Raw genomic sequence first — 50259 nt, forward strand, 5'->3', positions numbered from 1 at the left:
GCTTCGCCAACGTAATCGCGGCGGTCCGGCGCTCCGGTGAACCCGCTCCCACAGGTCTAGCCAAAAGAGTGAGCTTTACAGGTACCGACCATGCGCGTGCTGATTATCGAAGACGAAGAAAAAACCGCCGACTACCTGCACCGCGGCCTGACCGAGCAGGGCTTCACCGTGGACCTGGCGCGGGACGGCATCGAGGGCCTGCACCTGGCCCTGGAAGGCGATTACTCGGTGATCGTCCTCGACGTCATGCTCCCGGGCCTGGACGGCTACGGCGTACTCCGCGCCCTGCGCGCGCGCAAGCAGACGCCGGTAATCATGCTCACCGCCCGCGAGCGGGTCGAGGACCGCATCCACGGCCTGCGCGAAGGCGCCGACGATTACCTGGGCAAGCCGTTTTCCTTCCTTGAACTGGTCGCCCGCCTGCAAGCCCTGACCCGCCGCAGCGGCGGCCACGAGCCGGTGCAGATCCAGGTCGCCGACCTGTGGGTCGACCTGATCAGCCGCAAGGCCAGCCGCGCCGGCCAGCGCCTGGACCTGACCGCCAAGGAGTTCTCCCTGCTCAGCGTTCTTGCCCGGCGCCAGGGCGAGATCCTGTCGAAGACGGCGATTGCCGAGCTGGTCTGGGATATCAATTTCGACAGCGACGCGAATGTCGTCGAAGTGGCGATCAAGCGCCTGCGCGCCAAGCTCGACGGGCCGTTCGAAAGCAAGCTGCTGCACACCATCCGGGGGATGGGCTATGTCCTGGAAAACCGTGCGCAGTAACTCCCTGGCCCTGCGCCTGAGCGCGCTGTTCACCGGCGTCGCCCTGCTGGTGTTCCTGTTGATCGGCTGGGCGCTGTACAAGCAGGTCGACCGCAGCCTCGACCTGTTGCCCTCGGCCGAACTGGAGGCGCGCTACAGCGTGTTGGAGTCGAGCCTGATGCGCTTCGGCAACGAAGAACACTGGGGCAAGATGATCCGCAAGCTCGACCAGCTCAGCGAGGAAGACCGGCGCATCCGCTTCTGGGCAGTGAGCAGCGACAGCCGCTACGAATACGGCCACCCCGATGCGGTGATCCGCCGCCTCGCCGAAGGCAAGCCGGGCATGCGCGACGTGCGCCTGGCCGACAGTCCCTACCCGTTCAAGATCATGCTCAGCGAACTGCCGGCGGTGGAACAGCGTCCACCGCTGCGCTTCCTGATCGGCATCGATACCGACACCTTCTGGAACACCCAGCGCACCTTGCTGATCGCTCTGGTCAGCCTGGCGGTGGTCGGCGTGCTGCTGGCCTCGGCGCTGGGCTACTGGGTGGCGCGCATCGGTCTGCGTCCGCTGCGCCAGCTCTCCGATGAGGCCCAGCAACTGGCGCCGCCACGGCTCAGCGGGCGCCTGCGGGTATCGGCGTTGCCGCCGGAGCTGGAGCAGTTCGCCCAGGCCTTCAATGCCACGCTGGAGCGGGTCGACCAGGCCTATTCGCGGCTGGAGGCTTTCAATGCCGACGTCGCCCACGAGCTACGCTCGCCGCTGACCAACCTGATCGGCCAGACCCAGGTCGCCCTGACCCGCGGGCGCAGCGCCGAGCATTACTTCGAAGTGCTGCAATCCAACCTTGAGGAACTGGAACGGCTGCGCAGCATCATCAACGACATGCTGTTCCTCGCCAGCGCCGACCAGGGCAGCAAGGCCACGCGCCTGACTACGGCGTCGCTGGCCGAGGAAGTGGCGACCACCCTCGACTACCTCGACTACATCCTCGAAGACGCCCAGGTACGGGTCGAGGTCAGTGGCGATGCCCAGGCACGGATCGAGAAGGCCCACCTGCGCCGGGCGCTGATCAACCTGCTGAACAACGCGGTGCAGCACACCGGGCCGGGCCAGGTGATCAGGGTGGCGATCCACAGCGACAACGGCCAGGTCGGCATCGACGTCAGCAACCCCGGCCCGGCCATCGCCGACGAGCACCTGGCGCGGCTGTTCGAGCGCTTCTACCGGGTCGATGCCGCGCGCAGCAACGTCGGCGGCGGCAACCATGGCCTGGGGCTGGCGATCGTCAAGGCCATCGCGGTGATGCATGGCGGCAGCGTGTTCGTGCGTAGCCAGGGTGGGGCCAATACCTTCGGCATCCTGCTACCCGCCTGAACACTGCAACCCCCTGTGGGAGCTGGCTTGCCAGCGATTGCGGTATCGAATTCACCGACGCAATCGCTGGCAAGCCAGCTCCCACAGGTACAGCGTCCGCTCTAGCCAGCGGCCTCCCCGAACTATTACCTTTTCTGCAACAGTCAATCTCGAAAACCCGGCTTTTTCGTTCGTTTGCTAACGATTAATTTGGACACACCAAACAGATACTTGCTCTGCAAGAAGGTTATTCCAAATGTCCAACAGCATGGGTATTGCCAGCGTTTTCGTCCTGTCCTCCGTCCTGCTTTCGCCCCTGGCGATGGCTGAAGAATCCCAGGCCTTCATGGCCCAGACCGCCCGCCATCAGGCTGCCATGGAGCAGTCCCGCGAGGCCTTCGCCAAGCAACAGCAGGACGCCGCCAAAGGCTCTGAACAGACAGCATCGAAGGCTGGCATCAGTGACAGCAAAGACAGCTGATACACAGCACCCCGCTCCCGTTTTTCCCTCGACTTTCGTTCTGGTGACTTTTTCATCGGTGCGACTGTCTTTGAAAGCCGCTGCCTGTCAGCGGCTTTTTTTCGCCTGGTGAAAAGTACCGGAACACGGCTGATTTCCTACAACAACAACGCGTCGCACAGAGAATAAAAACTGCCGTCAACAGCACCTCAAGGAGTTCACAAGGTGAGTAAAACCCCACGTTTCACCCCGCTATTCATTGCACTGGCTGCAACGATGCCCTTCCATGCCCAGGCCGACGACGAGCAGGCCGAAGGTTTTGTCGAAGGCTCCAGCCTCAATGTCCTGGCCCGCAACTACTACTTCAACCGCAACCAGCTGCTGCCCGGCGTGCGTGACATGCGCGAATGGGGCCAGGGTTTCGTCGGCAAGTTCGAGTCGGGCTTCACCCAGGGCACGGTCGGCTTCGGCCTGGATGCCTACGCCATGCTCGGCCTCAAACTGGATGGCGGTGGCGGCACCGCCGGTACCTCGATCCTGCCGATCAACAGCCCGAGCAAGGACGGCTACGACTACGGCAAGGCGCCGGACAGCTTCTCCAGCGCCGGTGCTTCGGTGAAGGTCCGCGCCTTCGACACCGTGCTGCGCGCCGGTGACCTGTTCCTGACCAACCCGGTGATCGCCGGCGGCGAAACCCGCATGCTGCCGCAGACCTTCCGCGGCGTCAGCCTGACCAACAACAGCATCGACAACCTGATGCTCGAAGGCGGCCAGGCCAGCTTCACCAAGCCGTACAACCAGAGCGGCCACCGCCGCATCGACACCTTCTACGGCACCCTGCCGGACGGTCGCGACAGCCGCCACCTGAACTGGGCCGGCGCCGTGTGGACCCCGGTCGAAGGCCTGAGCACCAGCCTGTATGGCGCGGAACTCAAGGACATCTGGAACCAGTACTACTTCAACCTCGACTACACCTGGCAGCTCAACGACCTGGTCAGCCTCAACCCGGGCCTGAACTACTACCACACCCAGGACACCGGCGACGCGCTGCTCGGCAACATCGACAACAACACCTACAGCCTGCACTTCGCGGTAAACGTCGGTTACCACGCGATCACCGCGGTGTACCAGCGGGTCAACGGCAACACGCCGTTCGACTACATCAACCAGGGCGACAGCGTGTACCTGGACAACTCGCAGATCTACTCGGACTTCAACGGCCCCAACGAACGCTCGTGGAAGCTCAAGTACGCCTACGACTTCGCCGGCCTCGGCGTGCCCGGGCTGACCACCAGCGTACAGTACTCCAAGGGCGAGCTCGACCTGACCAAGGCCGATGCCGACAGTCCCGGCTACGGCAGCTGGTACAGCGCCGAGGGCAAGAACGCCCAGCACTGGGAACGTGACGTGGATGTCGCCTACGTGTTCCAGGAAGGCCAGTTCAAGGACCTCAGCCTGCGCCTGCGCTGGGCCGCGCACCGTGGCAGCCAGGGGTATTCGGCGGTGGATAACGACATCGACGAGTACCGGGTGATCGTCGACTATCCGGTAAACATCTTCTGATCCTGCACTGCTGCTGATGGCCCCATCGCCGGCAAGCCGGCTCCCACAAGTGCCACGGTGCACACGATCCCTGTGGGAGCTGGCTTGCCAGCGATGAGGCCCTCGTCTCACTGCATGACCAGCAGCCATACATCAGCCGCCCCCACTAACTTCTTGTCCTACAATCCCCCTCGCCCCTAGAATACGGGCCGCCGCACGGGCCCTTCGCGCGTGGCGAGCTATGGAATTCCTTTACCAGAACCGTCCCCGGAACAGCTCCCAGCTGTCTCCGGCGCACGGTTTTATTCGTTTTCCGGCCCAACCGACGCCCAGGCAACCTCGCCACCATGAACGCGCACACCCCGCCACCGCGCCCCGGCCTTTACCGCCGGCATCCGGAGCTGATCCTCAATCTGGGCAGTTGCCTGGCCGTGGGCGCGATCATTGCCATCGTCACCTTCCTGCTGATGCGCGAGCGGATGAACGTGGAACAGACGGCGGTGCGTTCGGCGGGCAACATCGTCAAGCTGATCGAGACCGACATCATTCGTAATGTCGAGCTCTACGATCTGTCCCTGCAAAGCCTGATCTGGGCGGTGCAGCATCCGGAATTGCTGGGCATCCCGGCGCACATGCGCCAGCAGGTGCTGTTCAACCAGGCCTTCAGCAGCCCGGTGCGCGGCGACATCCTCTGGCTCGACCGCAATGGCAACGTGGTCGCCGACTCCGCCAGCACCACCCCGCGCACGGCCAACTTCGCCGATACCGCGATCTTCCAGGAACATCGACGCAATCCCGACCTGGGCCTGGTCATCAGCCCGCCCTTCAAGGCGCGCCTGGGCGACCTGGACTGGTGCATCAGTTTCAGCCGACGCATCGACGACGCCGATGGCAGCTTTGCCGGGGTGGCCGGCGGCGCCCTGCGCCTGTCGCACTTCAGCGACATGTTCAAGCGCCTCGACGTCGGCCACGACAGCAGCATCAACCTGATGAACACCGACGGCCAGTTGCTGGCCCGGCATGCCACCGGCGCCAGCGGGGAGCGCCACGAGCAGATCGGTGCCAGCTTCGCTTCCCGGCCGAACTTCCAGCGCCTGCTGGCCGAGGGCAAGGGCAGCTTTACCAGCCAGTCCGGGGATGACAACGAGCTGCGCCTGTACACCTTCGCCCGGGTGGAAAACCTGCCGCTGGTGCTGGTGGTGACCCAGTCGGTGGACGAGGTCTACCGCGCCTGGAAGCGCACGGCGATGCTGGTCAGCGCCGCGACCGCCGTGCTGTGCATCGGCATTCTCTGGTTGAGCCTGATGCTCGGCCGCGAGCTCAAGCGTCGCCATAGCGCCGAGCGCAGCCTGGCCGAGCTGGCCGCCACCGACAGCCTCACAGGCCTGGCCAACCGTCGCCAGCTCGACCAGGTGCTGCGCCGCGAATGGGCACGGTCGCAACGTACCCAGCGACCGATCACGGTACTGATGATCGATGTCGATCACTTCCGCAATTTCAACGAACGCCATGGCCATCATGGCGGCGACGAAGCGCTGCGCCAGGTCGCCGGGGCCATCGAGCAGAGTCTGTTGCGCCCGACCGACCTGGCGGCGCGTTATGGTGGTGAGGAATTTGTCGCGGTGCTGCCGGACACCGACCTGGCGGGCGCCCTGATTCTCGCCGAGCGCATCCGCCACGGTGTGCAGGCCCTGCCGCCGTATGGCGAGGACACGCAAGCGGTGAGCGTCAGTATCGGCGTCGGGGTATACGAGCCGGGTAGCTCGATGGGGCTTGGCGAGTTGATGGCCAAGGCTGATGAGGCGCTGTATCGGGCCAAGGCGAATGGCCGTAATCGGGTAGAGGCGTGATGGTCTGACCCGGCCTCATCGCTGGCAACGCCAGCTCCCACAGGTATTGCGTACACCGCTGAACTTGTGGGAGCTGGCGTTGCCAGCGATGAGGCCAGCCGATTCAGGACTGGGCGCGAGCGCTGTTGCGCAGCACTTTCACCTGGTCATGGTTGCGCTGCACACCGTGGTACTGGCGCTCGACCAAGGTGTAGGACTGCGAGGCCGGAGCGACCTTGGCCAGTTTCTCCAGGGCTTCCTTGTAGGCTTTCAGCGCATGGTCTTCACCACGCTCGGCTTCATTGAGCACCGCCTCGTCATCCTTGCCGGTGACCATCGCCTTCAGATTGACCCAGCCGCGATGCATGTCGCCGGCAATGCTGGTGGAAGTTTCCGGATCGCCACCCAGGCTGCGCACATGCTGCTGCAGTTCTGCCGCCGCGCTGGCGCAGTCGCCGGAGCGTTGCAGGAAGTAGCTTTTCAGATCGGCACGCTTGACGTCGTCGGCACAGGTCTTGAAGCCCTTCTCGCCATCCTTGCTGAATTCGATCAGGTCGTTGAGGACGGAAATCACTTCTTTGTTGGTGTCGGTCATGGCACAGCTCCTTTTGCATGATTGAAGATGCAAGGGATATCGCAGGCTTCGTGCCAGCTCGGCCATTCACTAAAAACTGATATTTATCAACAAGTTATAAAAAATCGATCAATCTGTATGCTCGCTTTCTGCATGAACTGTCCTTTGGCCTTCATGCAGATTGCCTGTATCGTCCTGCCACTCGTCAGCCTTTTTCCTGCAAGCCCATCCGATGAAACCCGAAGCCCTCGAACTGCTGGTCACCCATGAAATGCCCTACGGCAAATACAAGGGTCGACTGATCGCCGACCTGCCCGGCCCCTACCTCAACTGGTTCGCCCGCCAGGGCTTTCCCAAAGGTGAACTGGGCGGCCTGCTGGCGCTGATGCACGAGGTCGACCACAACGGTCTGTCGGACCTGCTCGAACCGCTGCGCAAAAAACATCCCCGCCCCCGTCCCTGAACAAGCGAGCATGCCCATGACCCAGTTGCCTTCATCCGAGTCCTCCCTTCTGGCCCGCGATGAGGGCTACTGGCAGCGCATCGCCGCCAGGTACGACGTGGAGCCCGGGCCGATCAATCTCGAGTACGGCTACTTCGGGCGCATGACCCGCAGCGTCAGCCAGGCCTATCAAGGCCACATCGAGGCGATCAACCGCTGCAACTCGCTGCCGGTGCGCCAGCACTTCGAACAGATCGGCAGTGTGCAGATCCGCGATGCCGTGGCCGGACTGCTGCGGGTGCCGCCGCGCAGCGTGGCCATCACCCAGAGCGCCTCCGCCTCGTTGCAGGCGATCATCCGCAACTACAACCGCCTGCAACCCGGCGACGAATTGCTGATCAGCGACCTGGAATACGACAGCGTGCAGAACGCCATGGGCTGGCTGGCCCGCCAGCGCGGCCTGGAACTGATCAAGCTGGCGCTGCCGCACCCGGCCAGCTTCGACAACATCGTCGAAAGCTATCGCCAGGCCTTCGTGCGCAATCCACGCATTCGCCTGATGGCCCTGACCTATGTGAATCACCGCACGGGCCTGGTACTGCCGGTCGAGGCCATCGCCCGGGTGGCCCGCGAGCATGGCGTGGAAGTGATCCTCGACGGCGCCCACGCCCTCGGCCAGATCGACTTCGACCTGGAACAACTGGGCATCGAACTGGCCGGCTTCAACCTGCAGAAATGGATCGGCGCACCGCTGAGCCTCGGCGTGCTCTACATCGCCCCAGGCAAGATCGACGCGGTGGACGCGGACATGGGCGAGTTGCGTTATCCACAGGACGACATCCGCTCCCGCGCCCCTTACGGCACGCCGAACGTGCCGGCGTGGCTGACCCTGCCGACGGTGATCGACGAGCACCAGGCCATGGGCGGATCGGCGGTGAAGGGCGCGCGGTTGAACTACCTGCGTGATCTGTGGGCGAGGCCGGCGCGGGAGATCGACGGGATCGAGGTGCTGACCCCGGATGACCCACGGCTGTATTGCGGGATCACCTCGTTCCGCTTTACCCGGCATGCCGACCAGGTGGCGATGGCGCGGCGTCTGCTGGAGGAGTTCAACCTGTTCACCGTGGCCCGGGATGGCTCGGCGTGCGGGCCGTGCATCCGGGTGACGCCGGGGTTCGTGACTACGCCAGAAGAGGTCGGGTTGTTAGTCAAGGCTTTGGAGCAACTCGCCTGATTGTTTTGCCCTTCAGGGCCTCATCGCTGGCAAGCCAGCTCCCACAGTGATCGCGTGCGCCGCTAAACCTGTGGGAGCTGGCTTGCCAGCGATGAGGTCCTCAAATACAGCACAGCCCTCACCCCTTGACCGGCTGCACCGCCAACTCCACCACCTCGCTCTTCTTGATAAACGCATACACCACCCCGGTCAGCAGGCTGCCCGCGACGATCGCCAGCAGATACAGCAAGGCGTGGTTGATGGCATTGGGAATCAGCATGACGAACAGCCCGCCATGGGGCGCCATCAGCTTGCAGCCGAAGTACATCGACAGCGCCCCGGTCAGCGCGCCGCCGGCGATGCTGGCCGGGATCACCCGCAGCGGGTCCTTGGCGGCGAAGGGAATCGCGCCTTCGGAAATGAAGCACAAGCCCAGCACCAGTGCGGCCTTGCCCGCCTCGCGCTCGCTCTGGGCGAACTTGCGTCGGGCAAGGAAGCTGGCGATGCCCAAGCCGATCGGCGGCACCATACCGGCGGCCATGGTCGCCGCCATCGGCGCGTAGCTCTGCGACGCCAGCAAACCCACGGAAAACGCATAGGCCGCCTTGTTCACCGGCCCGCCGAGGTCGACGCACATCATCGTGCCGAGGACGATGCCGAGCAGGACAGCGTTGGTGGTACCCATGCTGTCGAGGAACTGGGTCAGCCCGGCGAGCAACCCGGCCACCGGCGTGCCCACCACGTAGATCATCACCAGGCCGGTGAACAGGCTGGCGAACAGCGGAATCAGCAGGATCGGCTTCAGCGCTTCCAGGCTGCTCGGCAGTTTCAGCCAGCGACTGATGGCCCGGGCACTGTAGCCGGCGAGAAAGCCGGCGATGATGCCGCCGATGAAACCGGCATTGAGGGAGCTGGCCAGCAGCCCGCCGATCATCCCCGGCGCCAGCCCCGGCCGGTCGGCGATGGACCAGGCGATGTAGCCCGCAAGCAGCGGCACCATCAGCTTGAAGGCCGCCTCGCCGCCGATCTGCATCAGCGCGGCGGGCAAGGTGCCCGGCTCCTTGAACGCCTCGATGCCGAAGACGAAGGACAAGGCGATCAGCAGACCACCCGCCACCACCATCGGCAGCATGAACGAGACACCGGTCAGCAGATGCTTGTAGACCCCGGTCTTCTCGCTGCGCGCCTCGCTCGGCTGGCTCGCCGCCGCGCTTTCCTCCCGTGCTTCGGCCAGTGCCTTGGTCAGGGTGGCCTTGGCCTGCTTAAGTGCCACACCGGTACCGCAGCGGTAGATGCGCTTGCCGGCGAAACGCTCGGTGGGCACCTCGATATCCGCAGCCAGCAGCACCACGTCGGCCTCGGCGATGGCCGCTGCGCTCAACGGATTGCGCGCGCCCACCGAACCCTGGGTTTCCACACTGAGTTGCAGGCCCATCTGCTGCGCCGCCTGTTGCAGCGCCTCGGCGGCCATGAAGGTGTGGGCAACGCCGGTCGGGCAGGCGGTGACGGCCACGATCCGGCTGCCCGACGCCGCGGCGACGGACGCAGCGGGGCGATGCTCGCTCGCCTGCTCCCGGGCCTGGCGCAGAAAGTTATCCACATCCCCCAGTGCCTCGGCGGGCGTGGCCTGGAACAGCTGCTTGCCGGCGAAACGCTGCAAGTCCAGCGCGGTACTGCTGACCACCAGCACCCAGTCGGCATCGGCGATGGCCGCAGGTGACAGTTGGCGCTCGGGGCGCGCCGGGTCGTGGATCTCCACGCAGGTGCTCCAGCCCAGGCGCTGCGCGGCGGCATCCAGCAGCCGCGCGCTGACCACGCTGGACACCTGGCCGTTGGGGCAGGCGGTGATGATCGCGAGTTTCATTGCTCACCCTCTTGTTCTGTGGCGGGGTTGCGGATGCGGACTTGTGTTTCGAAGCGCGCCAGTTGCGCGCGGTCGTTGATACCGAAGCCGATCTGGCTGACCGCCTGGGCGGCAATGGCGGTGGCACGGCGCAGGGTCTGCTCGGCAGCTTCATTGACCAGCAGGCCGTGGAGCATGCCGGCCAGCAGCGAATCGCCGGCACCGACGGTACTGGCCACCGTCACCTGGGGCGGCACGCCTTGCAGCACGCCGTCGGCACTGAACCAGTTGACGCCCTGCTCGCCCTGGGACACCACCACATGGGTGATGCCCTGGTCGAGCAGGCGTTGCGCGGCCTGGCGTTGCTGGGCGAAATCCGCCAGCGGCTGGCCGACGGCCTCGCCCAGTTCCTCGGTGTTCGGCTTGATCAGCCAGGGCGTGGCCCGCAAGCCGGCATCCAGGGCCGCACCGCTGCTGTCAAAGGCGACCTTCAGGCCCATGGCCTTGAGCCGCTCCAGCAACGCCTGCAACCACTCGGGGCTGACCCCGCGCGGCAGGCTGCCGGCCACCACCACCGCGTCATGCCCCGGTGCCAGTTGATCGAGGCGGCGCAGCAGCGCGTCGCGCGCGGCTTCGTCGACCTGCGGCCCCGGGCCGTTGATATCGGTGACCTGGCCACCGGCTTCGACCAGCTTGATATTGCTGCGGGTCTCGCCGGGCACGCGGATAAAGCCATCGACAAAACCGCGCTGCTGGATCAATGCCTCGAACGGGCCCAGGTTATCCATACCGAGGAAGCCGCTGACGCTCAGTTGATGCCCGAGGTCGGCGAGGACCTGGGCCACGTTCAGGCCCTTGCCGGCCGCGTGGCTGTGCTGCGCCGAAGCGCGGTTGACCGCGCCGGTGCGCAGGGCATCGAGGCTGACGGTGACGTCCAGCGCCGGGTTGAGGGTCAGGGTCAGAATCTTGGCCATCGTTACATCTCCACCAGTGCCCGCACCTCGGCGGCACTGCCCAGGGCCAGCGCCTGTCGCGCCAGGCCACGGGCCTGTTCAATACTCAGCGCGCGCACCTGTGCCTTGACTTCGGCAATGCTGCGCGCGGCCACGCTCAATTCATCCACTTCCAGCCCGAGCAGCACGGGCACCGCCTGGGGATCGGCGGCCAGTTCGCCGCACACGCCGACCCACTTGCCATGGGCATGGGCCGCGCGCACGGTCATGTCGATCAGGTTCAGCACCGCCGGGTGCAGGCCGTCGGCCTGGGCCGAGAGGCTCGGGTGGCCGCGGTCGATGGCCAGGGTGTACTGGGTCAGGTCGTTGGTGCCGACGCTGAAGAAGTCCACTTCCGCCGCCAAAACCGGGGCCAGCAGGGCCGCCGACGGCACCTCGATCATGATGCCGACCTGCAGGTCGCTGACCGGGATCTCCAGCAGCAGCCGGGCGACCATACGCCGCGCTTCGCGCCACTCCTCGACCTGGCCGACCATGGGGAACATGATCCGCAGCGGGCGATCGTCGGCAGCGCGCAGCAGGGCACGCAACTGGCTTTCCATGACCTGCGGGCGTTGCAGGGTCAGGCGGATGCCGCGCACGCCGAGGAAGGGGTTTTCTTCCTTGGCGATGGGCCAATAGGGCAGCGGCTTGTCGCCTCCGACGTCGAGGGTACGCACTACCAGCGGACGCCCGTCCAGGCCGTCGAGTACGCGGCGGTATTCGGCTTCCTGGGTGGCCTCGTCCGGCAATTGCGAGTGGGCCATGAAGATCAGTTCGGTGCGCAGCAGGCCAACACCTTCGGCCCCTTGCTCGACCACCGCAGCGATACCGCTGCTTTCACCGATATTGGCGCACACCTCGATGGCGTGGCCGTCATGGGTGACGGCAGGTTCGAGGCGGCGGGCCTGGGCGGCACGCAGGCGCTGTTCGCGCTGCTCGCGCTCGGCGAGGGCTTTTTCCAGTTGGTCGCTGGCCGGGGCAACCGTGACCCGACCACGTTGGCCATTCACCAGCAACGGCGTGCCGGGCTCGATCAGCAGCACCGAGTCACCAGCCCCGACCACCGCCGGAATGCCCAGCGCCCGGGCGACGATGGCGCTGTGCGCGGTGGCGCCACCACGGGCGGTGAGAATGCCGGCGACCCGTGCCGGATCGAGACGGGCGACATCGGATGGGCCGACTTCAGCCATCACCAGCACATAGGGTTGCTGCGGTTCAGGGGTTTCGGCGATGCCGCAGAGTTGCATCAGCACGCGGCGGCCAACGTCGCGCAGGTCCGCGGCGCGCTCGGCCAGCAGCGCGTCCTGCAAGGATTCCTGCTGCCGTGCTGCCAGGTCGATCACTGCCAGCCAGGCGGCCGGGGCGCTTTCGCCCTGGCGCAGGCGCAGTTCGACTTCCTCGGCCAGGCCAGGGTCGGCGAGCATTTCCTGATGGGTGACGAAGATCTCGCGGATGCTGCTGGCGTGGCTGCGCTGGATCAGTTCGTCGATATCGCTGCGCACTTGGGCCAGCGCATTATCCAGGCGCTGGCGTTCGTGGGCAGGAGACTCGCCGCGCAAGGGATAGTCGAACTCCTGCAAGCGCTGCACATGGGCCGGGCCGGCGGCGATACCGGGCGCGGCGGCCACGCCCTGGAGGGTCGATCCGGGCTGCGGAGCGACCTGGGCAACGGCGGTTTCAAGCGATTCCGCTGGCATAGGTGCCAAAGGGGTCAGCGGCTCGACCTCTTCGCCCAACCCGCCTTCGACTGCCGCCAACAGGGTCGGCAACGCATCGGCGATAGCCGGTTCGACACTGAACTCCAGCACCTGGCCGCGCCGGGCACCGAGGCCGAGCAGCTTGCTCAGGCTTTTCACCGATACCGGCGAGCCGACGCCGTCGACCAGGCGTACGCGGATTTCACCGGCATATTCCTTGGCCAGTTGCGCCAGCACCTTCGCCGGGCGGGCATGCAGACCGTGGGGGTTGGCCAGGGTAATGCGCGCGCTGGGCCAATCGCCCGGGACTTCTCCACCAAGCAACGCCAGCACCGCGCGCACATCGCTGGCGCGCAGCAAGTCCTGGGCGCGACCTTCGATCAGCAGGTTGCACAGGCGGTCGAGCAGCGGCGCCTGAGCCTCGCCCTGGGCCGCCAGGCAGAACACCCCGTTCAATGCCTGACCGAGATGGCGCAACGGCTGCTGCGGCGTGATGAAGGCCAGGCCCGGCTGGCGCACCGCCTGGTCGCTGGACACCAGCCACAGGCCCTCGCCCAGCGGCAACGGCTCGGCCTCATGCAGGTGACGGGCAAAGGCACGCTCCACGCACTCGGCGCGGCGCAGCAGACGCGCGCCCTGACAGAGCAGGTCGTCGTAATCGTCGGCGCTGACGCCAAGGGCAACGCTGCGTTCATCCAGCAGCAGTTCACGGGGGGCGCCCTGCAGCAGTTGCAACACCGCCTCGGCGCTGTCGGCACGGGCCAAGGCTTGGGACAGGTCGCCCTCGCCGAGGGCCCGGGTCAGTTGCTGGAGCAGGCGCAGGTGTTCGTCGGAACGAGCGGCGATGGCGATGGCCAGGTGGACGATCTGCCCGTCGCCCCAATCGACCCCGGCGGGAAACTGCATCAGGCGCACACCGGTGGCGAACACCTGGTCGCGGGTCTGCGGAGTGCCGTGGGGGATGGCGATGCCCTGGCCGAGGAAGGTCGAACCTTGCTGTTCACGGGCCTGCAAGCCGGCCAGATACCCCTCGGCCACCAGGCCGTCCTCGACCAGCCGGGCCGCCAGCAAGGTCAGGGCGGCAGACTTGTCCACAGCCTCTTGACCCATGGCAATCTGCGCCGTGGTGAATTCCAGCATTGTCCTCTCCTTTTGCAACGCCAGGGCGGCGCCGAGGTATTGTTGTGGTCACACAATCATAGGGCCAGTACTGGTCAGACCCATCGGCAAGCGTCCGGTGCGGCAGAAAAAACGCCTGCTGAAACGATTAACCTTAAAATGACGAGCACGTTACTCGATAACCTGCGAACAAAGAAGCCCCTTCCTGTCGGACAATTGCGACAATGGTCGCCTGCGCCGGCAGCACAGGATCGGCGACAATGACCGGTCGGGCCTCGCCGCCCGCCCCGGCATATAACAAGGAAAATCTGGTGAAACTCAGCGATATAGCCCGTCTGGCCGGCGTCTCCGTGACCACCGCCAGCTACGTCATCAACGGCAAGGCCGAGCAGCAACGCATCAGCAATGCGACTGTCGAGCGTGTCCGCGCTGTGGTCGAAGCCCATGGCTTCACCCCCAACCCGCAGGCTGCCGGCCTGCGCAGCCGACACACGAAGACCCTCGGCTTCATCCTTCCCGACCTGGAAAACCCCAGCTACGCGCGCATCGCCAAGCAGCTCGAACAGGGTGCGCGGGCGCGTGGCTACCAGCTGCTGATTGCCAGCAGCGACGACCAGCCGGACAGCGAGCGCCAGTTGCAGCAGCTGTTCCGCGCCCGGCGCTGCGATGCGCTGTTCGTCGCCAGTTGCCTGCCGCCCAGCGATGACAGCTACCGCGAACTGCAAGCCAAGGGCCTGCCGATCATCGCCCTCGACCGCAGCATGGATCCCAAGGTGTTCTGCTCGGTGATCAGCGACGACCAGCCGGCCAGCCTGGAACTGACCCGCAGCCTGCTGGACCTCAAGCCGGCCAATATCGCCCTGATCGGCGCCCGCTCCGAGCTCAGCGTCAGCCAGGCCCGTGCCAGCGGTTTCGACCAGGCCCTGCATGCCTTCGACGGCAAGGTCAGCCAGTACCAGGGCGACGCCTTCAGCCGTGAATGCGGGCGCGAGCTGATGAGCCAGTTGCTGGCCGACCAGGGCCGCCTGCCGGATGCCCTGGTGACCACCTCCTACGTGCTGCTGCAAGGGGTGTTCGACGTGCTCTCGACCCGTCCGGCGGACTCCCGTGCCCTGCACCTGGGCACCTTCGGCGATACCCAGTTGCTCGACTTCCTGCCGCTGCCGGTCAATGCCATGGCCCAGCAGCACGGCCTGATCGCCGAAACCGCGCTGCAACTGGCCCTCGCCGCCGTGGAGCAGAAGCAGTACCAGCCGGGCATCCACGCTGTGGCGCGGACCTTCAAGCAGCGGATCTTCAAGGGCTGACATGCGCCTGATCGACACCCACACCCACCTCGACTTCCCCGACTTTGACGCCGACCGCCGCGAACTCCTCGCCGCGGCCCGCGCCGGCGGGGTGGAGAAGATGGTGGTGCTGGGGGTGTACGAGGCCAACTGGCAGCGGGTGTGGGACCTGGTCAAGAGCGATCCCTCGCTGTACGCCGCGTTCGGCTTGCACCCGGTCTATCTTGACGATCATCGTCCCGAGCATCTGGCCGACCTGGGCGACTGGCTGAGCCGCTTGCACGGTGATCCGCAGTTGTGTGCAGTCGGCGAGTTCGGGCTGGACTACTACCTCGAAGCACTCGACCGCGAACGGCAGCAGGCGCTGTTCGAGGCGCAGTTGCGGTTGGCGGCAGATTTCGAGCTGCCGGCGCTGCTGCATGTGCGGCGCAGTCATGCGGCGGTGATCGCCACCCTCAAGCGTTTCAAGCTCAAGCGCGGCGGGATCATCCATGCCTTTGCCGGGAGCTACGAGGAAGCGCGGGAATACATCAGGCTGGGCTTTCACCTGGGCCTGGGCGGTGCCGCCACCTGGCCACAGGCGCTGCGGCTGCACAAGGTACTGCCGCGCCTGCCGCTGGAGTCAGTGGTACTGGAGACCGATGCGCCGGACATGGCGCCGGCGATGTTCCCGGGGGTGAGGAACAGCCCGGTGCATCTGCCGGAGATTGCCGGGGCGCTGGCGGCGGTCATGGGGATCGAGGTCGAGGTGCTGGCCGAGGCCACTACCCGGAATGCCTGCAGGTTATTTGGCTGGCAGTAAGGGCCTCATCGCTGGCAAGCCAGCTCCCACAGGGATAGCAAGGCTGGCTTGCCATCGATGAGGCACCCACAGGACTCAGACCCTGAACGCCCCGATCAACTGCTTCAACTCCATCACCTGGGCATTCAACTGCCGGCTGGCGTCCTCGGTCTGGTGCGCGCCCTGGGTGGTGTGCTCCGCCGCGCGGTTGATCTGCACGATGTTCTGGTCGATGTCATGGGCCACCGCCGTCTGCTGCTCCACCGCCGCGGCGATCTGCTGGTTCTGGTCGACGATCATGCCGATCGCGCCAAGGATGTTTTCCAGCGCCATTTGCACCTGCTGCGACTGATTCACCGTGCCCGCCGCCATCTGGTGACTGCTGTCCATCGCCCGCACCGCTGCCCCGACACCGTTCTGCAGGCGCGAAATCATTTCGTCGATCTCGCCGGTGGACTGCTGGGTGCGCTTGGCCAGGGTGCGCACTTCATCCGCCACCACCGCGAAGCCGCGCCCCTGCTCACCGGCGCGCGCCGCTTCGATGGCGGCGTTGAGGGCCAGCAGGTTGGTCTGCTCGGCAATGCTCTTGATCACTTCCAGCACCCGGCTGATGGCCTGGCTGTCGCTGACCAACTGGTTGATCACCGCCACCGACTGGTCGATCTCCTTGGCCAGCCCGGCGATGCTGCCCTGCTGCGACTCCACCAGGCCGCGGCCGGTCACGGTCTCCTGATTGACGCTGTGGGCGCTGCTCACCGCCGCCGCTGCGCTGCGCGCCACTTCCTGGGCGGTGGCCGACATCTGGTTCATCGCCGTGGCGACCTGCTCGATCTGCCCGCGCTGGCCGCTGACCGCCTGGTTGCTGCGCGATGACACCTGGTGCACCTGCTCGGCCTGGCGTTCTACCTCGGCGACGGTCTGCCCGACCTTTTCGATCAGGTCATGGATGCGCTTCACCGTGCCATTGAACATCTGCCCCAGCTCGCCCAGTTCGTCGCGGCTCTGCACCTCGTAGCTGACCGTCATATCGCCGCCCGCCACCTTGTCCATCACCACGCCGAGGCTGTTGAGGGTGTTGCGGGTCGAGGCATAGAAACCGCTATAGAGATAGACCACCAGCAGGAACACCGTGGCCAGGGCCACTACCAGCAGGATCATGTGACTGCGGTATTCGCCGAGGCGGTCTTGCAGTTGCTGGTCGAGGAAGGCCGTGGTGGCGTCGTTCAGTTCGTAGGTGCGGGCCATCAGGTCGCTGGTGCGCTGGTAGAACTGCGCCCAGGGGGCATCGAGGGTTTCCGCCACCACCACCTGGCTTTCGAACAGCTCCGAGGCCTGTTTCAGCGAGGCCTGGCTGGCGGCGGCCTGGGTGCCCAGACGGGCTTCGGCCTGGCGGTCGGCGGACAGCGCCTCCTGGAGCTTCATGCCGTAGTCGGCCGAGAGCTTTTCCAGCTGCAACAGCAGGTCTTCGAAACGGGTGCTGGCGGTGGAGTTGATAAAGCCCTGGGCCAGGGAATAGGAGCCCATGCTGCGACCTTCGCCAAGCGCCTGGGTGACCTGGGGGGTGACCGTGGTGAGCAGTTCGGTGAGCTGGCGCATGGCGCCGTCGACGTCCTGGCTCAGGCCGGACTGGCTGGCGACCAGGCGCGGCAGGTTCTGCGCCGGGGTTTGCAGCTTGTCGAACAGCGCCACCTGGGCCGGCAACGAGGATTCGTTCAGGGCGTTGCGCAGGGCGTCGAGCAGTTCGTCGCGCTTCTCGGCGAAGGCCTTGGCCAGGACTTCGTCGCCGGACGTCACCTGCAAGGCGGCGAGTTTTTCCTGTATCTGCTGGCCGAGGCTGGCCACCCGCGCCTCGATATCCTCGGCCTTGCCCGACTGGCCGACCACGGCATTGATCTGCACCAGGTTGCCGAGGGTTTCCAGGTCGTTGCGCGTACTCAAGGTGCCGCGCAACAGATCGAGGCTCTGCAGCTCGATGCGGGTGGCGTTGAATTTGGCGTAGGAATCACGGACCAGATAGAAGTTGGTCACCAGCATGGGCAGGAAGAACAGGACGCTGATCAGGCTGAACTTCATACCGAAGCTCAGGCGGTTCATCAGGGCGATAGCCGGACGCAACAGGCTCTTCACTGGTCGTCTCCTTCGAATTTCTTATTGTTGTCTGGCGCAATGGCAGTTAGCCATTGGCGACGCTCCTGCACCTGTATAGCGCATATCGAAGGAGGGCTTTGTAACTTAAGGTAAATGACTAGACAGTCATCTCCTGGCTCGCGGGCCTCATCGCTGGCAAGCCAGCTCCCACAGGGTTCTGGGTGTTCACAAAACCTGTGGGAGCTGGCTTGCCAGCGATGAGGCCCGCAAGGCCACTACAGAATTTCAGCCAAGCACGGTCCAAAGGGCAAAGAACGCATACCAGAGCACCGCCGAGCGCAGCAGCAACTCCCAGATCTTGTCCAGCCCGGCCAGCCCCTCCTCGCCCGCAGGCGCGGTGGCCGGCAATTCGGCGGCAGCATGCCCGGCAATGGTGATCAGGCGCGGCGCAGCGATATGCCAGTTGAGCAGTTCATGCAACATCACCCGGCTCACCGCGACGAAGTTGCCGACCAAGGCAAAACTCGCCGCCAGCACCCGCACCGGCGCCCAATCGAAGGCATGCCGCAGTTGCCGGGCCCGCTCCTGCACCGCAGGATTGCTCGCGTTATCAGCCGCCAGCGCCAGCAGCCGATAGGCCAGGGCCGCCGCCGGGCCCAACAGCACGTACCAGAAGATCACCGCGAAAAAGCTCTGGCAGGCATCCCACAGCAGATGCCCCTGGACCTTGTGCAACAGGCTTTGCTCGTCGTCGGCGATCACCTTCAGGTCGCGCTCGGCCACATGCACCGCCGCCTGCTCGTCACCGCGCCGCCAGGCATCGCGAAACGGTCCGAGCGCGGCCTTCACGTCGCCGCGCCCGAGGCTGTAGATCAACACCAGCACATGCACCGGCAAGGCCAGCAAACCATAGGCCACCGGGTCCAGCACATGCAGGAGCAAGGCCACCAGGGCCACCGGGCATAGCACCACGATCGCCAGCACCCACCAGGGCTGGACCTTGCCGTTGCGCTCCAGGCGCGCCAGTTCGGCAAGGAAGAAACCGTCACGTTGCAGGCGACTGCGCAGGGCCGAGAACTTCTCGATCCAGAGCACCAGCAACAACACCAGGAAAGTCATCGATCAGTTCTCCTGTTCCTGAACAAGGGTCGAGCGGTAGCGCGCCCAGTCGAACGCCGGGCCGGGATCGGTCTTGCGCCCGGGGGCGATATCGCTGTGGCCACAGATCCGCTCGCCGTCGAGGGCCGGCCAGGCCGCGCGCAATTGCCGGGTCAGGCACTCCAGCGCCTGGTATTGGGCATCGCTGTAGGGCAGCTCGTCGGTGCCTTCCAGTTCGATGCCGATGGAAAAGTCGTTGCAGCCCTCACGCTCGCCAAAGCGCGAGATCCCGGCATGCCAGGCGCGATCGAGGCAAGAGACGAACTGGGTGACCTGGCCGTCGCGCTCGATCAAAAAGTGCGCCGAGACCCGCAGGTCCTTGATGGTTTCGAAGAAGGGGTGCTCGGCAGGATCGAGGCGGTTCTGGAAGAACGCCTGGACCTTGCCGGTGGCGAATTGCGCGGGCGGCAGGCTGATATTGTGGATCACCAGCAGGGCGATGGCCTCGCCATCGGGGCGCGCGTTGAAATTGGGGGAAGGGCAATGGGTGACGCCAGCGAACCAGCCTGTAGTGCGATCCAGCTGCATAGAAAGTCCGTAAAAACGAGGGCACCGCAGCAGTATGCCCCGAGCCACCCCGCTCTGTATCGTTAAAAAGTGTGCAGGATCAGTGGCTATCACAACGCAGTTGGCTGACCACCGAGTCCAGGGCGCGATCGAACAGCAGGCTGTCGTCGAGCAGACTTACATCGCCCCGTTGCAGCGCTGCGGCCAGGCCCATCTCGGTCCATTCGCGGACCTTCATGCCGCTGCGGTTGACGAACACATAGCGGTCGCTGTCGTCGAACAGGGCGATCAGCTTGCAGCGCAGGGTTTCGTCGTCCTCGTGCAGCTCGATCCAGGCACCGGGTTGCAGGCGGCGCACGCTGAGCAGCTCGGGGTCGTCCTCGGCCAAGTGCTGGCCACCGTCGTACAGCGGCCAGTCTTCGGGGCCCTGAAGGATGATTTCATCGCGTACCAGCACCCGCTCGGTACCGGGCTGCGCGTCACCCTGCCCGCGCGACGGGTCGAAGGCGCCGAGGTGCAGCAGCTCCAGCGAGGCAAAGAATTCACTGGTGGCGAACGGATCGAACACCGCACCGCCCAGGCCCTCACGCAAGGCCTTGAGCAGCCCGGGCACCCGCGCCAGCAGCAGTTGCCGGTCTTCCGGCTGCTCCAGCGGCCCGACGCTCCACAGCAGTTCGTCCATGGTCAGCAGCGCATCGCGCCACGGCGCCGAGTCCTCGCCATGCTTGAGCCAGGCCAGCAGCAGGACCTGGCTCCAGGCATCTTCCAGCACGCGCACCACGCTGCGCGGCAACTGCTTGCCCTGCAGCCGGCAGTTGAGCTCGTGCTGCACCCGAGCGCGGCCGTGCTCGGTTCGTGCCCGGCCCTCCTCGGCGTCGCGGGTACGTTGCTCCAGCAACTCGGTGCGGCGCCGTTCGTCATTATTGAAGGCGAGGAAATCGTTGAGCAGCTCGGCGAAGATCGCCGGGTCGTCGTTGAAATCATCAAGCAGACGCTGCACCAGACGGTCCACGTGCTGGTAGAGGTTGTCGCGCTGGTGGTCGTCGCGCTTGTCCCAGCCCATGGCCGCAGACGCCACTTCATTGAGCAGCCGTCGTGCCGGGTGGGTGGCGCGGCTGAACAGGCGCTTGTCGAGCAGGGCCACCTTGAGCGTAGGGATCTGCAGGCGGCCGATCAGCACACGCAAGGAATGCGGCAGGTTGCGATCGCCGAGGATGAAGTCGAAGAGCATGGCGATCAGGTTGATCACGTCCTCGTCGCCCGCGTCGAGGCGCCGACCGCTGCCGCTTTGTACGCTGAGGCGGGTCAACAGTTGTTCGAGGTGGTGACGCAGGTCGAAGTCTTCGTGGGCGAGCTCCGCCGGCACATACTGTTGCAGGTGGGTTAGCAGACGCAGCAGGTCGCGGGTGCTGATCGGCCGCAGCGGACCGCCACCGAGGCGCGGAGCAAGGCGCCCGCGCACCGGACGCAACAGTGATTGCAGGGAAGAAAACACGGCCTGGGTGGCGGCATCCACCTCTTCGGCATCGACGCTGTCGTCCGCTTCATTGGCCGGCTCGCGGGTCTCCACCACGGCACGGTCCTGGGCACGACGCCGCGGTGGCGCCTTCAGTTCGGGGAGAACGCCGCTGGCCACCAGCACCTGGTTGGCTTCGCTGTACAACTGGTCGGCTTCGCGCAGGACATAGCGCTCGAACAGGGTCAGCAGCACCAGCTTGACCTTGATCCCCACACCCAGGCTACGCCCGGCGCGCAGGAAGTATTCGCACAACAGGGTCGGCCCCAGCGGGTTGTTGCGGTCGTCGAGGGGCTGTTGCAGCAGGCTGTTGAGGCGCTGGGTCAGTTGCCCGAGGGCGAAGCCGTCGCGGCTGAGCACCCGGGCAACCATGCCATCCACCGCCACGGCACGCTCCAGCTCGTCGCTGGCCAGCAGGCTCAGGCTGTCGTGAATCGGAGCACGGGCCGGCAGCGCGGCCAGCGGGTCGCCATGGCCGACCTCCATGAACGCCGCGTAGAAACTGTCGAGAAACCCGCGCTCGATGCTCTTGCGCTTGTGGCGCAGGTCGCGCATGGCCTCGAACAGTAGATTACGCTCCTTGTTGCCAGCGGCCTTGTCGGCCATTTCGAAAAGCGTGTCGTCGGCGTTGTCGAACAGTACCTGGAGCGACTGGCGCAGTTGCAGCGCCGCCTTGTCCCTTACATGCAGGAGCGCAACCGGCAGACGAGCGAAGGACGCCGGCGAAGCCTGGCTGGCGACGCTGCGAAAGGGCAGCACCTTCCCGTCTTTTTGCATCCCGGTCTCCTTGCAGGGGGGCTATTTCGAAATCGTCAAAAGCATGACGTCAAATATAGGTCGCGCATTATCTTGAAATTATTTCCTGTTGACCAGAGCCGCCATGCGCGCAACTCCAGCCTCGGGTAGACCGCCTTTCCGGGTAAAACGCTCAACTTTCCCGACCAAAGGCACGCGCTAGACGCAATGCCCGGTGGCTGCTGCGCGCACGCCCCGGCCTGCCCTATAATCCCGCCCACTTTGCTTGTGGAGCTCGTCATGCCGAACCTACGCCTCGCCGATCTGACCGCCGAAATCGAAGCCAACGTGCGCCGTGCGTTGCTGGAGGATGTCGGCAGCGGCGATATCACCGCCCAACTGATCCCCGCCGAACGCCTGGCCAAGGCCACCATCATTACCCGCGAGGATTGCGTGATCGCCGGTACGGCGTGGGTCGACGCGGTGTTTCGTCAACTCGATCCGCGGGTGGCGGTGCACTGGCAGGTACAGGACGGCCAACGTGCGCTAGCCAACCAGGCGCTGTTCCATCTGGAAGGCCCGGCCCGCTCGCTGCTGACCGGCGAGCGCAGTGCGCTGAACTTCCTGCAGATGCTCTCCGGCGTGGCGACCCACGCGCAGTCCCTGGCCGACAAGGTCGCCGACACCCAGGTGCGCCTGCTCGACACCCGCAAGACCCTGCCCGGCCTGCGCCTGGCGCAGAAGTACGCGGTGACCTGCGGCGGTTGCCATAACCACCGCATCGGTCTGTTCGATGCCTTCCTGATCAAGGAAAACCACATCGCCGCCTGTGGCGGTGTCGCCGAAGCCATCGGCGCGGCGCGGCGCATCGCACCGGGCAAGCCGGTGGAGATCGAAGTGGAAAGCCTGGAAGAACTGCAACAGGCGCTGAATGGCGGCGCCGACATCATCATGCTCGACGAACTGAGCCTGGATGAAATGCGCGAAGCGGTGCGCCTTACCGCCGGCCGGGCCAAGCTGGAGGCCAGTGGCGGCATCAATGAAAGCACCCTGCGGGTGATCGCCGAGACCGGCGTGGACTACATCTCCATCGGTGCGATGACCAAGGATGTGAAGGCGGTCGACCTGTCGATGCGCTTGAGCCTCTGACCGTTCCAGAAGCGACACTGCTCCCCTGTGGGAGCTGGCTTGCCAGCGATTACGTCGGTGAACTCAGCATCGTAATCGCTGGCAAGCCAGCTCCCACAAGGTCTGTGACCTCCCTTCCCAACTTCTATTCCCATGTCGCAATCGGCAAACCCCAAGCCGCAACCGGGTCAATCGCCCCGCCCTGCCTCGCGGTAAGGTAGCCCCGCCGGACCGCCTGAGCCGGCCCATAACGACACGCGTAGAGGCACGCCTCTTGAAGCGGCCGGTCGCTGCTTCGTCTCTGCCATCGATAAATCCCTCAACAAGAGCAGAGTATGTCGAGCCTGAACGACTCCCCTGGCGGACAACTGTCCACCGGTTTCAAGCCCCGTCACGTCACCATGCTGTCCATCGCCGGGATCATCGGCGCCGGACTCTTCGTCGGTTCCGGACACGCGATTGCCGCAGCCGGTCCCGCCGTGATCCTCGCCTACCTCGCCGCCGGCACCCTGGTGGTGCTGGTGATGCGCATGCTCGGCGAAATGGCCGTGGCCAACCCCGATACCGGCTCCTTTTCCACCTACGCCGAAAAAGCCATCGGCGGCTGGGCCGGCTTCACCATCGGCTGGCTGTACTGGTGGTTCTGGGTGCTGGTGGTGCCCATCGAAGCATTGGCGGCGGGCTATATCCTCAACCAGTGGTTTCCCGGCATCGACAGCTGGATCTACGCCCTGGTCTCGGTGGTGCTGCTGAGCATCACCAACCTGTTCGGCGTGGCCAAGTACGGCGAATTCGAATTCTGGTTCGCCCTGCTCAAGGTCACCGCGATCATCCTGTTCATCGGCTTCGGCGCCGCCGCCCTGACCGGCTGGGTGCCCAACCATGAAGGCGCCGGGCTGTTCAACGTGATGCGCGACCACGGCGGCTTCGCGCCCAACGGCATGACCGCCGTGGTCGGTGCCTTCATCACCATCATGTTCAGCTTTATCGGTACCGAGTCGGTGACCATCGCCGCCGCCGAATCCGGCGAGCCGTCGCGCAATATCGCCAAGGCGACCCGCTCGGTGATCTGGCGCATCGGCGTGTTCTACCTGCTGTCGATCATGGTGGTGATTTCCGTGGTGCCGTGGAGCGATCCGCAACTGGCCACGGTAGGTTCGTACCAGCGCGCGCTGGAATTGCTGCAGGTGCCCCACGCCAAGCTGATCGTCGACCTGGTGGTGCTGGTGGCGGTAACCAGTTGCATGAACTCGTCGATCTACATCGCCTCGCGCATGCTGTTTTCCCTGGCCCGTCGCGGCGATGCGCCGGCGGCGGCAGCCAGGACTTCGGGCAACGGCGTACCGCGCACGGCGGTGCTGGTCACCGCAGCGGTCGGCGCCTTCATTGCCGCGCTGAACCATTTCGCGCCGGCCAGCCTGTTCGACTTCCTGCTGTCCAGCTCGGGGGCCATCGCCTTGCTGGTGTACCTGGCCATCGCCATCTCGCAGCTGCGCATGCGCCGGCGGCACGGCGATAACCTCACCCTGAAGATGTGGCTGTTCCCGTGGCTGACCTATGGGGTGATCGTGTTTATCTCGGCGGCGCTGGCGGTACTGGTGGTCACGCCGGAACATCGCGCCGAAGCGACCAGTACGCTGATGCTGGCGATGGGCGTGTCGCTGGTGGGGATCGTTGTCTGTCGCAAGCGCGGCAAGGAAAGCGCGGCAGGACTTGAACGGGTGTATTGAAGACCCGCAGAAATGAAAAACCGCGAAGCCCCTTCAGGGACTTCGCGGTTTTTTCACATCAGACGATCAGAACGAGGCGTTCTGCAGACCGTCCAGGTAGCGCTCGACGTCCAGCGCTGCCATGCAGCCGGCACCGGCCGAGGTGATCGCCTGGCGGTAGACGTGGTCGGCCACGTCGCCGGCGGCGTACACGCCTTCGATGTTGGTGGCGGTAGCGTTGCCTTCACGACCACCGGCAACCACCATGTAGCCATCCTTCAGTTCCAGCTGGCCTTCGAACAGCGAGGTGTTCGGGGTGTGGCCGATGGCGATGAACACACCGTCGACCTTGATTTCGTCGAAGCTGCCATCGTTGTTCTTCAGGCGCGCACCGGTGACACCCATGTTGTCGCCCAGCACTTCGTCCAGGGTGGCGTTGAGCTTGAGCTCGATCTTGCCCTCGGCAACCCGGGCGTGCAGCTTGTCGATCAGGATCTTCTCGGCGCGGAAGGTTTCACGACGGTGGATCAGGGTCACCTTGCTGGCGATGTTGGCCAGGTACAGCGCTTCTTCAACGGCAGTGTTGCCACCGCCGACCACGGCAACCGGCTTGTTGCGGTAGAAGAAACCGTCGCAGGTGGCGCAGGCGGAAACGCCCTTGCCCATGAACGCCTCTTCCGACGGCAGGCCCAGGTAGCGGGCGCTGGCACCGGTGGCGATGATCAGTGCGTCGCAGGTGTAGGTGCCGCTGTCGCCCTTGAGGGTGAACGGCTTCTGCTGCAGGGCCACTTCATTGATGTGGTCGAAGACGATCTCGGTTTCGAAACGCTCGGCGTGTTCCTGCATGCGCTGCATCAGCGCCGGGCCGGTCAGGCCATGGGGGTCGCCCGGCCAGTTGTCGACTTCGGTGGTGGTGGTCAATTGGCCGCCAGCCTGCATGCCGGTGATCAGCAGCGGCTTGAGGTTGGCGCGGGCGGCATAGACAGCAGCGCTGTAACCAGCAGGGCCGGAGCCCAGGATGATGACGCGGGAATGACGTACTTCGGACATGACACGCTCCTGTCGGGCTGGCGCTGGATTGCCAGCACCCTATCGCCGGGACTATCGGCGGGAATAAAAAAGGACCTGCAAAGCCTTGGGGAAGGCCCGTTGCAGCAGGTCCTGAAAAACCGCTACAGCAAGGCCTCAAAGGCGTGTGGCGTTGTCCGCCAGGTTCTCGGCAGCGTCCAGGACATCGGTGTCCGGACCTGGTCGCCAGCCGGCGGGGCAGACTTCGCCATGTTGCGGGGCAAATTGCAAGGCCTGCCTGATGACTGCAATGCTCACGGGAACTCCTTGAAAACCTTGGCTTCGAAGGCGTTGAAAAGACTGTGCGCACTGTAGCGAGGGGCCAAAGATTAAGGAAATATCCTTAAACAATCCACCTTATAGACCGGCTCTATATAGCTCCGCACCCTCGCGGTGTTTGCCTATCGCCTATCCTCCCGGGGATTTGTTACACCCCGTTTCGCCGCCCCCGTGCGGCTTTCGTCGCGCCGACAAACTCGGTAAGGTCGGCGCGTTTTCCACCCCGGAGCCCTCTATGCAAGCCCCTGTCCTGTCCGGCCCGCAATACCTGCGCGAAGGCCTGAAGCTGATCCTCAGCCCTGGCCTGCGCCTGTTCGTGCTGCTGCCCCTGGCAATCAACCTGCTGCTGTTCGTCGGCCTCATCTACCTGGCCGGACACCAGTTCGCCCTGTGGGTCGATGCGCTGATGCCGACCCTGCCCAGCTGGCTGAGCTTCCTCACCTACATCCTCTGGCCGCTGTTCGTGGTGCTGGTGGCGTTGATGGTGTTCTTCACCTTCACCCTGCTGGCCAACATCATCGCCGCGCCATTCAATGGCTTCCTGGCGGAAAAGGTCGAAGTGGTGGTGCGTGGCAAGGATGACTTCCCGCCCTTCAGCTGGGGCGAGCTGGTGGCCATGGTGCCGCGTACCTTTGGCCGCGAGATGCGCAAGCTGGGCTACTTCGTGCCCCGCGCCCTGGGGCTGTTCATCCTCTCGCTGATCCCGGTGGTGAACATCATCGCCGCGCCGCTGTGGCTGCTGTTCGGTATCTGGATGATGGCCATCCAGTACATCGACTACCCGGCGGACAACAACAAGATGAGCTGGCAGGACATGCTCGCCTGGCTGCGGCAGAAGCGCTGGCAGTCGCTGGGTTTCGGTGGCATCACCTATGCGGCATTGCTGGTGCCGTTCGTGAATATCCTGATGATGCCGGCGGCGGTGGCCGGTGCCACGGTGTTCTGGGTGCGCGAGCATGACGGGCGCTGAAACCCGCCCCTACCAACGCAACAGGCGCGGCCCCAGGGCCGCGCCAAGCAAGGTGGGCAGGAGCATGCCCAGCAGATACCAGACACCCCAGAACGGAATGCCCATCTCCGGGCAATGCAGGCAGTAGGCGAGCGTTGCAATGGCGCCAGCCAGCAGCCCCCCCGCAGCCCCGGCCTGACGCAGGCGGGTCGGCGCCAGGCTACGCAGGGCGCGGAAAATCGCGATGAACACCGGGATCGACAGCAGGCTGATATTCAACGCACAGGTGCGCCAGGTACGGCCGAAAATCAGCTCGGCGCGGGCTTCCGGTGCGGCCCCGGCCAGGCTCAGCGCCGCCCCCAGCCAGACCAGCAGCAACGGCAGCCCCAGCAAAACCCAGACCGCCCCTCCCGGCACGCCCGGCCGGGCCAGCCGCTGGTTCAGCCACAGGGCCAGCAGCGCCAGGCTGCCCGGCAACGCCACCTTGGCCCAGAACAGCGGCGTGCGCGCCACCTCGGCCAGGTCACTGCGCACGCCATACAGGCTCATCACCAGCAGCAGTGCGACAAGCCCCCCCGCGAGCAGGGCAACGCCCATTCGCCGGGCCAGTGCATGACGTTCCACCGGCCCTTCGCCGCTGGCGAGCAGATCGAGCAGTTCATCGGTTTTCATCGTTGCCTTTACCTCGAATGATGCCCGCAAGCGCCTTCAGCCCGCGGTGAATACCCACCTTGACCGCCGAAATGGACAACCCGGTCAGGCGCGCCGTTTCTTCCACCGACAGCCCCTCGACCTTGACGTGGACGATGGGCAGGCGCTGGCGATCCGGCAGTTGCTCCAGCAATTTACCCAGGTCGCGACTGGCCTGTACGGCCTCATCGTCGCCATGGCCAAACAGCTCGTCTTCGTCGTCCAGCGGATCATGCAGCGCATCGCGACGGGCGAAGGCGCGGAAATGATCGGCCAGCTTGTAGCGGGCGATGGCCTGCACCCAAGCGGTCAACGGCTGGTCGGCGTGGTAGGTGTGGCGAACATTGTGCACCGCCAGCAGCACCTCCTGCAGCAGGTCCTCGATCTCCTCCGGCCGCGCAGCCAGCCGGCGACGCAAGAAGCCGCGCAAGTGCAGCGCCAGCGCGGCGAGGAATTCACGGTACGCCCCGGCATCGCCTGCCATGCCACGCAGCAGCAGGTCACGCAATTGCGCTTCACGCCCGTTGAGTGAGTCCTGAGAACTAGTTCGTTGCATCGACCGCCCTGGTTACAGCCCTGTTGAAATTTCCTGATCGTCGTCCCGTTATCCATGACTGTAGGACGCGGGTGCGGCATTACCTTAGGAGGCTGCCAGACAATTCTCAAAAAAAATTTTTCCCATGCTGTAACCGTTTCCCGGAAGCCAGCGAACTACTCCACGAGCCACCGGTAGATCACCGGAGCCATCCAACCCGTGGAGACCGCATCATGAAAAACCTCACCCTCGCTACCGCCGCCCTCGCCCTCGCCGCTCTGGCCGGCACTGCAATGGCCGATGACATGAAAACCCAGGCCACCCAGGGCGCAGCCATGGAGAAGTGCTACGGCGTCGCCATGGCCGGCAAGAACGACTGCAAGGCCGGTGCCGGAACGACCTGCGCCGGCACCTCGAAAATGGACTACCAGGGCAACGCCTGGAAGAACGTTCCGGCCGGCACCTGCACCTCGATCAAGACGCCCAACGGCATGGGCTCGCTGACTCCGCTGAAATCCTGACCCGGAGTGCCGACCATGCAACCCAGCAACCGAATCGGCGCCGGGCTCGGGCTCAAGGCGGAGCATTACGCCGACGCCCTGGCCTGCGACGCCGAGGGCCTGTGGTACGAGGTCCATCCGGAGAACTACATGGTCGGCGGCCCTCGCCGGGCCTGGCTGCAGCGGATCGGCGAACGCCATCCGCTGTCGCTGCACGGTGTCTCGCTGTCACTGGCGGCGGATGCGCATCCCGATGAAGAGCATCTGCGCCGCCTCCGCAAACTGGTGGATCAGCTCGATCCGGTGCTGGTTTCCGAGCACCTGGCCTGGTCGGCCTGGCGCGGCAGCTACCATCCGGACCTGCTGCCCTTTCCACGAACCGACGAGGCCCTGGCCCGCATCACCGACAACATCCTGCGTACCCAGGACGCACTGGGCCGGCAGATCGCAATAGAGAACCCCAGCCATTACCTGCGTCTGGACGGACATGACTGGGACGAAACCGATTTCCTCGTCGAACTGGCCAGACGCACCGACTGCAAACTCCTGGTGGACGTCAACAACGTCCACGTCAGCGCCCACAATCTGGGCTACGACGCCAATGCCTGGCTGGAGCGGATACCCGCCGCGCTGGTCGCGGAAATCCACCTGGCCGGCTTCAGTCACGACGAGGCGAGTCCGCTGCTCATCGACTCCCATGCCGCGGCCGTCGCCGAACCGGTCTGGACGCTCTACCGACAACTGATCCAGCGCATCGGTGCGCGCCCGACCCTGATCGAGCGCGATGACGCACTTCCCGCGTTCAACGAATTGCTCGATGAACGTGAAAGAGCCCAATCACTGCTGGACCGGGCGGAGAACCTGTCATGAAGCTCGCACAATTCCAGGACGCCTTCGTCGAAGCCCTGTACCAGCGCCCTGCCCCAGCACTGCTCGACCTGACCACGCAACCGGCCTTCGCCGTCTACCGCAACACCGTACTCAAGGGCTGTGTCGACGCGCTGTGCGCCAACTTCCCCAGCGTCGAGCGCCTGGTAGGGACGCCCTGGATGCGCGCGGCAGCCAGCGACTACGCATTGCGCTCACCACCCGACGATGGCCGCCTGGTGCATTACGGCGCCGCCTTCCCGGACTATCTCGGTGCCCTGGTCAACCTCGCCGAACTCCCTTGGCTGGCCGATGTTGCCCGTCTCGATCACGACTGGCTGACGGCCTTCTCTGCCATTGATGACCCCGCTCTGGAGCTGGCCTCGCTGGCCGGCATCACCCCCGGCGACCTCGCCAACCTGAACCTGACGCCACGTCGCCCGGTGCGCTGGCGCTGGTGCGCAGCGCACCCGGTCTACAGCCTCTGGCATTACAACCGCGAGGGCCTGGACTGGCACGATCAGATCCCGTGGCACGGCGAAGGCGCACTGCTGGTCGGCAGCGCAGCAGGTGTCAGCCATCAGGCCCTGGAACACGCGGGCTGTGTCTTTCTCGATGCCTGTGCCGCCGGCCACAGCCTCGACCGGGCGTCGGCCCAGGCCCTGGATATCCAGCCCGACCTCGACTTCACCGATCTGCTCGGGCGCCTGTTGCGCGCCGGAGTGTTCCGCCCGCTTGACCTCGATTGAAGGAGCCCGTCATGGCCATTACCCAAGCAGCCCCGCATTGCCCCCACTCACGTTACAACCGCCTTGCCGAAGCGGCACAGCGCCTGCTCGGCGACTCCCTGCTGAGCCTGGTCGCGCGTTTCGGCATCGCCGGGGTGTTCTTCATGTCCGGACGGACCAAGGTCGAAGGCCTGCTGACCCTGACCCCGAGTACCTTCGAGCTGTTTCGCAGCGAATACATGCTGCCGCTGATCTCACCGCACCTGGCCGCCTATCTGGCGACCTACGCCGAGCATCTGTTTCCGCTGCTGCTGGTACTGGGCCTGTTCACCCGCGCTGCGGCGCTGGCGCTGCTGGGCATGACCCTGGTGATCCAGACCTTCGTCTACCCGGATGCCTGGCCGACCCATCTGACCTGGGCGGGGCTGCTGTTGCTGCTGATCGCGAAGGGGGGAGGCAAGTGGTCGCTGGATGGTTTGCTGCGGATTCGTTGATGAAAATGGCCGACGCCTTGCGCGTCGGCCATTGTTTTTGCCGAAGTAGGGTATGACCGACCGAAGACCCCGACCGATCCTTATTTCAACTGATTGGAAAACTGCCCAACCGCATTCACCACCTTCTGCGCCCCATCCTGGATCTCGGTGATCACCGTCCCCGTCTGCCCCGCCAGCTCCAGGCCCTGTTCGGCCTGACGCTTGCTGCTGTCGATGATGTCCACCGCCGCCTTGGCCAGCGCTTCGTTCTGCTGCACCACCCGGGCGATTTCCTCGGTGGCGGTGCTGGTGCGCGAGGCCAGTTGCCGCACTTCGTCGGCGACCACGGCAAAGCCACGGCCCTGCTCACCGGCACGGGCCGCCTCGATGGCGGCGTTGAGCGCCAGCAGGTTGGTCTGCCCGGCGATGTCGCTGATGGTCTTGATGATCGAGCCGATCACCTGGGATTGCTTGTCCAGCGCCTGGATGCCGTTGGCCGCGTCCTGCATGTAGGTTTCCAGGCCGCGCATGACGTCGACGGTCTGGGTCACGACTTCAGTGGCACGACGTGCGCTGGTGTCGGTAGCCAGGGAGTTGGTGTAGGCAATGTCGGCGGCCTGGGCCACGGCATTTTCCTGGTTGACCTGGTCGGTGATCACGGTGGCGAACTTGACCACTTTGTAGAGCACGTCATGGGCATCGATGATCGGGTTGTACGAGGCTTCCAGCCACACGGTACGACCATGGGCATCGATGCGCTTGAAGCGCTCGGCAACGAATTCGCCACGGCGCAGTTTTTCCCAGAACGCATGGTACTCGGCGGAGTTGTACTCCTCCGGCTCGCAGAACATGCGGTGATGCTTGCCGCGAACCTGTTCCAGGCTGTAGCCCATGGTGCGCAGGAAACGGTCGTTGGCCGACAGCACTTCGCCATTGAGGTTGAACTCGATCACGGCGGTGGAACGCATCAGCGCCTTGATCAGGCTTTCATGCTCGCGCGAGGTCTCGATGGTCCGGGTCAGGTCGCTGGAGTGCATGGTGAAATACTTGATGCGCCCGCTGCCGTCCTTGACCGGTTGCAGGATCGAACGCAGCCAGGCTTCTTCGCCATTGCCCCGCAGCAAGCGGAACGCGCCGTTGAGGTGCTCGCCGCGAGCGATGGCCTGTTTCATGCGCTGGTAGAAATCCAGCGGCTTGACGTGGGCCGGGACGATCTCCTCGATATGCCGGCCGACCAGTTGCGAACTGCTGTAAGCCATCTCCCGTTCGAAATTGCCGTTCGCTGCTTCGATGCGCCCGCTAGGGTCCAGTTGCAGGACCAGCATCTCGCTGTCCAGGCTGTCCTTGACCTGCTCCAGGCTCAGCAGTTTTTCACGCAGTTCTTCGTTTTCTTTCTTCAGTTTGCTGTTGAACATCACCGCTCTCCTGGAGCGCTATCGACATCTGGGAATGCCTACTGCATCGGCTGGCGGGTCAGCATTCTTGAGCGGCACGGAAGGATTATTTCGCCCCCGGAAAACGTCGGTTATCGGGCGTCACGGATATGTCACCCAAACGTCATCCGTGCGCCATTTACCCTGCCGAGACTGGGCACCATGACGACACTCCCGCTGCACATCACCCTCATCAGTGAAACCTTCCCACCGGAAATCAACGGCGTGGCCAATACCCTTGGCCGCCTCAGCGACGGCCTGCGCCAGCGCGGCCATCGGGTAGAACTGGTGCGACCGCGGCAGAGCGACGATCCCCCCGGGCAGCTCGATGCCGACCAGTTGCTCTGCCGTGGCTGGCCGCTGCCGGGCTACCCGGGCCTGCAGTGGGGCCAGGTGTCGATGCACAAGCTTCTACGGCGCTGGCGCCGCGACCGTCCGGACGTGCTCTACATCGCCACCGAAGGCCCGCTCGGCCTGAGCGCCCTGCGCGCTGCGCGGCGCCTGGGGATTACCGTGGTCAGCGGCTTTCACACCAACTTCCAGCAGTACTCCAACCAGTACGGCCTCGGCCTGCTGGCGCGGGCGCTGACCAACTATCTGCGCTGGTTCCATCACCGCACCCACAGCACCCTGGTGCCCAGCCCAAGCCAGCGCCTGTCCCTGGAGCGGCGCGGTTTCGAGCGCCTGGCCCTGCTCTCCCGCGGGGTGGACAGCGGTCTGTTCAACCCGGCCAGACGCAACCCGGCGCTGCGCGAACAGTGGGGCCTGGGCCACGACGATATCGCCCTGCTCTACGTCGGCCGACTGGCTGCGGAAAAGAACCTGGGCATGCTCGGACGCACCCTGGAAGAGCTGCAAGGCAAGTACCCGAAGCGGCGCATCCGCCTGGTGATCGTCGGCGACGGCCCGCAATGGGCGGCGTTGCAGGAACAATTGCCGGACGCCATTTTCTGCGGTCCGCAACGTGGCGAGCGGCTGGCCGAACACTACGCCAGCGGCGATATCTTCCTCTTCCCGAGCCTGACCGAAACCTTCGGCAACGTGGTGCTGGAAGCCCTGGCTTCGGGCCTGGGGGTAGTCGCCTACGACGAAGCCGCAGCGGCCCAGCACATTCGCCACGGACACAATGGCGCGCTGGCCATGCCCGGCGATGCCACGGCCTTTATCGATGCCGCCTGCTGGTTGCTGGAAGACAGCGAGACCCTGCGCCGGGTGCGCCTGAATGCCCGCCAGCACGCCAGCCGCCAGGGCTGGCCGGCGATTGTCGAGCAGTTCGAGGAACATCTGCGCAACGCCTGCGAACCGCTGCGTGCCAGGCCGATCGACAAAGACCGACCCGGCTTGCTGGTCAAACCAGGCTCGTCAGCGCCTCACGGCTGAACGGCAGGATCTCGCCTTCACGTCCGTCGCGCACCTTGGCCGCCCACTGTGGATCGACCAGCAGCGCACGCCCGACCGCCACCAGATCGAACTCCTCGGCATTCAGTCGTTGCAGCAGGTTTTCCAGGCTGGCCGGCTGCGCCACCTTGTCGGTGTCGACCATGAACTGGAGGAACTCGCCATCCAGGCCGACGCTACCCACGGTGATGGTCGGCTTGCCGGTGAGCTGGCGGGTCCAGCCGGCCAGGTTGAGCGACGAGCCTTCGAACTCCGGCTCCCAGAAACGCCGGGTCGAGCAGTGGAAGATATCCACACCGGCATCGGACAGCGGCTTGAGGAAGTCGCCCAGGGCTTCCGGGGTGGTGACCAGGCGTGCGCTGTAGTCCTGCTGTTTCCATTGGGAGAAGCGGAAGATGATCGGGAAGTCCGGGCCAACCGCCGCGCGCACGGCCTGGATCAGTTCGATGGCGAAGCGCGAGCGGCCGGCCAGGTCGCCGCCGTACTCGTCGTCGCGACGGTTGCTGGCTTCCCAGAAGAACTGGTCGATCAGGTAGCCATGGGCGCCGTGGATCTCCACGCCGTCCATACCGATGGCCTGGGCATCCCGCGCGGCCTGGGCGAAGGCGGCGATAACCTCCTGGATATCCTCGCGGGTCATGCCATGGATCACCACCTCGCCATCCTTGAGCTTCTCGCTCGGGCCGTAGCCCGGCACGCTGGCATCCGGCTCGGTGCCGAGGCGACGCACCGCGCCGACATGCCACAACTGCGGAACGATGCGGCCACCCTCGGCATGCACCGCATCAACCACCTTCTTCCACCCGGCCAGGGCGTCTTCGCCGTAGAAGCGCGGGACGTTGGGATAACCGTTGGCCGCCTTGTGGCCGACGGTAGTGCCCTCGGTGACGATCAGGCCGACCCCGGCGGCGGCGCGACGGCGGTAGTACTCGACCACCTTGGCGTGGGGCACGCCGCCGGGGCAGAAGGTCCGGGTCATCGGCGCCATGACCACGCGGGTCGGCAGCTCCAGGGCGCCCAGTTGGAAGGGTGTGAACAATGCGGTGGCGGACATGTGGCGCTCCTTGGGATGAAAGGCGCCTGAGCATAGGATGGGTGAGGTGGAGGGACGAGTACTATTGATCTGGGTGATTTGAGAGCAAAGATTTTGTGTTGCTCTCTTGGCCCTCATCGCCGGCAACGCCGGCTCCCACCTGTGGGAGCCGGCGTTGCCGGCGATGAGGCCCGAAAGGCCGACAGAGAACTCAGCCCAAGGCCTTCTCGATCGCCTGCACCACTGTTGGGTCATCCGGCGCAGTCCGTGGCGAGAAGCGCGCCAGCACCCGCCCGTCCTTGCCGACCAGGAACTTCTCGAAATTCCAGGTGATATCCCCCGGAAACTCCGCGCCCTCGCCGGCCAGCAAACGATACAGCGGATGCCGGTGCGCGCCGTTGACCTCCAGCTTGCCACCCAGCGGAAAGCTCACCCCGTAGTTGAGGCTGCAGAACTCGGCAATTTCCGCCTCGCTGCCCGGCTCCTGCCCGGCGAACTGGTTGCACGGCAACCCCAGCACGCTGAAACCCTTGCCCTTGTATTGCTGATACAGATTTTCCAGCGCCGCGTACTGCGGCGTCAGGCCGCATTTGGAAGCGACATTGACCACCAGCACCACCTGGCCCTTGAACGGTGCCAGCGACAACTCCTGGCCGTTCAACGCTTGCAGTTTCAGGTCGTGAAATGCACTCATGACGTACTCCCCTCTACGACGGATCCCGGTTATCCGGCGGGCGGCCACGAAAGCGGCCCACTAAAAAGGCGCCTGGCCTGCCGCATGCGCCCTTGCGGGACTGCACGACGGAAGGACAAGGCGCCTTCGCGACTCTCTGAGCTTAGCGCAGAAAATCAGTGGTGATGGCCACCTTCGCCATGGACGTGGCCATGGGCGATTTCTTCTTCGCTGGCGTCACGCACGTTGACGACCTTGACCTTGAAGTTCAGGCGCTGGCCAGCCAGTGGGTGGTTGCCGTCGACGGTGACGTCGTCGCCGTCAAGGTCACGGATGGTGACGATCTGCATCTGGCCGTCCGGCGCCGAAGCGTGGAACTGCATGCCGACTTCCAGTTGGTCGACGCCTTCGAACATGCTGCGGTTCAGGGTGCTGACCAGCTCGGCCAGGTATTCGCCGTAGGCGTCTTCCGGCTCGATGGTGACGTCCAGCTCGTCGCCAGCGCCTTTGCCTTCCAGAGCCTTTTCCAGACCCGGGATGATGTTGGCGGCGCCGTGCAGGTACACCAGCGGCGCGCCGCCGGCGGAGCTGTCGATGACCTCACCGGCGTCGTTGGTCAGGGTATAGTCGATGGAGACGGCCTTGTTGGCGGCGATCAGCATGGGGGCGAGACCTTTTGCATAAAGAGTATGAAGGGCCAAGTGTAACCAACGCATCGCCCGAAAGCGAACGCAACCCGGACCAACGGGACAGCCGCATCACGGGCTTTCACCAGGACGAAGACGGCCACTGGGTGGTCGATCTGTCCTGCGGCCACACCCAGCACCTGCGCCACCAGCCGCCCTGGCAGTCGCGCGCCTGGGTGCTCGACGCCACCCAGCGCCAGCAGCGCATCGGCCAGCCTTTTGCCTGCGGCTGGTGCGCTCAAGGGGCCGATAGCGATACCCTTGCCCATTGACTCTTTTGCACAGCTCATTTCGAGACGCCCGCATGCAGACTTTTTTCATCGCGCCGACCGACTTCGGCGTCGGCCTGACATCCATCAGCCTGGGTCTGGTCCGCACCCTGGAACGGGCCGGCCTGAAGGTCGGTTTCTTCAAGCCGATCGCCCAGCCCCACCCCGGTGACACCGGTCCGGAACGCTCCACCGAGCTGGTCTCGCGCACCCACGGCCTGAAGCCGCCAACGCCGCTGAGCCTGGCCCATGTCGAGCGCATGCTCGGCGAAGGCCAACTGGATGAACTGCTCGAAGAAATCATCACCCTCTACCAGCAAGCCTGCGTCGACAAGGACGTGCTGGTGGTCGAGGGCATGGTCCCGACCCGCCACGCCAGCTACGCCGCGCGGGTCAACCAGCACCTGGCCAAGAGTCTCGATGCCGAGGTGATCCTGGTCTCCGCACCTGAGAACGACGTGCTCGCCGAGCTCTCCGGCCGCGTCGAATTGCAGGCCCAGCTGTTCGGCGGCCCGCGCGACCCGAAAGTGCTCGGCGTGATCCTCAACAAGGTCCGCGGCGACGAAAGCATGGCCGAGTTCGCCAAACGCCTGCGCGAGCACTCGCCATTGCTGCGCAGCGGCGACTTCCGCCTGCTCGGCTGCATCCCGTTCCAGGCCGGGCTCAACGACCCGCGCACCCGTGACGTGGCCGAACTGCTCGGCGCCCAGGTGCTCAATGCCGGCGACTACGAAACCCGGCGCATGAACAAGATCATCCTCTGCGCCCGCACCGTGGCCAACACCGTGCCGCTGCTAAAGCCCGGCACCCTGGTGGTAACGCCGGGCGACCGCGACGACATCATCCTCGCCGTCAGCCTGGCGGCGATCAACGGCGTGCCCCTGGCCGGCCTGTTGCTGACCAGCGACAGCAAGCCCGACCCGCGCATCCTCGAACTGTGCCAAGGCGCGCTGCTCGCCGGCCTGCCGATCCTCTCGGTGAGCACCGGCTCCTACGACACCGCCAACCAGCTCAACCAGCTCAACAAGGAAATCCCGGTGGACGACCGCGAGCGCGCGGAAATCATCACCGACTTCGTTGCCAGCCACCTCGACGCCGACTGGCTCAACCAGCGCTGCGGCACCCCGCGGGAAATGCGCCTGTCCCCAGCGGTGTTCCGCTACCGCCTGATCCAGCAGGCCCAGGCCGCCAACAAGCGCATCGTCCTGCCCGAAGGCGCCGAGCCGATGACCGTGCAGGCCGCCGCCATCTGCCAGGCCCGCGGCATCGCCCGCTGCGTACTGCTGGCCAAGCCCGACGACGTCCAGGCCGTGGCCCGGGCCCAGGGCATCAGCCTGCCGGAAGGCCTGGAGATCCTCGACCCGGACCTGATCCGCGAGCGCTACGTCGAGCCCATGGTCGACCTGCGCAAGAGCAAGAGCCTCAACGCACCGATGGCCGAACAGCAACTGGAAGATCCGGTGGTGATCGGCACCATGATGCTGGCCCTGGATGAAGTCGACGGCCTGGTCTCCGGGCTGGTCCACTCCACCGCCAACACCATCCGCCCGGCCCTGCAACTGATCAAGACCGCGCCGGGCTGCAGCCTGGTGTCCTCGGTGTTCTTCATGCTCTTCCCGGAGCAGGTGCTGGTGTACGGCGACTGCGTGATGAACCCGCACCCGAGCGCCGCCGAGCTGGCGGAAATCGCCCTGCAAAGCGCCGATTCCGCCGAAGCCTTCGGCATTGCCCCACGGGTGGCGATGATCAGCTACTCCAGCGGCGACTCGGCCAGTGGCGAGGAAGTGGAAAAAGTCCGCGAGGCCACCCTGCTCGCCCAGGAAACCCAGCGCGCGCTGCAGATCGACGGACCGCTGCAATACGACACCGCCGCCAACCTCGACATCGCCCGCCAACTGGCCCCTAACAGCCAGGTCGCCGGACGCGCCACAGTGTTCGTCTTCCCCGACCTCAACACCGGCAACACCACGCACAAGGCCGTGCAGCGCAGCGCCGACTGCGTCAGCCTCGGGCCGATGCTGCAAGGCCTGCGCAAACCGGTGAACGACCTGCCGCGCGGGGCCCAGGTGGACGACATCGTCTACACCATCGCCCTCACCGCGATCCAGGCCAGCCGCGCGGCGGACTACTGAGCCATGGCCGAAAACCTGCGCGGCGCCCTCGCCGCCTTGCTCCTGGGGCTCAACACCATCGTCTGCTGCACGCCGTTGTTCATCGTCAGCCTGGTCAAGCTGTGCCTGCCCTTCGCGGCGACGCAGCGGGTCACCGACGAGCTGATGCGGCATATCCACGAAGCCTGGATCAGCAACAACAAAGGCTGGATGAAACTGCTCGGGCGCACCCGCTGGCAGGTCGAGGGGCTGGACGGCCTGGATTACCAGCACAGCTACCTGGTCACCAGCAACCACCAGAGCTGGGTCGACATTCTGGTCTTGCAGTACGTGCTCAACCGGCGCATCCGGCCATTGAAGTTCTTCCTCAAGCAGGCGCTGATCTGGGTTCCGGTGATCGGCCTGGCCTGGTGGGCGCTGGGCTTTCCGTTCATGAAGCGCTACAGCAAGGCGTACCTGGAAAAGCACCCGGAAAAACGCGGCAAGGATCTGGAAACCACGCGCAAGACCTGCGCGAAATTCCGCGGCAAGCCGACCGCCATCTTCAACTTCGCCGAGGGCACGCGCTTCACCCCGGCCAAGCATCGCCAGCAGCAGTCACCCTTCCGTCATCTGCTCAAGCCCAAGGCCGGCGGCATCGCCTTCGTCCTGGATGCCATGGGCGAGCAACTGGAATCGATCATCGACGTGACCATCCACTATCCCGACGGCGCGCCGGGCTTCTGGGATTTGCTGTGCGGGCGGGTGCGACGGATCGACGTGCAGTTCGAGGAACTGGCGATTCCGGGGGAGTTCCTGGGTAAGAGCTACGACCAGGACGAGCAGTACCGGCTGGCGTTCCAGCAGTGGATCAACCGGTTGTGGGAAAGGAAGGATCAGCGGTTGAACCGCTGACAACGCGGTGACCCCCATCGCCGGCAACGCCGGCTCCCACAGGTATCGCGTGCACCGCTAAACCTGTGGGAGCCGGCGTTGCCGGCGATGAGGCCCTCAGGCATCACTGCTGATAGTTCTGCCCAGGAATCGGCTTCAGGTTCACCTCTACCCGGCGGTTCTGCGCCCGGCCATTGGCATCGGCATTGCTGGCGATCGGCTGGTCAGGCCCCATGCCACGCACGCTCACCCGCGACGCATCCACACCCTGCGACGTCAGGTAGGTGCTCACCGCCTGCGCGCGACGCTGCGACAGGTCCATGTTGTGCTGGCGGCTGCCAGTGCTGTCGGTGAAACCGACCACTTCGATGGTGTTCTGGTTGAACTGCTTGAACGAGCCCGCCAAGTTGTTCAGCGGCGCGTAGAAGCTCGGGGAAATATTCGCCGAATCGGTGGCGAAGGTGATGTTGCCCGGCATGATCAGCTTGATCTGATCGCCTTCACGCTGCACTTCCACGCCGGTGTTGGCCATCTGCGCGCGCAGCTCGGCTTCCTGCTTGTCGGCGTAGTAGCCGTAACCTGCGGCGGCGGCACCGACTGCCGCGGCGCCGATCAGCGCGCCCTTGCCACGGTTGTTGTGATCGATGGCGGCACCGGCGATCGCGCCGGCCAATGCGCCCAGGCCACCATACTTGGCGGTCTTGCTCATCCCTGAGGAGCCCTGTGCCTGGCCCTGGTTGTCGTACGGGTTCTGGCTGGCACAACCGGACATCAGGGCGGCGACGGTAGCGACGGTAATCAAACGACGCATGGTGAACATGGACAAGCTCCTGCAGTAATTCGTATAGATGGCAAACTGCTTTTGGTTTGCCACCAGCCTTGGAACGCGGCGGAAAGGAAAAATTCCCTGCGACTTACGCCCGAACGAAGGGGTTCTCGCGCATCTCCTCGCCCAATCGGGTGTCGGGACCGTGCCCGGCCACCACGGTCGCCTCTTCATCGAGGCGATACAGCCGCTGTTTGATCGAACGAACGATAGTCGCCTGATCACCACCCCACAAATCGGTACGGCCCACGCCACGGCGGAACAGGGTGTCGCCGGCGATCAGCAGCTTGGCGTCGGCGAACCAGAAGCTCATCGAACCCGGGGTATGCCCCGGCGTATGCAGGGCCACGCCGCAACCGCAGGCCAGCTCCTCGTCATCTTCCAGCCAGCGGTCCGGCGACGGCACCGGTACATAAGGCACACCGAACATGCGGCACTGCATCTCCAGGTTGTCCCACAGGAACTGGTCTTCCTTGTGCAGGTGCAGGGTCGCGCCGGTCTTCTCCTTCAACTGCCCGGAGGCGAGGAAATGATCGAGGTGGGCATGGGTGTGGATGATGCTGACCACTTTCAGGCCATGGGCGTCGAGCTTTTGCATGATCAGATCAGGATTGCCACCTGGATCGACCACAATGGCCTTTTTCGTCACAGGATCGCCGATGATCGTGCAGTTGCACTGGAGCGGGCCGACGGGGAAGGTTTCGCGGATCAGGGTGGTTGGGGCGGGATTCATGGCAGCGTCCTCTCAGGCGAATCGCCCATTCTAGCGGCTGCCCGGGCACAGGATGCCAACGCATAAAAATCTCAATTGCGAGCCATTCTTATCCACTGCTACCATGCGCGCCGCTCTGATCGGGAGATGCGCAATGGAGCCGGGAGTCGGCAAGCAAGAGCTGGACGCCTTATTCGTCGATCAACGGCCGGTGCTGGTACGCATGCTGGCCAAGGTGGTCGGCTGTGCCAACCTCGCCGAAGACCTGGCCCAGGAGGCCTACCTGCGCGTGGCCCAGGCCCTGCCTGGCCGACAGATCGAGCACCTGCGGCCGTTTCTCTACCAGACCGCCCAGCACCTGGCCTTCGATCATCTGCGCAGCCAACGCAGCAAGCGCCGTTTCGAATTCACCCCGGACGACGACCAGCAGATCGCCGCAGTCCCCACCCCGCAGCCCGGACCCGAGTCCCACGCCCAGGGCCAGCAGCAACTACGCCAGTTGCAGGAGGTACTGCGCCGCCTGCCCGAGCGCCAGCAGCGTATACTCCTGCTCCACCGCCTGCATGGCCTGTCCCAGAGCGCCATCGCCGAGCGCCTGGCCATTTCGCTCAGCACCGTAGAAAAGGATTTGCGCATTGCCCTGGCTGCTTGCCTCAAAGGCACCGAGTGGGGGTCGCGATGACTGAACACGATTTCGCCGCCTGTGAAGAACAGGCCCTGGTCTGGTTCACCCGCGGCCTCGACGCGCCTCTCTCCGCCGACCAGCAACGCCAGTTGCAGGACTGGCTCGACGCCCGCCCGGAGCACGCCGAAGCCTACGCACGGGTGCAGAACCTGTGGCAGGCCGACAGCTTCGAACAGGCCCTGCGCGACCTCGAAACCGACCTCGCTGCACCCCCATCCCCTGTCCCTGTCCCTGTCCCTGTCCCTGTCCCTGTGGGAGCGAGCTCGCTCGCGAAGGCCCGCAAAGCGGGCCCAGAAAAAAATCGCTGGCTGCCCTGGGCCACTGCCGCCGCCATCCTCCTCACCCTCGGTACCTGGCTCGGCGACCTCCCCCTGCGCCTGCAAGCCGACTACCTCACCGCCATCGGCGAGCAAAAACGCATCACCCTGGCCGACGGCTCGAGAATCCTGCTCGGCAGCAACAGCGCCCTCGCCACCGACATCGGCGCCGACCACCGCAACCTGCGTCTGCTGCGTGGCGATCTCTACCTCGAAGCCGCCCACGACACCCAGCGGCCGCTGCGAATCAAGGCCGATGACGCCCTGGTGGAAGTGGTCGGTACCCGTTTCAGCGTCAGCCTGCGCGACGACGATGTAGCCGTGGCCGTCGATGAAGGCCGGGTACGCCTGAGCAGTTCCGCCGGCGAAACCAGCCTGCTGGACGCCGGCACCTGGCAGCACCTGCGCCACGGCCGCCTGGCCGAGCGTCATGCCCAGGGCAGCGCCGATCAGCACGGCTGGACCGAAGGCCGGCTGATCTTCCAGGACCGCCCGCTGGCCGAAGTCCTCAAGGAGCTCGGCCGCCAGCGCGTGGCACCGATCCTGCTGTTTGGCGAAGCTGGAAAACTGCGGGTCAGCGGCAACTACAAACTGGATGACCCGGAGGCCGTGGTCACCGCCCTAGCTCGCTTGGGCAATGCCCAACTGACCCGACTGCCAGGGGGCGTACTGATCGTTCATTGATCCCACAGAGACGTCGTGGGAGCGAGCTTGCTCGCGAAGCGGTCCCAGCCCTTTCCGAAAAAAGTTTTACGGGTTCTCCACCCTCAACCCGTCAAGGCGATTCGCGGTTGCAAATCATTCCTGTTCATGAGGGTTCCATGCAGCACTTCACTGTCAAAACCATCTTCGCCTACAGCGCCCTGGCGCTGGCCGTGTGCCTGGGCAGCGGCCAGGTCCTGGCGGCCTCCGGCAGCAGCGCGTCCAGCGAGCAAAGCGTCCGGCAGCACTTCGACATCCCCGCGCAGCCCCTGGCCGGAGCCCTCAACCAGTTCAGCCGGCAGAGCGGCTGGGAAGTCGGCTACACCGCCGAACTGGCCCGCGACCTGCGCTCGGCAACGGTACGCGGCGAACTGACCGCCGCCGAAGCCATCGTCCAGTTGCTGACCGGCACCGGCCTGGGTTTTGACTTCAGTGGCCCCAACGCCATCCTGCTCAACCGCCTGCCGGCCGACGGCAGCCTGCAGCTCTCCGCCACCAGCATCGTCGGTGCCGGCGAACTGGGCAGCTACACCGAAAACTCCGGTTCCTACACCACCGGCGCCATCACCGCCGGCGGCAAGATGCCCCACAGCCTCAAGGACACCCCGCAGTCGGTGACCGTGATCACCCGCCAGCGCATGGAAGACCAGGCCATGACCAACCTGGCCCAGGTGCTCGACCAGACCCCGGGCATCACCATCGTCGGTGGCAACGACGCCAACACCAAGGTGCTCTCGCGCGGCTTCAGCCTGACCAACATCCAGGTCGACGGCGGCGCCCCGGCCATGCGCGAGCAGACCTACGACACCCTCGCCGACACCACCGCCTACGATCACATCGAAGTACTGCGCGGCTCCGACGGTCTGTACGGCGGCACCGGCGAACCCGGCGGCGCCATCAACCTGGTGCGCAAGCGCGCCCTGGCCGAGCCGCAACTGAAGATCAGCACCTCCGCCGGCAGTTGGGACAACTACCGCACCGAAGTGGACGTCACCGGGCCATTGGGCTTCGACGGCGCGCTGCGCGGTCGCGTGGCCGCCTCGACCGAAGACAAGCGCTACTTCTACGACGGTGCCGACAGCGAAAAGCACGTGCTCTACGGCACCCTCGAAGCCGACCTGAATCCCGACACCACGGTCAGCATCGGCGGCATCTACGAGTGGCGCGACCAGGACGGCTACTGGGAAAACGGCCTGCCGCGCTACAGCACCGGCGCGCCCCTGGGCCTGTCGCGCAGCGACAAGCTGAGCGCCGACTGGTCGAGCAACAACTACAAGCGCACCGAGGTGTTCGCCAAGATCGACCACCGCTTCAACGACGACTGGAAGATCAACGGCAGCTTCACCCGCAGCCGCTATGACACCGAGCAGGACATGGGCGAAATCAGCAACCCGGTCAATCCCGACGACAACAGCGGCGCCAACTACCAGCGCGTGGTGCGCAACTTCGGCAACCACCAGGACCTGTTCGACGCCAACCTGCAAGGCGTCTTCGAGGCCCTGGGCCGGCGCCATGAACTGGTGATGGGTGTGGACTACTCGGACATCCAGCGCAACTACGCCGACCACAGCGAATGGAGCTCGCGCGTGCCTGTGGATATCTTCGGCACCGACATCGGCGCGCTGCCCAAGCCGGCCGAGCCATCGTTGTATTACAAGTACCCGGACTGGAACGTGCGCAAGCACGGCGGCTATATCACCACCCGCCTGGAACTGGCCGACCCGCTCAAGGCCGTGATCGGCGCGCGCTATTCCGACTACTCCAGCACTCTCCACGCAATCGTTCCGTCCTTCGGCACCGACGGCAAGGATGGTGGTCACGACAGCGGCATCGTCACTCCCTATGGCGGCCTGATCTACAACCTGACGCCACAGTGGTCGGTGTATACGAGCTACGCGCAGATCTACAAACCGCAGATCGAGACCCTGGACGCCAGCTTCGCCCCGCTCGACCCCATCGAAGGCGACACCTATGAACTGGGTGGCAAGGGCGAACTGCTCGACGGTCGCCTGAACCTGTCGGCCGCGCTCTACTACACCAAGCAGAAAAACAACGCGATCTACGTCTACTCCGAAGCCACCTCATCCAACGCCTGCTGCTACGTGGCCGGCGGCGAAAACATCAGCAAGGGCCTGGACCTGGAGATCACCGGCGAACTGACCCCGGGCTGGCAGCTCAGCGCCGGCTACACCTTCAACCTCAACGAACAGCGCAAGACCGGCGACGAAGCCGCGGCCGGCACGCCGATCAGCACGCAGACGCCCAAGCACCTGTTCAAGTTCTTCACCACCTACCAATTGCCCGGCCAGTTCAACGACTGGAAAGTCGGCGGCGGCGCCACCATCCAGAGCAGCAACTACGTAACCGGCAACGTCCAGCGCCGCCTCGAAGATGGCTCGCTAAGCCCGAGCACCAACAGCTTCGAATACACCCAGGCGGGCTATGCGGTGTGGAATGCCCTGGTGGAATACCGCATCGACGAACACTGGACCGCTGCCCTCAACGGCAACAACCTGTTCGACAAGACCTACTACCAGACCGTCAGCAGCAGTGCGGACGGCAACTGGTATGGCGCGCCGCGCAACTACATGGTGACTTTGCGCGGGAGTTTCTGAAGCCCAAGCCCTGTAGTGGTTTATAGGGCCTCATCGCTGGCAAGCCAGCTCCCACAAGGATCGCGTGCACCGCAAAACCTGTGGGAGCTGGCTTGCCAGCGATAGGGCCCTGAAGAACACCATCAAACCCACGGCAACAAACTGCTCACCGCCAACGGCAACGCCACCCCCGCCAACAACGTCTGCCCGGCAATGATCCCCGCCATCAACGGCGCATCGCCACCCAACTGCCGGGCCATGATGTAGGACGACGACGCGGTGGGCAGGGCCTGGAACAGCAGCGCGGCAATCGCCGCCTCGCCGCTGAGGCCGAACAGGTGACAGGCCGCCAGGGTCACCAGCGGCATGACCATGAACTTCGCCACCGACGACTGTCCCACCGGCCGCAGCCAACTGCGTGCCGCCTTCAGGTCCAGCGCCGCACCGACGCACAGCAGGCCCAGCGGCAGCGACGCCTGCCCCAACGCCTTCAACAAGGGCTCGACCGCCGAAGGCAAGCCCAACCCGGTGACATGCAGCAGGATCCCGCCAGCACAGGCCATCAGCAGCGGATTCAAGGCCATCTGCCGGGCCACGCCCTTCCAGCTCATGCGCCCCGCCGAGCCATAACGGGCGAACACCAGCACGCAGAGGATATTCACCGTCGGCACGATGGCGGCATTGGCTACCGCCGCCAGGGCGATGCCCTGGGTGCCGAACAACCCCGCCGCCGCCGACACCCCCACGTAATTGTTGAACCGCACCCCACCCTGAAACACCGAGGTGAAGGCCGCGTCATTGACCGCGAAACAACGCCGCAACAGCACCATCAACAGCGCCACCAGCACCGTCGACGACACCAGCGCCAGGGCCATGCCCACCACCGGCACGCCGTCGAGTTTCGCCGTCGCCAGGCCATGGACGAACAGCGCCGGCAGCAGCACGTAGTAGCCCAGGCGCTCGGCCTGGGGCCAGAAGGCATCGGCAATGAACTGGCTGTGCCGCAACCAGGCGCCGAGGGCGATCAGCAAGGCGATGGGCAACAGGGCGAGCAGCAGGGCAAGGGTCATGACGGGGTCCGGGCTATCGGTGGATGGCCCCACGATAAAGACCCGGACGCTTGATTAAAAACGATGAATTATTGAGCCGACCTCAAATTTTCCTCATCGGTCAGCGCAGCCTGGCGCTGCACCGCCTGGGCCAATGCCGCCGCCAGACGCCCCCGTGGCCGGTCCTCGCGTTCGATCAGTACCACCCGCCGGGTGCGCTGCGGCTCGCCGAACGGCATCCACGCCAGTGCATTGAGGCGCCGCAGGTTGTCCGGGGAAGACGGCACCACCGAAACGCCCAAGCCGCTGGCGACCATCTGCACGATCGCCTCCTGGCTATCCAGCTCCATGGTGGTTTTGACCCGCAGGCGCAGGCGCCGCAGTTCACGCTCGATGGTGCGCCCGGCCCAGGCACGACGGTCGAAGCGGATAAAGGGCTGCTCCTGCAACAGCCGGCGTGGCTCGACATCGGCCAGGGATTTCGGAGCGATGATCCAGAACCCTTCTTCGTACAGCACCGTACTGACCAACCCATAAGGGTGCGGCTTGACCGGCTCGGTGGTCACCGCTGCATCCAGCTCGCCGGTTTCGACCCGGGTCGCCAGCTCCGCCGACATGCCCGAGGCAACGTTGACCCGCAAATGCGGATGCTCGGCATTCAGCGCCGCCAGGGCCTTGGGCAGGATGCCCGCCAACGCCGTATGAATGGCGCCGACCCGCAAGCGCCCGCGCAATTCGCCATCCTCGCCCAGCTCGGCGGCAATGCTGTCGTACAGCGCGAGGATCTCCCGCGCCCGCTCCAGCGCCAGGTGTCCGGCCTCGGTCAGCACCGGCAGGCGCCGCGAACGGTCGAACAGCGGCGCATTGAATTCCTCTTCAAGGCCACGGATATGCAGGCTCACCGCCGACTGGGTGAGGTGCACCGCCTCGGCGGCACGGGCGAAGGAGCCGTGCTGGGCGATGGCGACCAGGGTGCGCAGGGCGCGAAGTGACATAAGCGATGGTCCGTAGGAAGTGATGAATGGTCTGGTCAGCTGCCTCGCTGGCACGCCAGATGCTTACTGATTGGACTACGTTTAGTTGAACCTGACCGTTAGTAAACAAGTCTTCGGCTAAAGAACACCGATCTACAGGATTGACCCGATGTCAGGAAAAAGCCGCAGATGTAAAGCCAGAGCCACGATCATTTGCCTGCGTAGCGGCAAGATACTGCTCGTACGCAAGAAAGGCGGCAAATGGAACTTCCCCGGCGGCACCGTCGAAGACGGCGAGCAACCGATGCAGGCCGCTGCCCGTGAACTTGAAGAAGAAACCCGGCTGCGCTGCCTTGCCCTCTTGCAACTGTGCTCGGTCGAGGTCGGCAACACCGTTCACCACGTCTTCACCACCCAGTTCGACGACTACGCCAAGGCCGTTGCCAACAACGAAATCGTCGCCTGCAAATGGGTGCGCCGCGACCAACTCGACGACACCTTGCTCAACCCCGCCGCCATGGCCTTGATGCTGCGCCGGTTACCTGCGCTCTGCGCCAGCTGAACCGGTCGTTTTGCACGGCCCGAATGGGCGGGTAATGCAAAATGCAGCGTCGCCGTGCAGTCCGATCCCAACGATTGCTGGCCCAAACCCTGCTCCGCGAATGGGCACGGCATTCGCAATGCTCCCTTCACAATCCGATGCCTCGGCGCATCACGGCTGAACTATTCACAGCCGCAATGGAACGGAGGGATTCCAATGGCAGGACAACAGTTGTACGTGATCGACTACGAGCTTCAGGGTCAGCCGCGCAGTTTCATCATTCGCCTGGAAAACATGGACAACACCGAGGCCTGGCACTGGGCGAGCTGCGATGCCGGCGTGGGGGTGATCCCGCGTTTCGGCCAGCAGAAGATCAAGAAGGTCAGCCGGCCCATGGCCGAGCGCTATGGCATCACCAACGTGCGCTGGCGGGTCTCGGGCAAAGGCCCGGAATTCAAGCCGACGCCGGTGGACATGGGGAAGTTTGCCGGGTCTGACTGATCCTGGTTGGGCCTCATCGCTGCATGGGTATCTACACATCTCAACCTGGTGCAACACGGACCCTGTGTGTGGGGGCTGTTAGCCGCGATTGGCCGCAAAGCGGCCATAAAATCTGTGCCTTCGGTGTGTCAGGCAGACCTGGGACTCAGGTTTTACGACGGCTTCGCCGCCGATCGCGCGGTCCGGCGTCCCGGCTAACAGCCGCTCCCACAGGTACGCGGCGGCGCGTCGTTTAGGGGTTGATCTGAAGTTGTTTAGATACCCATGCTCATCGCTGGCAAACCAGCGATGAGGCCCCCAAGCTCAGCCCAGCACCTTGGCCATTTCCGCCGTCCTCCCCCACCCCAGCCCCTCATACACCGGCCGTCCCACCTCGGTGGCATGCAGCACGGCAAACCCCAGTCCGCGCCGCGCAAATTCCGCCTCGCCCAGGCGCATCAACTTCGACGCCAACCCCCGCCGCCGATACTCCGGCTCGACATACACATTCAGCACATAACCCCGCTGATCCCTTTCGGGATGAGCCGGATGGGGCGGCCAATCGATGCTCATCAAGCCGATCGCCGCCGCGATCCTGTCGCCCTCCAGCACGGCAAAGCCGTAGTAGCGCCCGTCCGCCAGACGCGGCTGCAGCCAGGGCCGGAAATGCTCGGTCATCACCCGCAAGGTCACCGGATCACCACCTGCCTCAAGAAACATCGCCTGCCGATGCGCACAGACCGTCTCGCCGTCTTCCGGCAACAGCCTGCGCACGGTAAACCCCGCAAAATCGATTTCACCCGGAATGTCGGTCATCACACTCATACCTTGGTCGGAGTTGCTGATTCTGCAACCGGCCCGCACAAGGCGTTAGACACAGATCCGCTTTCCGCTCGCCATACAGCGTGCAGGCCGCTTTCACTCATGCGACGGGGCTACGACCAAAGTACCGCCACCCGGCGAGGTAACCTGGCGGCAAAGAAAAACTTCTTTGCGAGACAGCCTGATGCCCTCTATCAATTGCACATGACGCCCATTTAAACGGCTATCCATGCACTGGACGCAATACTGGCCAGACAGTTTTTCTATAACCAGGCACAGTCGAGATGAACAACAACAAGACGACGGATGCTGTACCGCTCTCCCCCTCCACCCACTGGATCGGCCCGGCGCTGTTCGCCCTGCTGGCCTTCGCTGCCAACTCGATCTTCTGCCGCCTGGCCCTGGCCCATGGCGACCTCGACCCACACACATTCACCGCCGTGCGCCTGCTCAGCGGTGCCTTGTTCCTGTTCTGCCTGTTGCGTATGCGCCAACCCGGCGGCGCCCTGGGCGGTAGCTGGAAAGGCGGGCTGGCGCTGTTTCTCTACGCCTGGCTGTTCTCCATCGCCTATGTGCAACTGGGCGCAGGGGTGGGTGCGCTGATTCTGTTCGGCGCGGTGCAGATCACCATGTTCGCCGTCTCCTGGCTCAAGGGCGACCGCGTGCTGCCGCAGGTGCTGCTGGGCATGCTGGTCGCCTTCGCCGGCCTCATTGCCCTGCTGCTACCCGGTGCCCATGCGCCGGAGCCGGTCAGTGCGCTGTTCATGGTGGTGTCCGGCATTGCCTGGGGAGCCTATTCGCTGCTCGGACGCGGCTCGGCCAACCCGCTGGCCGACACTGCCGGCAACTTCCTGCGCAGCTTGCCGTTGCTGGTGATTTCGCTGCTGGTCGGGTTGTTCCGCACTAACTTGCACATCGACATCAGCGGCCTGCTCTACGCCCTGGGCTCCGGCGTGCTCGCGTCCGGCGCGGGGTATGCGGTGTGGTACGGCGTGCTCAAGCAGATCAGCGCGCAGCAGGCAGCGACCATGCAGTTGAGCGTGCCGGTGATCGCCGCGCTGGGTGGCGTGGTGTTGCTGGGAGAGCCGCTGTCGTTGCGGCTGGTGCTGATCTCGGCGGTGGTGTTGGGTGGGGTGGGGATGGCACTTGGTGGGCGCCGGAGGGTAAGTGCTTGAGGCTGCCAGGTGCATGCCGCAAGATTTTCAGCGCTCTCAAGATCGAGCGCCGCCCGCGCGGCGCATCGCCGGCAACGCCGGCTCCCACATTTGT

At 64.9% G+C, this 50259-nt stretch carries 46 protein-coding genes and 3 pseudogenes; 26 read left to right on the forward strand and 23 right to left on the reverse strand.

The window, feature by feature from the left end; genetic code table 11:
* Positions 1 to 90: 90 nt before the first annotated feature.
* From ACODSK_RS22105 to ACODSK_RS22125, 5 genes are all read left to right on the forward strand, one after another.
* Positions 91 to 765 (forward strand): heavy metal response regulator transcription factor, encoded by a 675-nt coding sequence (locus ACODSK_RS22105; RefSeq protein ID WP_330077955.1) that lies wholly within the window; start codon positions 91 to 93, stop codon positions 763 to 765.
* Positions 740 to 2122 carry a heavy metal sensor histidine kinase gene (locus tag ACODSK_RS22110; RefSeq protein ID WP_489019161.1) on the forward strand — a complete coding sequence of 461 codons (1383 nt, stop codon included), beginning with the start codon at positions 740 to 742 and terminating at the stop codon, positions 2120 to 2122. The genes ACODSK_RS22105 and ACODSK_RS22110 overlap by 26 nt, the downstream gene beginning before the upstream one ends.
* Positions 2123 to 2357: 235 nt before the next feature.
* Positions 2358 to 2582 carry a hypothetical protein gene (locus ACODSK_RS22115; RefSeq protein ID WP_489019162.1) on the forward strand — a complete coding sequence of 75 codons (225 nt, stop codon included), beginning with the start codon at positions 2358 to 2360 and terminating at the stop codon, positions 2580 to 2582.
* A gap of 255 nt (positions 2583 to 2837) precedes the next feature.
* Positions 2838 to 4124, forward strand: a complete 1287-nt coding sequence (locus ACODSK_RS22120; protein ID WP_489019242.1) for an OprD family porin — start codon at positions 2838 to 2840, stop codon at positions 4122 to 4124.
* 326 nt (positions 4125 to 4450) lie between these two features.
* Positions 4451 to 5953, forward strand: a complete 1503-nt coding sequence (locus ACODSK_RS22125; protein WP_489019164.1) for a sensor domain-containing diguanylate cyclase — start codon at positions 4451 to 4453, stop codon at positions 5951 to 5953.
* Positions 5954 to 6056: 103 nt separating this feature from the next.
* Here ACODSK_RS22125 and ACODSK_RS22130 read toward each other — a convergent pair whose 3' ends face one another.
* Positions 6057 to 6527 (reverse strand): ferritin-like domain-containing protein, encoded by a 471-nt coding sequence (locus tag ACODSK_RS22130; RefSeq protein ID WP_489019166.1) that lies wholly within the window; start codon positions 6525 to 6527, stop codon positions 6057 to 6059.
* Between the two features lie 211 nt (positions 6528 to 6738).
* Between ACODSK_RS22130 and ACODSK_RS22135 the strand changes: the two genes are divergently transcribed.
* A complete protein-coding gene (locus ACODSK_RS22135; RefSeq protein WP_489019168.1) occupies positions 6739 to 6969 on the forward strand; it encodes a DUF3820 family protein in 231 nt (76 codons plus the stop codon).
* 16 nt (positions 6970 to 6985) lie between these two features.
* Positions 6986 to 8182, forward strand: coding sequence for an aminotransferase class V-fold PLP-dependent enzyme (locus ACODSK_RS22140; protein ID WP_489019170.1), 1197 nt, complete (start codon positions 6986 to 6988; stop codon positions 8180 to 8182).
* Positions 8183 to 8300: 118 nt separating this feature from the next.
* Here ACODSK_RS22140 and ACODSK_RS22145 read toward each other — a convergent pair whose 3' ends face one another.
* Genes ACODSK_RS22145 through ptsP form a run of 3 tightly spaced genes read right to left on the reverse strand, consistent with a single transcriptional unit; the run spans position 8301 to position 13836 of the window.
* The gene (locus tag ACODSK_RS22145) at positions 8301 to 10025 is read right to left on the reverse strand and encodes a PTS fructose-like transporter subunit IIB (protein WP_489019172.1); all 1725 of its coding nucleotides are present in this window, start codon (positions 10023 to 10025) and stop codon (positions 8301 to 8303) included.
* Positions 10022 to 10978 carry a 1-phosphofructokinase gene (pfkB, locus tag ACODSK_RS22150; RefSeq protein WP_489019174.1) on the reverse strand — a complete coding sequence of 319 codons (957 nt, stop codon included), beginning with the start codon at positions 10976 to 10978 and terminating at the stop codon, positions 10022 to 10024. Before pfkB ends, ACODSK_RS22145 begins: the two co-directional genes overlap by 4 nt.
* Positions 10979 to 10980: 2 nt before the next feature.
* A complete protein-coding gene (ptsP, locus tag ACODSK_RS22155; RefSeq protein WP_489019176.1) occupies positions 10981 to 13836 on the reverse strand; it encodes a phosphoenolpyruvate--protein phosphotransferase in 2856 nt (951 codons plus the stop codon).
* Positions 13837 to 14126: 290 nt separating this feature from the next.
* Here ptsP and cra point away from each other — a divergent pair, with 290 nt between their 5' ends.
* Entirely contained in the window at positions 14127 to 15122 is a 996-nt protein-coding gene (gene cra, locus ACODSK_RS22160; RefSeq protein ID WP_489019177.1) for a catabolite repressor/activator, read from the forward strand.
* Position 15123: 1 nt separating this feature from the next.
* A complete protein-coding gene (locus ACODSK_RS22165; protein ID WP_489019179.1) occupies positions 15124 to 15903 on the forward strand; it encodes a TatD family hydrolase in 780 nt (259 codons plus the stop codon).
* A 75-nt stretch (positions 15904 to 15978) separates the two neighbouring features.
* Here ACODSK_RS22165 and ACODSK_RS22170 read toward each other — a convergent pair whose 3' ends face one another.
* The 5 genes and pseudogenes from ACODSK_RS22170 to ACODSK_RS22190 form a co-directional block, all read right to left on the reverse strand.
* The gene (locus ACODSK_RS22170) at positions 15979 to 16908 is read right to left on the reverse strand and encodes a methyl-accepting chemotaxis protein (protein WP_489019244.1); all 930 of its coding nucleotides are present in this window, start codon (positions 16906 to 16908) and stop codon (positions 15979 to 15981) included.
* Positions 16882 to 17976 (reverse strand): annotated as a pseudogene (locus ACODSK_RS22175) (methyl-accepting chemotaxis protein); the annotation flags it as partial. The gene ACODSK_RS22170 and the pseudogene ACODSK_RS22175, both read right to left, overlap by 27 nt.
* A gap of 279 nt (positions 17977 to 18255) precedes the next feature.
* Positions 18256 to 19089 (reverse strand): regulatory signaling modulator protein AmpE, encoded by an 834-nt coding sequence (gene ampE / locus ACODSK_RS22180; protein WP_489019181.1) that lies wholly within the window; start codon positions 19087 to 19089, stop codon positions 18256 to 18258.
* 3 nt (positions 19090 to 19092) lie between these two features.
* Positions 19093 to 19656, reverse strand: coding sequence for a 1,6-anhydro-N-acetylmuramyl-L-alanine amidase AmpD (ampD, locus tag ACODSK_RS22185; protein ID WP_489019183.1), 564 nt, complete (start codon positions 19654 to 19656; stop codon positions 19093 to 19095).
* 79 nt (positions 19657 to 19735) lie between these two features.
* Positions 19736 to 21928, reverse strand: a complete 2193-nt coding sequence (locus ACODSK_RS22190; RefSeq protein ID WP_489019184.1) for a DUF1631 domain-containing protein — start codon at positions 21926 to 21928, stop codon at positions 19736 to 19738.
* 258 nt (positions 21929 to 22186) lie between these two features.
* On the opposite strand from ACODSK_RS22190, the gene nadC reads away from it, so the two are divergent.
* Positions 22187 to 23035, forward strand: coding sequence for a carboxylating nicotinate-nucleotide diphosphorylase (nadC, locus tag ACODSK_RS22195; protein ID WP_489019186.1), 849 nt, complete (start codon positions 22187 to 22189; stop codon positions 23033 to 23035).
* 314 nt (positions 23036 to 23349) lie between these two features.
* The gene (locus ACODSK_RS22200; protein ID WP_489019188.1) at positions 23350 to 24744 is read left to right on the forward strand and encodes an amino acid permease; all 1395 of its coding nucleotides are present in this window, start codon (positions 23350 to 23352) and stop codon (positions 24742 to 24744) included.
* Positions 24745 to 24810: 66 nt separating this feature from the next.
* Here the strand turns inward: ACODSK_RS22200 and trxB are convergent, their stop codons facing one another.
* Positions 24811 to 25773: a thioredoxin-disulfide reductase gene (trxB, locus tag ACODSK_RS22205; RefSeq protein WP_489019190.1), complete on the reverse strand. Its 963-nt coding sequence runs from the start codon at positions 25771 to 25773 to the stop codon at positions 24811 to 24813.
* A gap of 135 nt (positions 25774 to 25908) precedes the next feature.
* Positions 25909 to 26049 (reverse strand): hypothetical protein, encoded by a 141-nt coding sequence (locus ACODSK_RS22210; protein ID WP_489019192.1) that lies wholly within the window; start codon positions 26047 to 26049, stop codon positions 25909 to 25911.
* Positions 26050 to 26305: 256 nt separating this feature from the next.
* Between ACODSK_RS22210 and cysZ the strand changes: the two genes are divergently transcribed.
* Complete coding sequence (gene cysZ, locus ACODSK_RS22215; protein ID WP_489019194.1) at positions 26306 to 27040, forward strand: sulfate transporter CysZ; 735 nt, start codon at positions 26306 to 26308, stop codon at positions 27038 to 27040.
* Positions 27041 to 27049: 9 nt separating this feature from the next.
* Here the strand turns inward: cysZ and ACODSK_RS22220 are convergent, their stop codons facing one another.
* Positions 27050 to 27691 (reverse strand): DUF1109 domain-containing protein, encoded by a 642-nt coding sequence (locus ACODSK_RS22220; protein ID WP_489019196.1) that lies wholly within the window; start codon positions 27689 to 27691, stop codon positions 27050 to 27052.
* The gene (locus ACODSK_RS22225; RefSeq protein WP_489019198.1) at positions 27678 to 28265 is read right to left on the reverse strand and encodes a sigma-70 family RNA polymerase sigma factor; all 588 of its coding nucleotides are present in this window, start codon (positions 28263 to 28265) and stop codon (positions 27678 to 27680) included. Before ACODSK_RS22225 ends, ACODSK_RS22220 begins: the two co-directional genes overlap by 14 nt.
* 212 nt (positions 28266 to 28477) lie before the next feature.
* Here ACODSK_RS22225 and ACODSK_RS22230 point away from each other — a divergent pair, with 212 nt between their 5' ends.
* From ACODSK_RS22230 to ACODSK_RS22245, 4 genes are read left to right on the forward strand one after another with little or no spacing between them, the layout of a single operon-like run.
* The gene (locus tag ACODSK_RS22230) at positions 28478 to 28765 is read left to right on the forward strand and encodes a BufA1 family periplasmic bufferin-type metallophore (protein WP_489019200.1); all 288 of its coding nucleotides are present in this window, start codon (positions 28478 to 28480) and stop codon (positions 28763 to 28765) included.
* A 15-nt stretch (positions 28766 to 28780) separates the two neighbouring features.
* Positions 28781 to 29614 carry an MNIO family bufferin maturase gene (bufB, locus tag ACODSK_RS22235; protein ID WP_489019202.1) on the forward strand — a complete coding sequence of 278 codons (834 nt, stop codon included), beginning with the start codon at positions 28781 to 28783 and terminating at the stop codon, positions 29612 to 29614.
* The gene (locus ACODSK_RS22240; protein ID WP_489019204.1) at positions 29611 to 30360 is read left to right on the forward strand and encodes an HvfC/BufC N-terminal domain-containing protein; all 750 of its coding nucleotides are present in this window, start codon (positions 29611 to 29613) and stop codon (positions 30358 to 30360) included. Before bufB ends, ACODSK_RS22240 begins: the two co-directional genes overlap by 4 nt.
* 11 nt (positions 30361 to 30371) lie before the next feature.
* Entirely contained in the window at positions 30372 to 30833 is a 462-nt protein-coding gene (locus tag ACODSK_RS22245) for a DoxX family protein (RefSeq protein WP_489019206.1), read from the forward strand.
* 80 nt (positions 30834 to 30913) lie between these two features.
* Here ACODSK_RS22245 and ACODSK_RS22250 read toward each other — a convergent pair whose 3' ends face one another.
* A complete protein-coding gene (locus tag ACODSK_RS22250) occupies positions 30914 to 31342 on the reverse strand; it encodes a methyl-accepting chemotaxis protein (RefSeq protein ID WP_489019246.1) in 429 nt (142 codons plus the stop codon).
* A 108-nt stretch (positions 31343 to 31450) separates the two neighbouring features.
* Positions 31451 to 32227: pseudogene (locus tag ACODSK_RS22255) on the reverse strand (PAS domain-containing protein); the annotation flags it as partial.
* Positions 32228 to 32407: 180 nt separating this feature from the next.
* On the opposite strand from ACODSK_RS22255, the gene ACODSK_RS22260 reads away from it, so the two are divergent.
* On the forward strand, positions 32408 to 33625 hold the full coding sequence (locus ACODSK_RS22260; protein WP_489019208.1) for a glycosyltransferase family 4 protein: 1218 nt from the start codon (positions 32408 to 32410) through the stop codon (positions 33623 to 33625).
* Here ACODSK_RS22260 and ACODSK_RS22265 read toward each other — a convergent pair.
* The 3 genes from ACODSK_RS22265 to ACODSK_RS22275 form a co-directional block, all read right to left on the reverse strand.
* Positions 33594 to 34697 (reverse strand): NADH:flavin oxidoreductase, encoded by a 1104-nt coding sequence (locus ACODSK_RS22265; protein ID WP_489019210.1) that lies wholly within the window; start codon positions 34695 to 34697, stop codon positions 33594 to 33596. The two genes, ACODSK_RS22260 and ACODSK_RS22265, sit on opposite strands and share 32 nt — an antisense overlap.
* Before the next feature lie 190 nt (positions 34698 to 34887).
* Complete coding sequence (locus ACODSK_RS22270) at positions 34888 to 35370, reverse strand: glutathione peroxidase (RefSeq protein ID WP_489019212.1); 483 nt, start codon at positions 35368 to 35370, stop codon at positions 34888 to 34890.
* Between the two features lie 155 nt (positions 35371 to 35525).
* Entirely contained in the window at positions 35526 to 36011 is a 486-nt protein-coding gene (locus ACODSK_RS22275) for an FKBP-type peptidyl-prolyl cis-trans isomerase (protein ID WP_489019214.1), read from the reverse strand.
* On the opposite strand from ACODSK_RS22275, the pseudogene ACODSK_RS22280 reads away from it, so the two are divergent.
* The 3 genes and pseudogenes from ACODSK_RS22280 (at position 35980) to yihG (ending at position 39309) form a co-directional block, all read left to right on the forward strand.
* Positions 35980 to 36307: pseudogene (locus ACODSK_RS22280) on the forward strand (DUF3565 domain-containing protein). The gene ACODSK_RS22275 and the pseudogene ACODSK_RS22280 overlap by 32 nt on opposite strands.
* A gap of 32 nt (positions 36308 to 36339) precedes the next feature.
* On the forward strand, positions 36340 to 38436 hold the full coding sequence (pta, locus tag ACODSK_RS22285; RefSeq protein WP_489019216.1) for a phosphate acetyltransferase: 2097 nt from the start codon (positions 36340 to 36342) through the stop codon (positions 38434 to 38436).
* A gap of 3 nt (positions 38437 to 38439) precedes the next feature.
* Positions 38440 to 39309, forward strand: a complete 870-nt coding sequence (yihG, locus tag ACODSK_RS22290) for a 1-acylglycerol-3-phosphate O-acyltransferase, YihG family (protein WP_489019218.1) — start codon at positions 38440 to 38442, stop codon at positions 39307 to 39309.
* Positions 39310 to 39412: 103 nt separating this feature from the next.
* Here yihG and ACODSK_RS22295 read toward each other — a convergent pair whose 3' ends face one another.
* Positions 39413 to 40108 (reverse strand): YiaD family glycine zipper/OmpA-like lipoprotein, encoded by a 696-nt coding sequence (locus ACODSK_RS22295; RefSeq protein ID WP_489019220.1) that lies wholly within the window; start codon positions 40106 to 40108, stop codon positions 39413 to 39415.
* Positions 40109 to 40202: 94 nt separating this feature from the next.
* On the reverse strand, positions 40203 to 40847 hold the full coding sequence (locus ACODSK_RS22300) for an MBL fold metallo-hydrolase (protein WP_489019222.1): 645 nt from the start codon (positions 40845 to 40847) through the stop codon (positions 40203 to 40205).
* Positions 40848 to 40980: 133 nt separating this feature from the next.
* Here ACODSK_RS22300 and ACODSK_RS22305 point away from each other — a divergent pair, with 133 nt between their 5' ends.
* The 3 genes from ACODSK_RS22305 to ACODSK_RS22315 all read left to right on the forward strand — a co-directional run bounded on the left by ACODSK_RS22305 (position 40981) and on the right by ACODSK_RS22315 (position 45145).
* A complete protein-coding gene (locus ACODSK_RS22305) occupies positions 40981 to 41508 on the forward strand; it encodes an RNA polymerase sigma factor (RefSeq protein ID WP_489019224.1) in 528 nt (175 codons plus the stop codon).
* Positions 41505 to 42512 carry a FecR family protein gene (locus tag ACODSK_RS22310; protein ID WP_489019226.1) on the forward strand — a complete coding sequence of 336 codons (1008 nt, stop codon included), beginning with the start codon at positions 41505 to 41507 and terminating at the stop codon, positions 42510 to 42512. Before ACODSK_RS22305 ends, ACODSK_RS22310 begins: the two co-directional genes overlap by 4 nt.
* Before the next feature lie 137 nt (positions 42513 to 42649).
* The gene (locus ACODSK_RS22315; protein ID WP_489019228.1) at positions 42650 to 45145 is read left to right on the forward strand and encodes a TonB-dependent siderophore receptor; all 2496 of its coding nucleotides are present in this window, start codon (positions 42650 to 42652) and stop codon (positions 45143 to 45145) included.
* Between the two features lie 122 nt (positions 45146 to 45267).
* Here the strand turns inward: ACODSK_RS22315 and ACODSK_RS22320 are convergent, their stop codons facing one another.
* The gene (locus ACODSK_RS22320) at positions 45268 to 46194 is read right to left on the reverse strand and encodes an AEC family transporter (RefSeq protein WP_489019230.1); all 927 of its coding nucleotides are present in this window, start codon (positions 46192 to 46194) and stop codon (positions 45268 to 45270) included.
* A gap of 68 nt (positions 46195 to 46262) precedes the next feature.
* Complete coding sequence (locus tag ACODSK_RS22325) at positions 46263 to 47168, reverse strand: LysR substrate-binding domain-containing protein (RefSeq protein WP_489019232.1); 906 nt, start codon at positions 47166 to 47168, stop codon at positions 46263 to 46265.
* A gap of 148 nt (positions 47169 to 47316) precedes the next feature.
* Here ACODSK_RS22325 and ACODSK_RS22330 point away from each other — a divergent pair, with 148 nt between their 5' ends.
* Positions 47317 to 47709, forward strand: a complete 393-nt coding sequence (locus ACODSK_RS22330; protein ID WP_489019234.1) for an NUDIX hydrolase — start codon at positions 47317 to 47319, stop codon at positions 47707 to 47709.
* A gap of 195 nt (positions 47710 to 47904) precedes the next feature.
* Positions 47905 to 48189: a DUF6555 family protein gene (locus tag ACODSK_RS22335; protein ID WP_489019236.1), complete on the forward strand. Its 285-nt coding sequence runs from the start codon at positions 47905 to 47907 to the stop codon at positions 48187 to 48189.
* Positions 48190 to 48492: 303 nt separating this feature from the next.
* Here the strand turns inward: ACODSK_RS22335 and ACODSK_RS22340 are convergent, their stop codons facing one another.
* Positions 48493 to 48984, reverse strand: a complete 492-nt coding sequence (locus tag ACODSK_RS22340) for a GNAT family N-acetyltransferase (protein ID WP_489019238.1) — start codon at positions 48982 to 48984, stop codon at positions 48493 to 48495.
* Positions 48985 to 49274: 290 nt separating this feature from the next.
* Between ACODSK_RS22340 and ACODSK_RS22345 the strand changes: the two genes are divergently transcribed.
* Complete coding sequence (locus tag ACODSK_RS22345) at positions 49275 to 50165, forward strand: DMT family transporter (protein ID WP_489019240.1); 891 nt, start codon at positions 49275 to 49277, stop codon at positions 50163 to 50165.
* The last annotated feature ends 94 nt before the right edge of the window (positions 50166 to 50259 follow it).

This window comes from Pseudomonas sp. FG98 (genome assembly GCF_057808595.1).

What these genes read in the sequence shown, in the direction of transcription:
- ACODSK_RS22105 (WP_330077955.1), top strand. Translation starts at nt 91, where the DNA reads ATGCGCGTGCTGATTATCGAAGACGAAGAAAAAACCGCCGACTACCTG.
- ACODSK_RS22110 (WP_489019161.1), top strand. Translation starts at nt 740, where the DNA reads ATGTCCTGGAAAACCGTGCGCAGTAACTCCCTGGCCCTGCGCCTGAGC.
- ACODSK_RS22115 (WP_489019162.1), top strand. Translation starts at nt 2,358, where the DNA reads ATGTCCAACAGCATGGGTATTGCCAGCGTTTTCGTCCTGTCCTCCGTC.
- ACODSK_RS22120 (WP_489019242.1), top strand. Translation starts at nt 2,838, where the DNA reads ATGCCCTTCCATGCCCAGGCCGACGACGAGCAGGCCGAAGGTTTTGTC.
- ACODSK_RS22125 (WP_489019164.1), top strand. Translation starts at nt 4,451, where the DNA reads ATGAACGCGCACACCCCGCCACCGCGCCCCGGCCTTTACCGCCGGCAT.
- ACODSK_RS22130 (WP_489019166.1), bottom strand. Translation starts at nt 6,527, where the DNA reads ATGACCGACACCAACAAAGAAGTGATTTCCGTCCTCAACGACCTGATC.
- ACODSK_RS22135 (WP_489019168.1), top strand. Translation starts at nt 6,739, where the DNA reads ATGAAACCCGAAGCCCTCGAACTGCTGGTCACCCATGAAATGCCCTAC.
- ACODSK_RS22140 (WP_489019170.1), top strand. Translation starts at nt 6,986, where the DNA reads ATGACCCAGTTGCCTTCATCCGAGTCCTCCCTTCTGGCCCGCGATGAG.
- ACODSK_RS22145 (WP_489019172.1), bottom strand. Translation starts at nt 10,025, where the DNA reads ATGAAACTCGCGATCATCACCGCCTGCCCCAACGGCCAGGTGTCCAGC.
- pfkB (WP_489019174.1), bottom strand. Translation starts at nt 10,978, where the DNA reads ATGGCCAAGATTCTGACCCTGACCCTCAACCCGGCGCTGGACGTCACC.
- ptsP (WP_489019176.1), bottom strand. Translation starts at nt 13,836, where the DNA reads ATGCTGGAATTCACCACGGCGCAGATTGCCATGGGTCAAGAGGCTGTG.
- ACODSK_RS22165 (WP_489019179.1), top strand. Translation starts at nt 15,124, where the DNA reads ATGCGCCTGATCGACACCCACACCCACCTCGACTTCCCCGACTTTGAC.
- ACODSK_RS22170 (WP_489019244.1), bottom strand. Translation starts at nt 16,908, where the DNA reads ATGACGGTCAGCTACGAGGTGCAGAGCCGCGACGAACTGGGCGAGCTG.
- ampE (WP_489019181.1), bottom strand. Translation starts at nt 19,089, where the DNA reads ATGACTTTCCTGGTGTTGTTGCTGGTGCTCTGGATCGAGAAGTTCTCG.
- ampD (WP_489019183.1), bottom strand. Translation starts at nt 19,656, where the DNA reads ATGCAGCTGGATCGCACTACAGGCTGGTTCGCTGGCGTCACCCATTGC.
- ACODSK_RS22190 (WP_489019184.1), bottom strand. Translation starts at nt 21,928, where the DNA reads ATGCAAAAAGACGGGAAGGTGCTGCCCTTTCGCAGCGTCGCCAGCCAG.
- nadC (WP_489019186.1), top strand. Translation starts at nt 22,187, where the DNA reads ATGCCGAACCTACGCCTCGCCGATCTGACCGCCGAAATCGAAGCCAAC.
- ACODSK_RS22200 (WP_489019188.1), top strand. Translation starts at nt 23,350, where the DNA reads ATGTCGAGCCTGAACGACTCCCCTGGCGGACAACTGTCCACCGGTTTC.
- trxB (WP_489019190.1), bottom strand. Translation starts at nt 25,773, where the DNA reads ATGTCCGAAGTACGTCATTCCCGCGTCATCATCCTGGGCTCCGGCCCT.
- cysZ (WP_489019194.1), top strand. Translation starts at nt 26,306, where the DNA reads ATGCAAGCCCCTGTCCTGTCCGGCCCGCAATACCTGCGCGAAGGCCTG.
- ACODSK_RS22220 (WP_489019196.1), bottom strand. Translation starts at nt 27,691, where the DNA reads ATGAAAACCGATGAACTGCTCGATCTGCTCGCCAGCGGCGAAGGGCCG.
- ACODSK_RS22225 (WP_489019198.1), bottom strand. Translation starts at nt 28,265, where the DNA reads ATGCAACGAACTAGTTCTCAGGACTCACTCAACGGGCGTGAAGCGCAA.
- ACODSK_RS22230 (WP_489019200.1), top strand. Translation starts at nt 28,478, where the DNA reads ATGAAAAACCTCACCCTCGCTACCGCCGCCCTCGCCCTCGCCGCTCTG.
- bufB (WP_489019202.1), top strand. Translation starts at nt 28,781, where the DNA reads ATGCAACCCAGCAACCGAATCGGCGCCGGGCTCGGGCTCAAGGCGGAG.
- ACODSK_RS22240 (WP_489019204.1), top strand. Translation starts at nt 29,611, where the DNA reads ATGAAGCTCGCACAATTCCAGGACGCCTTCGTCGAAGCCCTGTACCAG.
- ACODSK_RS22245 (WP_489019206.1), top strand. Translation starts at nt 30,372, where the DNA reads ATGGCCATTACCCAAGCAGCCCCGCATTGCCCCCACTCACGTTACAAC.
- ACODSK_RS22250 (WP_489019246.1), bottom strand. Translation starts at nt 31,342, where the DNA reads ATGCGCGGCCTGGAAACCTACATGCAGGACGCGGCCAACGGCATCCAG.
- ACODSK_RS22260 (WP_489019208.1), top strand. Translation starts at nt 32,408, where the DNA reads ATGACGACACTCCCGCTGCACATCACCCTCATCAGTGAAACCTTCCCA.
- ACODSK_RS22265 (WP_489019210.1), bottom strand. Translation starts at nt 34,697, where the DNA reads ATGTCCGCCACCGCATTGTTCACACCCTTCCAACTGGGCGCCCTGGAG.
- ACODSK_RS22270 (WP_489019212.1), bottom strand. Translation starts at nt 35,370, where the DNA reads ATGAGTGCATTTCACGACCTGAAACTGCAAGCGTTGAACGGCCAGGAG.
- ACODSK_RS22275 (WP_489019214.1), bottom strand. Translation starts at nt 36,011, where the DNA reads ATGCTGATCGCCGCCAACAAGGCCGTCTCCATCGACTATACCCTGACC.
- pta (WP_489019216.1), top strand. Translation starts at nt 36,340, where the DNA reads ATGCAGACTTTTTTCATCGCGCCGACCGACTTCGGCGTCGGCCTGACA.
- yihG (WP_489019218.1), top strand. Translation starts at nt 38,440, where the DNA reads ATGGCCGAAAACCTGCGCGGCGCCCTCGCCGCCTTGCTCCTGGGGCTC.
- ACODSK_RS22295 (WP_489019220.1), bottom strand. Translation starts at nt 40,108, where the DNA reads ATGTTCACCATGCGTCGTTTGATTACCGTCGCTACCGTCGCCGCCCTG.
- ACODSK_RS22300 (WP_489019222.1), bottom strand. Translation starts at nt 40,847, where the DNA reads ATGAATCCCGCCCCAACCACCCTGATCCGCGAAACCTTCCCCGTCGGC.
- ACODSK_RS22305 (WP_489019224.1), top strand. Translation starts at nt 40,981, where the DNA reads ATGGAGCCGGGAGTCGGCAAGCAAGAGCTGGACGCCTTATTCGTCGAT.
- ACODSK_RS22310 (WP_489019226.1), top strand. Translation starts at nt 41,505, where the DNA reads ATGACTGAACACGATTTCGCCGCCTGTGAAGAACAGGCCCTGGTCTGG.
- ACODSK_RS22315 (WP_489019228.1), top strand. Translation starts at nt 42,650, where the DNA reads ATGCAGCACTTCACTGTCAAAACCATCTTCGCCTACAGCGCCCTGGCG.
- ACODSK_RS22320 (WP_489019230.1), bottom strand. Translation starts at nt 46,194, where the DNA reads ATGACCCTTGCCCTGCTGCTCGCCCTGTTGCCCATCGCCTTGCTGATC.
- ACODSK_RS22325 (WP_489019232.1), bottom strand. Translation starts at nt 47,168, where the DNA reads ATGTCACTTCGCGCCCTGCGCACCCTGGTCGCCATCGCCCAGCACGGC.
- ACODSK_RS22330 (WP_489019234.1), top strand. Translation starts at nt 47,317, where the DNA reads ATGTCAGGAAAAAGCCGCAGATGTAAAGCCAGAGCCACGATCATTTGC.
- ACODSK_RS22335 (WP_489019236.1), top strand. Translation starts at nt 47,905, where the DNA reads ATGGCAGGACAACAGTTGTACGTGATCGACTACGAGCTTCAGGGTCAG.
- ACODSK_RS22340 (WP_489019238.1), bottom strand. Translation starts at nt 48,984, where the DNA reads ATGACCGACATTCCGGGTGAAATCGATTTTGCGGGGTTTACCGTGCGC.
- ACODSK_RS22345 (WP_489019240.1), top strand. Translation starts at nt 49,275, where the DNA reads ATGAACAACAACAAGACGACGGATGCTGTACCGCTCTCCCCCTCCACC.